Source organism: Calidifontimicrobium sp. SYSU G02091, from assembly GCF_022631395.1.
GTDB lineage: Bacteria > Pseudomonadota > Gammaproteobacteria > Burkholderiales > Burkholderiaceae_C > Calidifontimicrobium > Calidifontimicrobium sediminis.
This window is the reverse complement of record NZ_JALBGB010000012.1, coordinates 57,672-98,811: the sequence shown is the minus strand read 5'-3', so window position 1 is coordinate 98,811 and position 41,140 is coordinate 57,672. Positions and strand designations below refer to the sequence as shown.

General features: G+C 70.1%; 42 protein-coding genes (1 of these 42 running past the window's edge). 24 read left to right on the top strand and 18 right to left on the bottom strand.

Going from position 1 to position 41,140, the window contains the following annotated elements; genetic code table 11:
- Nucleotides 1-88 precede the first annotated feature (88 nt).
- From MOJ79_RS09610 to MOJ79_RS09600, 3 genes are read right to left on the bottom strand one after another with little or no spacing between them, the layout of a single operon-like run.
- A complete protein-coding gene (locus tag MOJ79_RS09610; protein ID WP_241923955.1) occupies nucleotides 89-1,054 on the bottom strand; it encodes a DDE-type integrase/transposase/recombinase in 966 nt (321 codons plus the stop codon).
- Nucleotides 1,051-1,791 carry a hypothetical protein gene (locus MOJ79_RS09605; protein ID WP_241923954.1) on the bottom strand — a complete coding sequence of 247 codons (741 nt, stop codon included), beginning with the start codon at nucleotides 1,789-1,791 and terminating at the stop codon, nucleotides 1,051-1,053. The genes MOJ79_RS09610 and MOJ79_RS09605 overlap by 4 nt, the downstream gene beginning before the upstream one ends.
- Nucleotides 1,788-2,429 carry a TnsA endonuclease N-terminal domain-containing protein gene (locus MOJ79_RS09600; protein WP_241923953.1) on the bottom strand — a complete coding sequence of 214 codons (642 nt, stop codon included), beginning with the start codon at nucleotides 2,427-2,429 and terminating at the stop codon, nucleotides 1,788-1,790. The genes MOJ79_RS09605 and MOJ79_RS09600 overlap by 4 nt, the downstream gene beginning before the upstream one ends.
- Nucleotides 2,430-2,585: 156 nt before the next feature.
- Here MOJ79_RS09600 and brxL point away from each other — a divergent pair, with 156 nt between their 5' ends.
- The 8 genes from brxL (at nucleotide 2,586) to MOJ79_RS09560 (ending at nucleotide 10,647) form a co-directional block, all read left to right on the top strand.
- Nucleotides 2,586-4,265, top strand: a complete 1,680-nt coding sequence (gene brxL, locus MOJ79_RS09595) for a BREX system Lon protease-like protein BrxL (protein ID WP_241923952.1) — start codon at nucleotides 2,586-2,588, stop codon at nucleotides 4,263-4,265.
- 337 nt (nucleotides 4,266-4,602) lie between these two features.
- Nucleotides 4,603-5,481, top strand: a complete 879-nt coding sequence (locus tag MOJ79_RS09590; protein ID WP_241923951.1) for a hypothetical protein — start codon at nucleotides 4,603-4,605, stop codon at nucleotides 5,479-5,481.
- Between the two features lie 495 nt (nucleotides 5,482-5,976).
- Nucleotides 5,977-6,633, top strand: a complete 657-nt coding sequence (locus MOJ79_RS09585; protein ID WP_241923950.1) for a dienelactone hydrolase family protein — start codon at nucleotides 5,977-5,979, stop codon at nucleotides 6,631-6,633.
- Entirely contained in the window at nucleotides 6,630-7,301 is a 672-nt protein-coding gene (locus tag MOJ79_RS09580) for a phosphoribosyltransferase (protein WP_241923949.1), read from the top strand. Before MOJ79_RS09585 ends, MOJ79_RS09580 begins: the two co-directional genes overlap by 4 nt.
- Complete coding sequence (locus tag MOJ79_RS09575) at nucleotides 7,302-7,757, top strand: host attachment protein (RefSeq protein ID WP_241923948.1); 456 nt, start codon at nucleotides 7,302-7,304, stop codon at nucleotides 7,755-7,757. It abuts the gene before it with no gap.
- A gap of 5 nt (nucleotides 7,758-7,762) precedes the next feature.
- Nucleotides 7,763-8,647: a helix-hairpin-helix domain-containing protein gene (locus MOJ79_RS09570; protein ID WP_241923947.1), complete on the top strand. Its 885-nt coding sequence runs from the start codon at nucleotides 7,763-7,765 to the stop codon at nucleotides 8,645-8,647.
- 109 nt (nucleotides 8,648-8,756) lie between these two features.
- Nucleotides 8,757-9,218, top strand: coding sequence for a CBS domain-containing protein (locus tag MOJ79_RS09565; protein WP_241923946.1), 462 nt, complete (start codon nucleotides 8,757-8,759; stop codon nucleotides 9,216-9,218).
- Between the two features lie 19 nt (nucleotides 9,219-9,237).
- Nucleotides 9,238-10,647, top strand: a complete 1,410-nt coding sequence (locus MOJ79_RS09560; RefSeq protein ID WP_241923945.1) for a homospermidine synthase — start codon at nucleotides 9,238-9,240, stop codon at nucleotides 10,645-10,647.
- Between the two features lie 24 nt (nucleotides 10,648-10,671).
- Here MOJ79_RS09560 and MOJ79_RS09555 read toward each other — a convergent pair whose 3' ends face one another.
- The 7 genes from MOJ79_RS09555 to mltG form a co-directional block, all read right to left on the bottom strand.
- On the bottom strand, nucleotides 10,672-10,896 hold the full coding sequence (locus MOJ79_RS09555; RefSeq protein WP_241923944.1) for a hypothetical protein: 225 nt from the start codon (nucleotides 10,894-10,896) through the stop codon (nucleotides 10,672-10,674).
- A 124-nt stretch (nucleotides 10,897-11,020) separates the two neighbouring features.
- Nucleotides 11,021-11,629, bottom strand: coding sequence for an ankyrin repeat domain-containing protein (locus MOJ79_RS09550; protein ID WP_241923943.1), 609 nt, complete (start codon nucleotides 11,627-11,629; stop codon nucleotides 11,021-11,023).
- Between the two features lie 32 nt (nucleotides 11,630-11,661).
- A complete protein-coding gene (locus MOJ79_RS09545) occupies nucleotides 11,662-12,459 on the bottom strand; it encodes a TatD family hydrolase (protein ID WP_241923942.1) in 798 nt (265 codons plus the stop codon).
- Nucleotides 12,460-12,520: 61 nt separating this feature from the next.
- Entirely contained in the window at nucleotides 12,521-12,913 is a 393-nt protein-coding gene (locus MOJ79_RS09540; RefSeq protein ID WP_119287276.1) for a PilZ domain-containing protein, read from the bottom strand.
- Nucleotides 12,910-13,959: a DNA polymerase III subunit delta' gene (gene holB / locus MOJ79_RS09535; RefSeq protein WP_241923941.1), complete on the bottom strand. Its 1,050-nt coding sequence runs from the start codon at nucleotides 13,957-13,959 to the stop codon at nucleotides 12,910-12,912. Before holB ends, MOJ79_RS09540 begins: the two co-directional genes overlap by 4 nt.
- Nucleotides 13,956-14,570 carry a dTMP kinase gene (gene tmk, locus MOJ79_RS09530; RefSeq protein ID WP_241923940.1) on the bottom strand — a complete coding sequence of 205 codons (615 nt, stop codon included), beginning with the start codon at nucleotides 14,568-14,570 and terminating at the stop codon, nucleotides 13,956-13,958. The genes holB and tmk overlap by 4 nt, the downstream gene beginning before the upstream one ends.
- Before the next feature lie 15 nt (nucleotides 14,571-14,585).
- On the bottom strand, nucleotides 14,586-15,587 hold the full coding sequence (gene mltG, locus MOJ79_RS09525; protein ID WP_241923939.1) for an endolytic transglycosylase MltG: 1,002 nt from the start codon (nucleotides 15,585-15,587) through the stop codon (nucleotides 14,586-14,588).
- A gap of 64 nt (nucleotides 15,588-15,651) precedes the next feature.
- Between mltG and ygfZ the strand changes: the two genes are divergently transcribed.
- Both ygfZ and MOJ79_RS09515 read left to right on the top strand, forming a co-directional pair.
- Nucleotides 15,652-16,617 (top strand): CAF17-like 4Fe-4S cluster assembly/insertion protein YgfZ, encoded by a 966-nt coding sequence (gene ygfZ / locus MOJ79_RS09520; protein ID WP_241923938.1) that lies wholly within the window; start codon nucleotides 15,652-15,654, stop codon nucleotides 16,615-16,617.
- Nucleotides 16,614-16,922 carry a DUF4936 family protein gene (locus MOJ79_RS09515; RefSeq protein WP_241923937.1) on the top strand — a complete coding sequence of 103 codons (309 nt, stop codon included), beginning with the start codon at nucleotides 16,614-16,616 and terminating at the stop codon, nucleotides 16,920-16,922. Before ygfZ ends, MOJ79_RS09515 begins: the two co-directional genes overlap by 4 nt.
- Before the next feature lie 42 nt (nucleotides 16,923-16,964).
- Here the strand turns inward: MOJ79_RS09515 and MOJ79_RS09510 are convergent, their stop codons facing one another.
- The 3 genes from MOJ79_RS09510 to MOJ79_RS09500 form a co-directional block, all read right to left on the bottom strand.
- Complete coding sequence (locus tag MOJ79_RS09510) at nucleotides 16,965-18,458, bottom strand: ATP-binding protein (RefSeq protein WP_241923936.1); 1,494 nt, start codon at nucleotides 18,456-18,458, stop codon at nucleotides 16,965-16,967.
- A gap of 225 nt (nucleotides 18,459-18,683) precedes the next feature.
- Nucleotides 18,684-19,568, bottom strand: coding sequence for a YbgC/FadM family acyl-CoA thioesterase (locus MOJ79_RS09505; protein ID WP_241923935.1), 885 nt, complete (start codon nucleotides 19,566-19,568; stop codon nucleotides 18,684-18,686).
- On the bottom strand, nucleotides 19,565-20,488 hold the full coding sequence (locus MOJ79_RS09500) for an alpha/beta hydrolase (protein WP_241923958.1): 924 nt from the start codon (nucleotides 20,486-20,488) through the stop codon (nucleotides 19,565-19,567). Before MOJ79_RS09500 ends, MOJ79_RS09505 begins: the two co-directional genes overlap by 4 nt.
- Before the next feature lie 93 nt (nucleotides 20,489-20,581).
- Between MOJ79_RS09500 and MOJ79_RS09495 the strand changes: the two genes are divergently transcribed.
- Complete coding sequence (locus MOJ79_RS09495) at nucleotides 20,582-21,730, top strand: iron-containing alcohol dehydrogenase (RefSeq protein ID WP_241923934.1); 1,149 nt, start codon at nucleotides 20,582-20,584, stop codon at nucleotides 21,728-21,730.
- A gap of 17 nt (nucleotides 21,731-21,747) precedes the next feature.
- Here the strand turns inward: MOJ79_RS09495 and MOJ79_RS09490 are convergent, their stop codons facing one another.
- The 4 genes from MOJ79_RS09490 to MOJ79_RS09475 form a co-directional block, all read right to left on the bottom strand.
- On the bottom strand, nucleotides 21,748-22,701 hold the full coding sequence (locus MOJ79_RS09490; RefSeq protein ID WP_241923933.1) for a hypothetical protein: 954 nt from the start codon (nucleotides 22,699-22,701) through the stop codon (nucleotides 21,748-21,750).
- A gap of 193 nt (nucleotides 22,702-22,894) precedes the next feature.
- Nucleotides 22,895-24,208, bottom strand: a complete 1,314-nt coding sequence (gene aceA / locus MOJ79_RS09485) for an isocitrate lyase (RefSeq protein WP_119352557.1) — start codon at nucleotides 24,206-24,208, stop codon at nucleotides 22,895-22,897.
- Between the two features lie 230 nt (nucleotides 24,209-24,438).
- Nucleotides 24,439-25,146: a type 1 glutamine amidotransferase gene (locus MOJ79_RS09480; RefSeq protein WP_241923932.1), complete on the bottom strand. Its 708-nt coding sequence runs from the start codon at nucleotides 25,144-25,146 to the stop codon at nucleotides 24,439-24,441.
- Nucleotides 25,143-26,510 (bottom strand): transaminase, encoded by a 1,368-nt coding sequence (locus MOJ79_RS09475; RefSeq protein WP_241923931.1) that lies wholly within the window; start codon nucleotides 26,508-26,510, stop codon nucleotides 25,143-25,145. Before MOJ79_RS09475 ends, MOJ79_RS09480 begins: the two co-directional genes overlap by 4 nt.
- 40 nt (nucleotides 26,511-26,550) lie before the next feature.
- Here MOJ79_RS09475 and speB point away from each other — a divergent pair, with 40 nt between their 5' ends.
- Both speB and MOJ79_RS09465 read left to right on the top strand, forming a co-directional pair.
- Nucleotides 26,551-27,477, top strand: coding sequence for an agmatinase (speB, locus tag MOJ79_RS09470; RefSeq protein ID WP_241923930.1), 927 nt, complete (start codon nucleotides 26,551-26,553; stop codon nucleotides 27,475-27,477).
- Nucleotides 27,478-27,612: 135 nt separating this feature from the next.
- Nucleotides 27,613-28,125, top strand: coding sequence for a hemerythrin domain-containing protein (locus tag MOJ79_RS09465; RefSeq protein WP_241923929.1), 513 nt, complete (start codon nucleotides 27,613-27,615; stop codon nucleotides 28,123-28,125).
- Here MOJ79_RS09465 and MOJ79_RS09460 read toward each other — a convergent pair.
- Nucleotides 28,122-28,601, bottom strand: coding sequence for an Lrp/AsnC family transcriptional regulator (locus MOJ79_RS09460; RefSeq protein WP_241923928.1), 480 nt, complete (start codon nucleotides 28,599-28,601; stop codon nucleotides 28,122-28,124). The genes MOJ79_RS09465 and MOJ79_RS09460 overlap by 4 nt on opposite strands.
- A 161-nt stretch (nucleotides 28,602-28,762) precedes the next feature.
- On the opposite strand from MOJ79_RS09460, the gene MOJ79_RS09455 reads away from it, so the two are divergent.
- The 11 genes from MOJ79_RS09455 to MOJ79_RS09405 all read left to right on the top strand — a co-directional run.
- Nucleotides 28,763-30,070 (top strand): aspartate aminotransferase family protein, encoded by a 1,308-nt coding sequence (locus MOJ79_RS09455; RefSeq protein ID WP_241923927.1) that lies wholly within the window; start codon nucleotides 28,763-28,765, stop codon nucleotides 30,068-30,070.
- 53 nt (nucleotides 30,071-30,123) lie between these two features.
- Nucleotides 30,124-31,428, top strand: coding sequence for an NAD(P)/FAD-dependent oxidoreductase (locus MOJ79_RS09450; protein ID WP_119287308.1), 1,305 nt, complete (start codon nucleotides 30,124-30,126; stop codon nucleotides 31,426-31,428).
- A 35-nt stretch (nucleotides 31,429-31,463) separates the two neighbouring features.
- The gene (locus MOJ79_RS09445) at nucleotides 31,464-32,231 is read left to right on the top strand and encodes a gamma-glutamyl-gamma-aminobutyrate hydrolase family protein (protein WP_241923926.1); all 768 of its coding nucleotides are present in this window, start codon (nucleotides 31,464-31,466) and stop codon (nucleotides 32,229-32,231) included.
- A 65-nt stretch (nucleotides 32,232-32,296) separates the two neighbouring features.
- A complete protein-coding gene (locus MOJ79_RS09440) occupies nucleotides 32,297-33,664 on the top strand; it encodes a glutamine synthetase family protein (RefSeq protein ID WP_119352566.1) in 1,368 nt (455 codons plus the stop codon).
- 14 nt (nucleotides 33,665-33,678) lie between these two features.
- Nucleotides 33,679-35,082, top strand: coding sequence for an aspartate aminotransferase family protein (locus MOJ79_RS09435; protein WP_241923925.1), 1,404 nt, complete (start codon nucleotides 33,679-33,681; stop codon nucleotides 35,080-35,082).
- A gap of 133 nt (nucleotides 35,083-35,215) precedes the next feature.
- Entirely contained in the window at nucleotides 35,216-36,343 is a 1,128-nt protein-coding gene (locus tag MOJ79_RS09430; RefSeq protein WP_241923924.1) for a polyamine ABC transporter substrate-binding protein, read from the top strand.
- Nucleotides 36,344-36,392: 49 nt separating this feature from the next.
- A complete protein-coding gene (locus tag MOJ79_RS09425) occupies nucleotides 36,393-37,493 on the top strand; it encodes an ABC transporter ATP-binding protein (protein ID WP_241923923.1) in 1,101 nt (366 codons plus the stop codon).
- Nucleotides 37,494-37,500: 7 nt separating this feature from the next.
- Nucleotides 37,501-38,478, top strand: coding sequence for an ABC transporter permease subunit (locus MOJ79_RS09420; RefSeq protein WP_241923922.1), 978 nt, complete (start codon nucleotides 37,501-37,503; stop codon nucleotides 38,476-38,478).
- A 2-nt stretch (nucleotides 38,479-38,480) separates the two neighbouring features.
- Nucleotides 38,481-39,323, top strand: a complete 843-nt coding sequence (locus MOJ79_RS09415; RefSeq protein ID WP_119287477.1) for an ABC transporter permease — start codon at nucleotides 38,481-38,483, stop codon at nucleotides 39,321-39,323.
- Nucleotides 39,324-39,378: 55 nt separating this feature from the next.
- The gene (locus MOJ79_RS09410) at nucleotides 39,379-40,782 is read left to right on the top strand and encodes a DUF3138 family protein (RefSeq protein ID WP_241923921.1); all 1,404 of its coding nucleotides are present in this window, start codon (nucleotides 39,379-39,381) and stop codon (nucleotides 40,780-40,782) included.
- A 59-nt stretch (nucleotides 40,783-40,841) separates the two neighbouring features.
- Nucleotides 40,842-41,140 carry the beginning of an aldehyde dehydrogenase gene (locus MOJ79_RS09405; protein ID WP_241923920.1) on the top strand. 1,201 nt of this gene lie beyond the right edge of the window, so only the first 299 of its 1,500 coding nucleotides appear in the window; it begins with the start codon at nucleotides 40,842-40,844; its stop codon lies off the right edge, out of view.

Sequence of the window (41,140 nt, the reverse complement as noted above, 5' to 3'; positions counted from 1 at the left end):
ATGCAGTTCGAGAGGGCTTGGCTTGCCGCCCAGCAAAGGCAAGCCGCGTGATGGTCTCGGCTATGGGATCCGGGAAACGCGGGCAAGGTCAAGGGTTGACCTTGAAGGACAAGCGAGTGCCCGCGGGGGAGCGGTTCCACAGTGCGCCCAGCTGCTCGTTCTGGTATTGCAGGCCAAGCCACTTCAGCCCCGACTGTTGCAGCTTGTGGGTGAATTCGAGAGCAACTGCTGCATCGAACTCGGCTTGGGACGTAGGGATGCGCACGGGCCAGCGCTGGCAGCTCTCGAGGAAGAGTCGGTCTGGTGCCTTGGTGCCGGTACGCCGCGGGGTCTTGTTGTGGATGGTGACGATGTAGCGCTCGAGGAGTTGCTTGAACGCGTCGAATGTGAGCGCAGCGTGCTCGGCGCCGTCGTAATTGCGGTCGGATGTGGCCTTACCCAGCGTGGTGCCTGGTGTCCAGTGGATGAAGCGGCTATTGAGGGTTCGGCCGAACCTTTCCACTACCCCCTTGTACCAAGGCGAGCGCGGCGGCGTAAACAGAATGTCGATGCCGAGAGCAAGGCAGGCTTCGCGCACACCGTTCGAAGTCAGGTCGAGCCCGTTGTCGACGACGACCAGGTCCGGAATGCCGAAGGCCTGCCAGCGGACTTGCGGTGATTGGTCCTGCTTGGCCTCATTCACGTCGAACGACAGCTCCTTCGGCAGGATGGCATGCCGCAGTGCGGCGAGCACCGACGCGGCCGACGGTGGTGCAAAGCTGAGGTGGTAGCCAAGAACCAGTCCGCTGTAGTGGTCGATGACCAACGTCAACCAGGGCCGTCCTAGGCGGCTCCCCGTCTTCTCATCGACAAGGTGCACGTCGCACAGAAAATGGTCGACTTCGACACGCTCGAGCGCTCGTACGGTGGTCACTCCAGCGGAGCGAGGCTTGCGTTTGAGGTCGGCTGCCTGGCGTCCAAATCGCGCACGCATCAGCTCGTAACGGTCGACGCCGAGGGCGACTTGCCGCACGGTTTCGCGGGACATGGCGAGAGGTTCGAGATTCACGGTCATGCTTTGTCCTCAGAACTGCTTCGTTGCTTGCTGCGGGCCTTCTTCTTCAGTGAGGCCTCATTGGTCTGAATGAAGGGGTCCACGAGCTCCTCGACGCCCTCCTTGGTCACGAAGCTCACATAGCCCGCGTCGCGGGCGGTTCTCGCCAGCGCGAGGTTGGTGATGCCGTGCAGCGTCGCTCCCTGGTACGCTCCGAGCAACGTCTGAATGTGCTCGCGCAGACGCGCCTTGAGGTCGTCCGAGAACCTACGTGGCGTGCGCTTGCGGATGACCGCGGCGTCCTGCATGAAGACGGACGTGTCGTAGCCTGAGCCCACGTAGCGCCTCATCCATCGATAGACGGAGTGCGGGGAAGGTGGGTCCGGGTCTTTGAGGCGCTCGGCCACTTCCGCAATCAAGGTCTTCAGCTGCGGGTTCTTCGGACCGATGGGGAAGTACTCCGCGGCAGCTCGGCCGTACGCGACCCTGCGCAGCACCCGCTTGCGCTCGTCGTCGCTCATCGTTGCGTACGTCGGTTGCCGCGATGGTTGGTGACTTTCCGGTGGGAGCTGAACGGGTTCGAGCTTGCCCGCCATCCGCATGGACACCAGCGCCTGGAGGTCGAATTGCACCTCCGTCTTTCGCAACGGACACATCAGGGTCACGGTGCCGTTGTCGTCGATGGACTTCACCACCTGCAGTTGGCCGTTGAGGCGCAGCTCGGTCCCGCGTTCGATTGGAAATGGAGGCGTCTTCACGAGCGTGGCCTCCAGATGCGTGTCGCGGTGCACAAGAGCGCCGTTTCGAGGTCTGCCTCCAGCAAGTGGTCCCACAGCATCCGATACACGCCACCAAGTCCGCCGGTGCCGGCGGGTTCGAACAGGTCCTGCAGCAGGATGTCTGTTCGCTCGCCGACGAACTCGAGCACGCCGCGCTGGAATGCCGGCGACACGGGCCACTGGGCATAGCGCTTCAGCAGCCGCAGGTTCTGGATGCGAAAGCCCTTGCGAATCGCCGTGGCGTCACGAATCTCGAACTCGTAGCCCTGCTCAGCAAAGCTATCGCGAGCGATTTCGAGCTTGGCCGCCAACTCCGGCTCCAGGTTCGTGACGTCGTGCTTGAACTCGCGGTACCCGATGCGGCCGTCTCTGCGGGTGAAACGGACGTCAGGCGTATAGGACACCGTGCGGCCGCCGCCCATCACGAACTGGAAGGTCTGCGGCTGCACCTCGACAGAGACGATGTCAGGGTCGGCAATCAGCTCGAGCAGTCCGTCGTACTCGACGAGAGACTCGGCGCCCAACTGCCCCACCGCCTTGGGCGAAGTGGCCACGACCAAGGTGCGCAGCCGACCGGCATTCGAGAGCGTTCGCGTGGCTGTCTTGACTTTTGCCACGGCGTCATCCCCTCGAGGCCAAGGAGGCGCGGCGCCTCACCGGTGATTGACCGCCGGCCGCCTGCGTCCGTCTTGTTCTCGCCGGAATCGGCCGGTTGCGGGACGCGGCTATCGACAAGGGCACTAGGGCACACACCCTATGCGGCCGGCACGTAAATGGTCAAGGAAAACGAGCGCATGCTCACCGGCGGCTTCTATGCCGAGGTCACCCTGGGCTACGACGCTTCCATCGCCCAAGAAAAGGGCGGGCGCCCCTTTGGCGTTGAGTCACTACGAGCCATCCAACTATCGAAGCGCGAGGTGCTAGACGTGTTGGCCAAGGGGCGAGAGCAGTTCACCACTACCGAGTGGCGCGACCTGCTCTTACGCAGCGTCGGGTTTGAACCGCAAGCTTTGTCCGAGCGCGCCCAGGACGCATTGCTGCTACGCATCGTTCCCTTCGTCGAGCGCAACTACAACCTCGTCGAGCTAGGTCCCCGGGGTACAGGCAAGTCGCACCTCTTTCAGCAGGTATCGCCCTACGCACACCTCATCTCAGGAGGAAAAGCGACCGTTGCTCGCATGTTCGTCAACAACGCTACCGGCCAGCGCGGGCTGGTTTGCCAGTACGACGTGGTGTGCTTCGACGAGGTATCTGGCGTGTCTTTCGACCAGAAGGACGGCGTCAACATCATGAAGGGGTACATGGAGAGCGGCGAGTTTTCCCGGGGTAAGGAGAGCATCCGCGCCGACGGTTCGATTGTGCTAGTCGGAAACTTCGACGTGGACGTGGAGCATCAACAGCGCATCGGCCATCTGTTCGGTCCGCTGCCGCCCGAGATGCGAGACGACACGGCATTCATGGACCGCATTCATTGCTTCCTACCCGGCTGGGATGTGCCAAAGCTGCATCCGACCTTGTTCACCTCGCACTTCGGCTTGGTGAGTGACTTCCTGTCCGAGTGCTTTTCTCAATTACGCAGCCAAAGCCGAGTCTCGACGCTGCAAGGGCGCGTGCGTTGGGGCGCAGCTCTTTCTGGTCGCGACCTCAACAGCGTCAACAAGACGGTAAGTGGACTGCTAAAGCTCCTGTACCCTGGCTCGAACATTCCGGTCAGTGACGAAGACCTGGAGTGGGCAGTGCGCCTGGCTCTCGAGGTGCGCCGCCGGGTCAAGGAGCAGCAAAAGCGCATCGGCGCCGCTGAGTTCCGCAATACCCACTTTAGCTACACGCTTGGTGCCGAAGGTGTCGAAAAGTTCGTCGCCACACCCGAGCAGCAGAGCCAAGGCGGTATTGGAGATGAGCCTCTCGAGTGCGGTCAGGTGTGGGTGCTAAGTCCTGGCGGAGACGAAGAGCACCCGGGACTCTTCCGGCTTGAGGTCAACGAGGGCCCCGGCAGCGGCGTACGCGTGCTGAACAACCCTGTTCCTGCCGCCTTCAAAGAGTCCATCCGTTGCGCCGAGCAGAACTTGTACGCTCGCGCACAGCAATTGGTCGGTGACCGAGACCCTCGGTCTCACGAGTTCTCGGTTCAGCTGCGCGGCTTTGATGCCGCAAGGAGTGGCGCCAAGACTGGCGTGGGTGCGCTTATTGCAATGGCCAGCGCGCTGCTGAAAAAGTCGGTCCGCGGGGGACTGGTGGTCGTCGGCGAAGTAACGCTCGGCGGCACCATCGAGCCAGTTCACAACGCGGTCACGTTGGCCGAAATCGCTGTAGAGAAGGGCGCCAAGGCGCTGTTGCTCCCGGTTTCCTGCCGCCGCCAGCTGTTTGACCTCTCTGATGAAATGGCAACCAAGCTGGACATTGAGTTCTACCAGGACGGCCGAGACGCTCTCTTGAAGGCGCTGGTCGACTAGAAAGAACCGGCTTAGGAGTCAGGTGTTTTGCAGTAGCGCCTTGGGGTGGCGCATCGCCAGCGCACCGTACGCATAGCACCTGGGGACCAATAAATTCCCCAGATTAGGCATGTTCGCAAAGCGACTTGTATGCGTGGGCAACGCCGGTTGCAGATGTTGGCAAGAAGCCTTGCAAGCGTCGGCTTTCTGGCTTGCGGTCGTTGGCAGCAGTTGCTAGCGGCGTTTCCAGGGAAAGCTTGCATCAACACGCGCTGCGACCGTGAGGCGCATTGGCCTATGATTAACTTTACATAATACACATCGTCGCGCATCCCACAATGAGAACGGCAGGTGAATCATGGACTTGCGCCTGTTCTCAATCGACCAAGTACCGCGATCCATCCCACTGTGGGACGCGATCCTCGATGACCTGGGACGCCCATCGCCCGAACGCGTGGCCCAGGCGCTGGACGTCGGACGCAGCACCGTCTACCGCTGGAACCGCACCGGCAACGCTCCGCGCGTGGCCTGCCTGGCGCTGTTCTGGCTGACCCGCTGGGGCCGCTCCGAGATCGACGGGCGCGCCGTCAACGACGCGCGCATGGCCACCGGACTGGCCCAAGCGCTGCACGCCGAGCGCAACGGCTTGCGCGCACACATCGCCCAACTGACCGCCGAGCGCGACCGTCTGCGCCAGCTGCTCGGGCGCTTCGAGCAGCTCGTCAACGCGCGCCGCACCGCCCTGAACGCACCCGCCGGGGATGAGGGCCAAGGTCGTCGGGAGTCTCAAAGTGAGACGTTTCGGACGGTGTTACTAGTACCGTCCTCGGGTCAGGTGGAGGACTGCCACGGGGGTGGGCTCTTAGAACGCGCGCAACCGTTGGAGCCGTTCGCAGCCGACGCCGCCGCGATCGATGCGTCGGCGTGCCGCGACGGTTGCAAGGCTTGTTCGACGAGGCTTCCGCGGCCTTCGGCCGGCTGTACTGGGGCTGCCGCCCCAGCCCCCGCCTTGAACCGCGCTGCAGCGGTCGGCGGCGCTTGGCACGCGCGTCGTACTGCCACCGTTGCCCCGCCACAGCCCGCGCAGGCGCCGGCGCAGCCGGGGGCGGCCCTCCGGCCGCCCCCGGCCCGCGCCGAGCCCGCGCGGGCCACCAGCGCCGCGCCAGCGCGCTACACGCCTCGCACCAAGGCCGACCCCTTCGCCGCCATGCGCGACGCCCTCACGCGCGCGCAGTGACGCTCCAACCCGCACCGAACCACGCCCATGACGACCCGCCAGCACCAACACCGCCGCGCCCTGCCGCTCGGGGACCACCCCCTGCCCACCCCGCACTGCTATTCCTGGCTGCCGCCCGAGGAGTTCCTACGCCACGCCCTGGCCAGCTACTACAGCGCCTGCCGATTCGTCGACGCAGCCTACCGGGTTTTCCCCGACGACCCCTACCGCCCAAGCCAGTGGCTCGAGGAACTGACCAACATCATCACCCTGCGCCTACAGGTTGCAGCGCACGAAGCCGGAATACCCCACTTTGCTTCCGCTTCTGAACAACTTGCAGGGTATCTCGAAATACAGCCACCAACCCCGGAAATACCCCGAGAAAATACACATCGTCGCGTATTCATCCGAACGGATCCGTCGACGCTCAACAGCCGCTGGTTGACCAACATCAACGCGCCGGCACGGCCGATCCTCAGAATCGACCGGCGTGAGACCCGACGTCCACAGACCCCGATGAAACCCGCCATCCGGCACGACGCGCTGACGCTGGGGCCGCTGGCCTTGCCCGGCGATCTGGCGAGCCCGCCGGCGCCGGCGGGTTTGGTGCTGTTCGTCCACGGCAGCGGCAGCAGCCGCCTGAGCCCGCGCAACCGCTACGTCGCCGAGGTGCTGCAACAGCGCGGGCTGGCGACGCTGCTGTTCGACTTGCTCACTGCCGACGAGGCCGACGACCGGCGCAAGGTGTTCGACATCGACCTGCTGACGGACCGCGTCGGCGACGCGCTCGACGCGGTGCGGCACCAGCGCCCGGACCTGGCGGCGCTGCCGGTGGGCCTGTTCGGGGCCAGCACCGGGGCCGCCGCGGCGCTGCGCCTGGCGGCGGCACGCCCGCAGGCGATCGCTGCCGTCGTGTCGCGCGGCGGCCGGCCCGACCTGGCGCTGCACGAGCTGCCCCGCGTGCAGGCGCTGACGCTGCTGATCGTCGGCGGCGACGACGACGTCGTGCTCGAGCTCAACCGCGAGGCGCTGGCGGCGCTGCGCTGCCACAAGCGCCTCGACGTCGTGCCCGGCGCGACGCACCTGTTCGAGGAGCCGGGCACGCTCGAAACGGCGGCGCGCCACGCGGCCGAGTGGTTCGTCGAACGCCTGCGAAAGGATGCGCCGCGATGAAGGACCGCTTTGCCGACCGCACCGAGGCCGGCCGCCTGCTCGCGCGGCGGCTGGCCACGATGGCGCTGGAGCCGCCGATCGTCGTGCTCGCCCTGCCACGCGGTGGTGTGCCGGTGGCCGCCGAAGTGGCGCGTGCGCTGCATGCGCCGCTGGACCTGCTGCTCGTGCGCAAGATCGGCGTGCCGTGGCAGCGCGAGCTCGCGCTGGCAGCCGTCGTCGACGGCGACGAGCCGCAAGTCGTGATCGACGAGGAGGTGCAGCGCCTGTGCGGCGCCGACCGCGCCTACATCGACGCGCAGGCCACGCACGAGCTGGCCGAGATCGAGCGCCGTCGGCGCGTCTACCTGCGCGGGCGCGCCCCGCTGTCGGTCGCGGGAGCGACGGCGATCGTCATCGACGACGGCATCGCCACCGGCACGTCGGTGCGCGCGGCGCTGAAGGCGCTGCGCCGGCGCCAACCCAAGCGACTCGTGCTCGCGGTGCCGGTGGCGCCGTCGGACACGCTGGCTGCGCTGCGCGCCGAGGTCGACGACATCGTGTGCCTCGCCGAGCCGTACCCGTTCCACGCGATCGGGCTGCACTACGACGATTTCCACCAACTCGACGACGCCGAGGTGCTCGCCGCCCTCGACGCCGTCGGCCCGACCCCGGAAGCAGGAGAACACTGAATGGACACCTTGTGGATCGTCACCGCCAACGCGGCGAAGGCGCGTGTGTGCGAGCGGCAGGCCGACGGCAGCCTGGTCGAGGTCGCCGACTTCGTCCACCCCGAAAGCCGCCAGCCGGGCCGCGAGCTCGACGACGACCGCCCCGGGCGCACCGAGCTGAGCCTGGGCAGCCACCAGCGCGGCCACAGCGCCTACGAGCCGCCGACCGACGTGCATGCGAAGGAGCACGAGCGCTTCGCGCGGGAGCTGGCGGCACGGCTCGACGACGCCATCGCACAAGGGCGCTGCGGCAGGCTGGCGCTGTTCGCGTCGCCGGCGTTTCTCGGCCTGCTGCGCGCGCAGCTCGGCGACGCCGCCGCGAAAGCCGTGCGCGTCAGCGAGCCGGTCGACCTGACGGCCTTGCCGCTGCACGAGCTGCGCGGGCGCGTCGACGCGCTGCTCAAGCAGGCCGGCTGAGCGCGATGGACGCGGCGCCGCCGGCGCCCGCCCCCGCCGACAACGCCGACATCGCGGCGCTGCTGCGCGAGATGGCCGACCTGCTCGACGCGCAGGGCGGCAACCCGTACCGTGCCCGCGCGTACCGGCACGCGGCCGACACCGTCGCGGCGCTGCCCGAGAGCGTGCGCCGCGTGTTCGAGCGCGAGGGATTGGCCGGGCTCGACGCCCTGCCCGGCGTCGGCCCCGGCATCGCCGCGGCGATCGCCGAGATGCTGGCCTGCGGGCGCTGGGGCAAGCTCGAGCGGCTGCGCGGCGACGTCGATGCCGAGGCCGTGTTCCGCACGGTCCCCGGCATCGGCCCCGAGCTCGCGCGGCTGATCCACGACGAGCTGGGCGTCGACACCCTCGAGGCGCTCGAGGTCGCCGCTCACGACGGACGCCTCGAGCGGCTGCCGCGCGTCGGCCCCCGCCGTGCCGCGGCGCTGCGCGCCGCGCTGACGGCGCTGCTCGACCGTCGCCGCGCGCTGCGCCGCGGCGCGCGCGCGGCCGTCGCGGGCGAGCAGCCGCCGGTCGAAGCGCTGCTCGATGTCGACCGCGAATATCGCGAAGCCGCGGCGGCCGACCGCCTGCCCAAGATCGCGCCACGCCGCTTCAACCCGAGCGGCGAGGCGTGGCTGCCGGTGCTGCACACGCAGCGCGGCGACTGGCACTTCACGGCGCTGTACTCCAACACGGCGCGCGCGCACGAGCTCGGCCGCACGCGCGACTGGGTCGTGATCTACGCCGAGGACCGCGACCACGCCGAGCGCCCCTACACCGTCGTCACCGCCACCGCCGGCCCGATGGCCGGCCGGCGCGTCGTGCGCGGGCGCGAGAGCGAATGCCGCGAGGTGGCGGCCGGGGCCTGACGGCGCGCCGGCGCCGCGCCACGGCACTTGACCGACATCAACGCCGGCGCCCGCCGAGCGCATACAGTCCACCCCGGTCGGGCCGCCCCCGCGGCCCAGGAGCACGATCATGGGAGAAAGACTCGACGCCGGCGCGATCTGCACGCGCCTGGTGACCTTCGCCGAGCGCGCGATGCCCGTCAACGAGGCGGCTCAGCTGATGCGCAGCCACCACGTCGGATGCCTCGTCGTCACCGACGACACGCCCGCCGGGCGCGTGCCGGTGGGCATCCTCACCGACCGCGACATCGTGACTGCCGTCGTGGCCAAGGACGTCGATCCGCGCACGCTGCGCGTCGAAGACGTGATGAGTGCGGACCTGGTCGTCGTGCCCGAGGACGCGTCGGTGATCGACCTGCTGCGCACGATGCGCAGCAAGGGCCTGCGCCGACTGCCGGTGGTCGACGCCCAGGGGCTGCTGGCCGGTCTGGTCACGCTCGACGACTTGCTGGGCATCATCGCCGAGGAACTGCGCGCGACGGTGGCCGCGATCGAGGCCGAACAGGCGCGCGAGACGCGCATGCGGCGCTGAGCGGGAGGGCTGCGGAACGATGGCGTTCGAACGACTCCACCGCTTCGCAGGCCGCCTCGTGATGGTCGGCTTCGGCAGCATCGGCCAGGGCGTGCTGCCGCTGTTGCTGCGCCACATCGAGATCGCGCCGGCGCAGATCACGATCGTGACACCCGGCGACGATGGCCACGAGATCGCGCGCGAGTACGGTGTCGCGATGGTCGATGCCGCGCTGACGCCGGCCAACTACGACGCGGTGCTGTCCCCGCTGCTCGGTGCGGGCGACTTCCTGCTCAACCTCTCGGTCGACGTCAGCAGCGCGGCGCTGATCGCGTGGTGCCAGCCGCGCGGCGTGCTGTACCTCGATACGGTCTCCGAGCCGTGGGCCGGCACCTACGACGGCGGCGACCTGCCGGCCGAGCAGCGCACCAACTACGCGATGCGCGAGGAATCGCTCGCGCTGCGACGCGCCGGTGCCCCGACGGCGGTCATCACCCACGGCGCGAACCCGGGGCTGGTGTCGCACTTCGTCAAGCAGGCGCTGCTCGACATCGCGCGCGACACCGGCGTCCACACACCGACCCCACGCTCGCGCGAGGGCTGGGCGCGTCTCGCGCAGCAGCTCGGCGTGCGCGTGATCCACGTCGCCGAGCGCGACACGCAGGTCGGCACGCGACCGAAGGCGGTCGGCGAGTTCGTCAACACGTGGTCGGTCGACGGCTTCGTCGGCGAGGGGCTGCAGCCCGCCGAACTGGGCTGGGGCACGCACGAGCGCCACTTCCCGAGCGACGGCGAGCGCCATGCGAGCGGCTCGCAGGCGGCGATCTACCTGAAGCGCCCGGGCGCCAGCACGCGCGTGCGCAGCTGGACGCCGGCCGCCGGGCCGCAGCACGCGTTCCTGATCACGCACGCCGAAGCGATCTCGATCGCCGACTACCTGACGCTCGGCGACCCGGCGCGGCCCGCGTACCGGCCGACCGTGCACTACGCGTATCACCCCTGCGACGACGCCGTGCTGTCGATCCACGAGCTCGCCGGCCGCAACTGGCGCGTGCAGCCGCGCAAACGCATCCTGAAGGACGACATCGCCGCGGGCGCCGACGTGCTCGGCGTGCTGCTGATGGGTCACGCGCGTGGCGCGTACTGGTACGGCTCGCGGCTGTCGATCGAGCAGGCGCGCGCGGCGTGCCCGCACAACAGCGCGACGAGCCTGCAGGTGACGGTGGCGGTGCTGGCCGGCGTCGTGTGGGCGATGCAGCACCCCGACCGCGGCGTCGTCGAGCCCGACGAGCTGCCGCACGACGAAATCCTCGCGTGGTGCCGCCCGTACCTGGGCGAGGTGTTCGGCGTCTACACCGACTGGACGCCGCTCGCCGACCGCGGCTGGCTGTTCGACGAGGACGTCGACCGCGACGACCCCTGGCAGTTCAAGAACTTCCGCGTCGCGTGACGCGCGACGCGCATCGCGCGCGTCTCAGGGGCCGGGCGCGTCGTCGGCGAGCGGCTCGGCGTCGTCGCCCCAGCCGTCGTCGGCGGCGTCGGCCACGCCACCGCCCTCCCCGAGCCCGATGCGGTCGAGCGGGCGGCACACGCGCCGGCGCAGCGCACGCAGGCGGTCCGACGCCTCCATCGCGGCGACGACGGCCTGCGGATTGGTCATCAGGGCGAACGGGTTGCTCACGACACGCGGGCTGTGCATCACAACCTCCGACGATGTCACCAACGGTGTGAATGCACTCTAGGCGTGACGCGCTCGCGCGCGCAGTCGGTCAGCGCCCAAGGATCGTGTCGGATTTCTTCCGACACGCCGGCACGCGCGCCGCTCAGCGGCCGGTGGGCGCGGCCAGCTGCCGCGCGAGCGCCTCGCGGCCCGCTTCGCGCGCGAAGTCGGCGGCGTCGAGGTCGCGCTGGTTGCGCAGCCGGCGGTCGGCGCCGCGCTGCAGCAGCAACGCGACACTGCGCTCGCTGCCGTAGCGTGCGGCCATCATCAGCGGCGTCGTGCCGTTGGGACTGCGCGCATCGACGGGCGCGCCGCGGTCGAGCAGCAGTTCGACGGCCTGCGGCTCGGGGCCGGTGGCGGCGTAGTGGATCGGCGACCAGCCTTCCTGGTGCACGCGTGCGCCGCGCTCGAGCAGGCGGCGCATCCAGCCGACCTGGCCGCGCAGCGCGGCCATCATCAGCGGGGTCTCGCCGACGCCGTTGACGGCGTCGACCTGCAGTTGCGGATGCGCCCACAGCGCTTCGGCCACCGCCGGCGCCGGCTGGCGCAGCGCGAGGAAGAACGCCACCTGGCCTTCCGGGTTGCGGCTGTTGGGGTCGAAGCCGCGCTGCAGCAGCGCGGTGACGGTACGCGCGTCGTCGCGCTCGAGGGCCGCGAAGAAGTCTTCGTAGGCACCGGCTCTGGCGATCGAAAACCATGTCGCCAGAACCATCAAAACACCAAACTTAAACAGATACTTTAACTTCATCGTGTCACCCCTGCGTGCGCCGGCAGACCAAAGAGGCGCTCGAAATTGGCGCTTGTGACGGCCGCGACGTGCTCGACGCTCACCCCCCGCTCGGCCGCCAGCCGCGCCGCGACGTGCGGCACCAGCGACGGATCGTTGACCTTGCCGCGGTGCGGCACCGGCGCAAGGTAGGGGCTGTCGGTCTCGATCAGCAGGCGGTCGTCGGGCACGAAGCGCGCGACGGCGCGCAAGTCGTCGGCGTTGCGGAACGTCACGATGCCCGAGAACGAGATGTAGAAGCCCATCTCGAGCGCGGCGCGCGCGACCTCGACCGTCTCGGTGAAGCAGTGGAACACGCCGCCGGCGGCGTCGCCGCCCTCCTCGCGCAGGATCGCCAGCGTGTCGGCGCTGGCGCTGCGCGTGTGGATCACGAGCGGCTTGCCGCTGGCGCGCGCGGCGCGGATGTGCACGCGGAAGCGCTCGCGCTGCCACGCCATGTCGGCGACGGTGCGCTCGCCGAGGCGGTAGTAGTCGAGCCCGGTCTCGCCGATCGCGACGACGCGCGGCCGCGCGGCGAGCGCGAGCAGGTCGTCGACCGACGGCTCGCGCACGCCCTCGTTGTCGGGATGCACGCCGGCGCTGGCCCAGAAGTTGTCGTAGCGCAGCGCGAGCGCGTGCACGGTGTCGAATTCCTCGAGCGTCGTGCAGATCACGAGCGCGCGGTCGACGTGCGCGGCGGCCATCGCCGCGCGGATCGCGTCGATGCGCCCGTGCAGTTCGGGAAAGCTCAGGTGGCAGTGCGAGTCGGCGTACATCGGGAAGGGGGCCGGCGCGGCGGCGCGGCATCACCTCGGGGACACCCCGCCCGCGCGGGGTTCAGAGCGTCTGCGTCGGCTTGTTCGACGAGATCATCGTGCCGAGCAGTTCCTCGATCTTGAGCTTCAGCAGCCGCGTCTTCTCGTCGCTGGGGAAGCGCACGCCGACACCCTGCGTGCGTCCGCCCGACGCGTTGGCCGGCGTGATCCAGCCGACCTTGCCGGCCACCGGGTAGCGCTGCGGGTCGTCGGGCAGCGTGACGAGCAGGTACACGTCGTCGCCGAGGCGGTACTCGCGCGTCGTCGGCACGAACAGTCCGCCGTCGGTCATCACCGGGATGTAGGCGGCATACAGCGCGCTCTTGTCGCGGAACACGAGCTGGATCACGCTCGGCCGCGCAGGCGAGCCGGCGGGAGCCAGTGCACCGGGGCGGGTCGGGGCGGGATCGTTCATCGAGCGGCGAGTGTAGCGGTGCCTGCCCGGCCGCGCGGCGCCGAGGTCGTGAAGCAGCCGCGGCCCTGCGCGACGAGCGACTCGATCAGCAACGGCGCGTGCCAAGGGTGCTCGGCGTGGCGCGCGACGCGCTGCAGCGTCTTCGCCCACGCCGCCAGCGCCGGCATCGACGCCCCGCCCGGCAGGCTGCCAGCGGAAAAGAAACGCGGTGCGGCACCCGCCCCGACGACGAGCAGGTCGTGCGCGAGCTTGTGCAGCACGTCGACGACCCGCTCGACGCTGCAGCCGGCGAACACGCCGGCGTCGCCGCGCGCCACCGCACCCGGCACGCGCTGCCAGCGTTCGGCGTCGAAGCCGTCGGCGCGCAGCGCGAGCACCTCCTGCGGACGCCCGCCAGCGGCGGCGAGCAGCACGTCGGCGCCGGCCACCCCCTGCGACTGCAGCCACGCCATGGCCGCGTCGCGCGCGGGCAGCGCGAGCGCGATGCGCTGGCAGCGGCTGCGGATCGTCGGCAGCAGTGCGTCGGGGTCGGCGCAGGTCAGCAGCAGCCGCACGCCGGCGGGGGGCTCCTCGAGCGTCTTGAGCAGCGCATTGGCGGCCACCGTGTTCATCGCCTGCGCCGGGTGCAGCATGAGCACCTTGCCGCGCCCGCGGGTGGCGGTCGTGCGCGTCCAGTCGATCGCCTGGCGCACCTCGTCGACGCGGATCTCGCGGCTGGGCTTGGCCTTGGCGGCCTTGACAGCGCCGTCGTCGGCCTCGTCGTCGCCTGCCGCAGCCGCCGCCCCGAGCGCGTCGCGCAACGCCGCCGGCGCCAGCACGCGCAGGTCGGGGTGCGCGCGCGACGCGAGCAGCCGGCAGCCGGCGCACTGCCCGCACGGACGCGGGCCGGACTCGGCCTCGCACAGCCCGTGCTGCGCAAGCGCCAGCGCCAGTTCGAACTGGCCGACGCCTTCGGGACCGTGGATCAGCAGCGCGTGCGCGCGCAGCGCGGCCGCGCGCTCGAGCGGCGCGACCAGCCACGGCAGCAGCGGCGGCGCGGCGCTCACCCGAGCCGCTCCGTCGCGGCGCGCTCGACACGCGCCCACACGGCGGCGAGTTCACCGTCGGCGGCGATGCGCACGAAGCGCGCCGGTGACTGCGCCGCGCGCGCCGCGTAGCCGTCGCGCACGCGCGCGAAGAACGCCGCGTCCTGGCGCTCGAAGCGGTCGGGTGCGCGCGCCGCCGCGCGCCGCTCGGCGGCGACGGCCGGGTCGAGGTCGAACCAGAACGTCAGGTCGGGCTGGCGCCCGGGGTGCACCCAGCCCTCGAGCGTGCGCAGCACGTCGAGGTCGAAGCCGCGCCCGCCGCCCTGGTAGGCGAAGGTCGCGTCGGTGAAGCGGTCGCACAGCACGGTGGCGCCGCGCGCGAGCGCCGGCTCGATCGTCGTCTGCAGGTGGTCGCGACGCGCGGCGAAGACGAGCAGCGTCTCGGTCAGCGCGTCCATTGGCCGGTGCAGGATCAGCTCGCGCAGCGCCTCGGCCAGTTCGCTGCCGCCGGGCTCGCGCGTGAGCACGACGTCGTGGCCGCGCGCGCGCAGCCACTGTTCGAACGTCGCGAGGTGTGACGACTTGCCGGCACCGTCGATGCCCTCGAACGTGATGAACAGGCCGCGCGGCATGGAAGGCGAAATCCCTCAGCGCTGCCCGCGCTGGTAGCGGTTGACGGCGCGATTATGGTCTTCGAGCGTCTCGCTGAAGACGCTCGAGCCGTCGCCGCGCGCGACGAAGTACAGCGCCTTCGTCGGCTCGGGGTTCACCGCGGCGCGCAGCGACGCAAGCCCCGGCATCGCGATCGGCGTCGGCGGCAGCCCGGCGCGCGTGTAGGTGTTGTACGGGCCGTCGGTCTCGAGGTGGCGGCGCGTCAGGTTGCCGTCGAACGCCTCGCCGAGCCCGTAGATCACGGCCGGGTCGGTCTGCAGCCGCATGCCGATGCGCAGCCGGTTGACGAACACGCCGGCGACGAGGCGCCGGTCGGCCTCGACGCCGGTTTCCTTCTCGACGATCGACGCGAGGATCAGCGCCTCGTCGGGCGACTTCAGCGGCAGCCCGTCGGCCCGTGCCGCCCACGCGGCGTCGAGGTGGCGCTGCATCGCCGCGTGCGCGCGCTTGAGCACCGTCAGGTCGCTGACGCCGCGGCTGTACAGGTACGTGTCGGGAAAGAACCAGCCCTCGGCGGGCTTGCCCGGCGCACCGATCGCCGCCATCACGTCGGCGTCGCTCAGTCCGGCGATCGTCGGGCGCAGGTTCGGCGCGGCGGCGAGAGCGGCGCGGAACTGGCGGAAGGTCCAGCCCTCGATCAGCCGCACGGCTTCGAGCACCTCGTCGCCGCGCACCATCTTGCCCAGCAGCTCGCGCGGCGTGACGCCGGTGTGGACCTCGTAGCTGCCGGCACGGATGCGCGGCGCGTCGCCCGACCAGCGGAACCACTGGTACAGCAGTTCCGGCGAGGTGCGCACGCCGGCGTCGACCCAGGCCTGCGCGACGGCGCGCGGCGAGGTGCCGCGCTCGATCGACACCTCGACGACCGGCTGCGCGAGCGGCAGCGGCCGCTGCAGCCACCAGGCCGCGATGCCAGCCGCCGCGGCGGCGAGCAACGCAGGCACGGCCAGCGCGACGAGCAGCCAACGCCACTTCATGCGCGCCCCGCGCCGACGCCCCTGCCGATCGTGTGCCCCATTGCGGCTGATGATAATCGTCGCCATGACGACCACCGTCTCACCCGCCGCTGCCGTGCTGCCGATGCCGATGATCCCCGCCGACGGCGCCGTCGCGCTGACGCACTGGGGCCTGATCTCGGCACAAGGCGCCGACGCGGCGCGCTTCCTGCACAGCCAGCTGACGCAGGACGTCGAGCACCTCGACAGCGGCCACGCGCGGCTGGCCGGCTACTGCTCGGCCAAGGGGCGGCTGCTGGCGACGTTCGTCGTCTGGCGCCCGCAGCCCGAGGAGGTGTTTCTCGCGTGCAGCGCCGACGTGCTGCCAGCCACGCTGAAGCGGCTGTCGATGTTCGTGCTGCGCGCCAAGTGCAAGCTCGCCGACGCCGGCGCCGCGTGGCGACTCGTCGGGCTGGCCGGACCGTCGGCGCTCGCGTGGGCCGGCGCGGCGTGGCCCGCGGCACCGTGGCGCCTCGCCGAGACGCCAGCCGGGCGGCTGATCCGCCTGCCCGACGCCGCCGGCAGCGTCCGCGCGCTGCTCGTGCAGCCGGCCGGCGACGCGCTGCCGGACCTGCCTGCGCTGCCGCTCGCGCAGTGGCAGGCGCTCGAGGTCGCCAGCGGCGTGCCCACCGTCACTGCGGCGACGGTCGAGCAGTTCGTGCCGCAGATGGTCAACCTCGAACTCGTGGGCGGCGTGAACTTCCAGAAGGGCTGCTACCCCGGCCAGGAGGTCGTCGCGCGCAGCCAGTACCGCGGCACGCTCAAGCGCCGCGCCTTCCTGTGGCGCAGTGACGCGCCGGCCGCGGCCGGGCAGGAGGTGTTCGCCGTCGACGACCCGTCGCAGCCGGCCGGGATGGTCGTCAACGCGGCATCGCTCGAAGGAATCGGCCACCTCGCGCTGTTGGAGGTCAAGCTCGCCGCGCTCGGTCAGTCGCTGCACCTGGGTGTCCCCGGCGGCCCGGCGTTGTACCGCCTCACGATGCCGTACCCAGTGCCGCTCGAGGCGTCGTGACCGCGGTCGACCCCAGCGCGCGCGGCCGGTGCCTGTTCGTCTACTACCGCGTGCCCGCGCCGCGGCTCGAGGCAGCGGCCGCCGCCGCGCGGGCGCTGCAAGCCGACCTGGTTGCGCGCCACCCCGGGCTCGAGGCGGCACTGCTGCGCCGGCCCGAACTGCGCGACGGCGACGCGACCCTGATGGAGACCTACGCGGCCCCGGCCGGCGTCGACGACGCGCTGGCCGCCGAGATCGCGCGCCTCGCTGCGGCAGCCGGGCTGCCGCAGCCGCGCCACGTCGAGGTATTCGAGCCGCTGACCTGATGGTGCGGCGCCGCGCGTCGGCCAGGAGTCGGCGGCGCCACGTCAGCGCATCAACAGCAGGCTGGGCAAGGGCACGCTGACGATGCGCGGATCGTCGGTGGCCGGCTCGTCACCGAGCGTGACGATTAAGCCGAACGGTGCGTTGTAGTGCGCCTTCTCGATGAAAGCGCGCAGACCGCGTGTGTCCTCGTGCGTGATGCTGCGGCGGTACTTCACCTCCACCGGGATTCGCTGCTCGCCGATGGTCAGCACGTAGTCCACCTCCGGCTCGGCGCCGCGTTCCGGGAAGTAGGCCACGTCGAGGTTGACGATGGATTTGAAGAAGTGCCCGACCACGCTTTCGGCGATGCGTCCAGCCAGGTCGGCCAGATGGGGCGCCGCGCCCAGCCCAGCCACATCGATGGGAACCGACTCCTGCAGCCAAGCGGCGCGCAGGCTGTGGTCGGACAAAACGAGCTTGGCAGGCGACTTGTGTTTCTTGAGTCGCAGCTCGAGTGGTTCGATGAGCCGCACGAGCAGTGCACCGTCGAGGAACTTCAAGTACTGCAAGATCCGCTGCCAGCCAACATCGGTGTCGAGCGCACGGCGGATCTCGTCCACGTACATCGCCTGTCGAGGCGACTGCCCGACGTAGCGACAGGCGAGCCGGAACACTTCCTCCAGCAGATGCTCGTCTCGCTTGACGCCGCGACTGCCTAAGCGCAGGTCGTGCTGGATCGCTCGCCTGACGACGGTTTCGACGAGTTGGTCGGCCACTCGCTCCCAGGGCTCGTCCGCAGCCTTGTGCGCGACCGGATAGCCACCACGCTGCGAAAACAATGCGAAGGCGCGATCGCGCAAAGCGCGGTGTGCCTCCCCATGACTGCGCAACCCGGCCCAGAACGCCTTGTCCTTGAGGGGCCCGAGCCCGTTCGGCGGATGGTATGGCTCAATGTGCCCCAACCCACGCAGTTCCACGATCTCGCGCAGCAGCAATGGGCCGAGTTCCAAGGTGTGGATGCGCCCCGCCAGGCTGTCGCGACCGGCCTCGATCCGCAGCGCCGAACTGCCCGTGACCATGGCTCGCACGGGCTGCAGATCGACCAGGTGCTTGAGCTGCGCAGCCCAGTCGCGCAGGTTCTGCACTTCGTCGAGAAACAGATAGACCGGCTCGCTGCCCAAACTGCCCAGCGGTGCGCCCAACACATGGTCGGCATACCACCAGACGATCTCGAGGATGGGCTGATTGCGCCGGTGCAGAGGCTTTATATCGTCGAACTGCACCCGCAGGATCCTGCGTGGATCGATGCCCGAGCGCAGCAACTCGTCGATGACCTGTGCCTGAAGCGTGCTCTTGCCCACCTGCCTTGGACCGCGTAGGACGACGACGGGTGCGAGCTGCGAGCGCAGTCCCCGGACGAGCGAGTCGTAGGCCCAGCGGCGCACCGGTTGCAGATTGGGCACCCCGTGACCGAGCCACCAGGGGTTCATGTCGCGAAGCAGCCGCTCCGACACGGGGTCGTGCAGATCGAACAGGACAGCTTGTGTCAAGGGCATCGGTTGGCGCTGCAATTCAGAGGTGCCAGGCGAGCGTGCCCGACGCGCGATTGTGCTTCGAGCGAGCTCGGCATGGTCCAGCACGCGGGACGAAGTGCACGAGGAGGACGTGCCACGGTGCGCTTCGATCTCCGCGGATGGTGTGTCGTGACTGAACCACCACGTCCGATCGCGAGGCGCAGGCCCAGCTCGACGGGTTGCGCCGGTAGGGAGGCCGCTTTCCGCTCAGGCCGCCGAGGCGACCGGCGGCGCCACCGCGCGCGCCATCGTGATGTGCTCGATCCCCGCCTCGTCGAACGGCTCCCCGCGCACCGCGAAACCCTGGCGGCGGTAGAAGCCCTCGGCGCTGCGCTGCGCATGCAGCAGCACCTCGCCATCGCCGCGCTCGCGTGCGACGGTCACCAGCGCTTCGAGGATCGCCGCGCCGATGCCGGCGCCGCGCATGTCGTGGCGCACCGCCATGCGGCCGATCTTGGCCACGCCCGGCGAATGCTCGAGCAGCCGCCCGGTGCCCAGCGCCATGCCGAAGCGGTTGTAGGCCACCGCGTGCACCGCGTTGGCGTCGGCCGCGTCCCACTCGAGCTCGGCCGGGATCTTCTGCTCGTCGACGAACACCGCGGCGCGCAGCGCCTGCGCCTCGCGGCCGAGTTCGTCCCACGTGCCGGTGCGCACGTCGAGCACCGGCTCGCCGCGCTCGAACGCGTCGAGCGCGGCGCGCAGCTGTGCCGGCACCGGCTGCGAGGTCTGCGTCGCCGGGTCGGCGAAGACGTAGACCAGCTCCCCCGACACCAGCAGCTCGTCGCCGCGGAACACGGCGCCCATGAACTGCATCGACGAGTTGCCGATGCGCGCGCAGCGCAGGCCCACGTCGAGGCGGTCCTCGTAGTGCGCCGACGCGTGGTACTCGAGCGTGGCCTTGCGCACGTAGAGGTCGCCCTGCAGCAGCGCCATCGTCTCGTGGTACGGCAGCGCCATCGCGCGCCAGTAGCCGGCCACCGCGGTGTCGAAGTACATCAGGTAGTGGCCGTTGAAGACGATCTTCTGCATGTCGACCTCGGCCCAGCGCACGCGCAGGGTGTCGAAGAAGCGGAAGTCGCGGCGGGTCGTCATCGGGGGGTTCTCCAGGCGTGGCGCAGGGCGTCGGCGGCGAACTGCTGGGCGGCGGGCGCCTCCTTCAGCACGCGCCCCATTTTGATGAAGTCGTGCGTGACGCCGCGCACGAGGTCGAGCTCGACCGCCACGCCGGCCGCGCGCAGGCGGTCGGCGTAGGCCAGCCCCTCGTCGACCAACGGGTCGCACTCGGCAAGGATCACGCACGCCGGCGCGACGCCGTCGAGGTCGTCGGCCAGCAGCGGCGCGAAGCGCCAGTCGTGGCGCTGGTCGCGGTCGATGTAGTGGTCGAAGAACCACTCGATCGTCGCCGCGTCGAGCAGGAAGCCGTTGGCGAACAGCTTGTGCGACGGCGTCTCGGGCACCGGCGCGGTGCCCGGCGTGATCAGCAGCTGCAGCGCCAGCGGCAGCGCGTGGTCGCGCGCGAGGATTGCCGCCACTGCGGCCAGCGTGCCGCCGGCGCTGTCGCCGCCGACGGCCAGCCGCGCCGGGTCGAGCCCGAGCCCGGCCGCGTGCGCGGCGAGCCACTGCAGCGCCGCCCACGCGTCGTCGACCGCGGTCGGGAAGCGGTGCTCGGGCGCGAGCCGGTAGTCGAGCGCGAGCACCGCACCACCGCTGCGCTGCGCGAGCTCGCGGCACAGCGCATCGTGCGTCGCGAGGCTGCCGATCACGAAACCGCCGCCGTGCAGGTACAGCAGCGCCGGCAGCGGCGCGTCGCCCGGGGCCGGCGCGTACAGCCGCGCCGGCAGCGGCGTGCCGTCGGCGGCGGGAACCGTCAGCGCCTCGACGCGCGGCAGCGTCGGGCGCGGCGGCTCGAGCACCTCGGCGGCGGCCTCGTAGGCGCGGCGCGCGTCGTCGACGCTCATCGCATGCCACGGCGGGCGGTTCGCGCGCCGGATGCGCTCGAGCAGGCCGGCCATGACCGGCGTCAGCAGGTGGATCGACACGGGCGGCAGTGGCGTGGCAGGGGCGTGAAGCATACTCACCGCCCTGCCCTGCCTGTTGCGACCGCGATGGCCACGATCCTCTACCTCACGCAGATCCACCTCGACTTCGGCACCGTGCAGCTGCTGCCCGCCGAGTGCGCGCGCGTCGGCATCCGCAAGCCGCTCGTCGTCACCGACGCCGGCGTGCGCGCCGCGGGCGTGCTCGCGCAGGCGCTCGCGCCGCTCACCGACGTGCCGCACGCCGTGTTCGACGGCACGCCGTCGAACCCGACCGAGGCCGCGGTGCGCGCCGCCACCGCGCTGTACCGCGAGCAAGGCTGCGACGGCCTGATCGCCGTCGGCGGCGGCTCGAGCATCGACCTCGCGAAGGGCGTCGCGATCGCGGCGACGCACGACGGCCCGCTCGTGACCTACGCGACGATCGAAGGCGGCAGCCCGAAGATCACCGAGCGCGTCGCACCGCTGATCGCCGTGCCGACCACCGCCGGCACCGGCAGCGAAGTCGCGCGCGGCGCGATCCTGATCGTCGACGACGGGCGCAAGCTCGGCTTCCACAGCTGGCACCTGGTGCCCAAGTCGGCGATCCTCGACCCGGCGTTGACACTCGGCCTGCCGCCGATGCTCACGGCCGCCACCGGCATGGACGCGATCGCGCACTGCATGGAGACGTTCATGGCGCCGGCCGTGAACCCGCCGGCCGACGGCATCGCGCTCGACGGGCTCGAGCGCGGCTGGGCGCACCTCGAGCGCGCGACGAAGGATGGCAGCGACCGCGACGCGCGCTGGAACATGATGAGCGCGAGCATGCAAGGCGCGATGGCGTTCCAGAAGGGTCTCGGCTGCGTGCATTCCCTGTCGCACAGCCTCGGCGGGGTCAACCCGAAGCTGCACCACGGCACGCTCAACGCGATGTTCCTGCCCGCCGTCGTGCGCTTCAACGCGCAGGCCGAGTCGATCCGCCGCGAGCGCCGGCTTCAGCGCATGGCGCACGCGATGGGGATCGGCTCGTGCGACAGCGCCGGCACCGAGGTCGCCGAAGCGATCCGCGAGATGAATGCGCGCCTCGGGCTGCCGCGCGGACTGGCAGCGATGGGCGTCACGCGCGACGTGTTCGAGCGCGTGATCGATGGCGCGATGGCGGACCACTGCCACAAGACCAACCCGGTGATCGCGACGCGCGACGACTACCGCGCGATGCTCGAGGCGTCGCTGTAGCGCCGGTTCGGGCGCGCTCAGAACCGCATCAGCGCGACGGCGCCGAGCGCCCATGCCGACTCGCGGGGCGATGCGGCGTCGGTGCGCGGCCAGAAGTGGCCGACGGTGAACTGGCCGATCAGCCAGTCCCGGTACAGCGGCTGGGTCCAGCGCAGGCGCAGTCCGTAGTCGCCGACGGCGACATCGCTGGCCGCCGTCTTGCCGCTGACCAGCGCCTCGGCGGCCAGTTCGCGGCCGGTGCCGAAGCTGCGATACGCTCCGACGAGGCTCGACCACTCGAAGCCCTCGCTGCGCTGCGTGACGGTGCCGCCGTTGAGCCAGCGCACGTCGAGCCGCGGCGACAGCGCACGCGTGAACGCCAGCGCCGTCGTCGAGCCGAAGCCATCGACGTCGGTCCAGAACACGGTTTCTCGAAAGTCGAGCCGCAGGCTCTCGCCGAGCACCCATGCGTTCGCGTAACGCGCCTGCGCATAGACCTCGAACGCGCTGCGCAGACCGGCACGCAGCTCGATGCGGTCGCTCAGTGGCACCGCCAGCCCGGCGAAGTACGACGACCGCTCGGTGTCGGCCAGCGTGCGCTCCTGCCGCGCGAACGCCGACGGCTTGTCGGTCACGACGTCGCGCTCGACGTCGCGTCCGAGAAAGGCATACGCGCGCTCGCGCAGGTTCGGCAGTTCGAAGCGGGCATCGAGCCGCACCGACGTGTCGAAACCTTCGTCGCGCCGCCAGCTGGTGCGCAGTTCGAGGCGGCCCTGCTCGACCTTGCCGCCATCTTCGAATGGCCGCTCGCCGAACCAGCTGTCGATGCCGCGCGCCAGCCCCACCGTCGCCAAGCGCGCCCAGGCACGCAACGCCTCGAGCCCGCGGGGCGCCGCTGGCGCCACGTCGCCGGCAGCATCGGGCGCGGCGGGCGCCGCGCCGCAGGCGGTCAGCACGAGTGCGCAGACGACGAGCAGGCGGGTCGGTGGCAAGGCGAGGCGGGCAGGATCGGGACGGTCAGGAGGTCGCGCCCACACCGGCCAGTGGCGAGAACGAGCCGGAGTATGCCGCCAGGTCACCGGACGGCGAAACCAAGACACAGTCACAAAAAAACCCGGCCGCACCGCAGCCGGGTCGCATCACCACTGCCCGGCAGTCACCGAAGCCGGTCGCCGAGCACAGGTGTCAATGGAACTGCTCTTCCTCGGTCGAGCCGGTCAGCGCCTTCACGCTCGACGAGCCGCCCTGGATCACCGTGGTCACGTCGTCGAAGTAGCCCGCGCCGACCTCCTGCTGGTGCGACACGAAGGTGTAGCCCAGCTCGCGCGCCTTGAATTCGGGCTCCTGCACCTGCTCGACATAGTGCCGCATCCCCTCGCCGCGCGCGTAGTCGTAGGCGAACTTGAACGTGTTGAACCAGTTGATGTGGATGCCGGCCAGCGTGATGAACTGGTACTTGTAGCCCATCGCCGACAGTTCGTCCTGGAAGCGCGCGATCGTCTTGTCGTCGAGGTTCTTCTTCCAGTTGAACGACGGCGAGCAGTTGTACGACAGCAGCTTGCCCGGGTACTTGGCGTGGATCGCCTGCGCGAACTCGCGCGCGAAGCCCAGGTCCGGCGTGCCCGTCTCGCACCACACGAGGTCGGCGTAGGCCGCGTAGGCGACGCCGCGGCTGATCGCCTGCTCGAGGCCGTTGCGGACGCGGAAGAAGCCTTCCTGCGTGCGCTCGCCGGTCAGGAACGGCTTGTCGTTGGCGTCGTGGTCGCTCGTCAGCAGGTTGGCGGCCTCGGCATCGGTGCGCGCCAGCACGATGGTCGGCACGCCCATCACGTCGGCGGCGAAGCGCGCGGCGATCAGCTTCTCGATCGCTTCCTGCGTCGGCACGAGCACCTTGCCGCCCATGTGGCCGCACTTCTTCACCGCGGCGAGCTGGTCCTCGAAGTGCACGCCGGCGGCGCCGGCCGCGATCATGTTCTTCATCAGCTCGAACGCGTTGAGCACGCCGCCGAAACCCGCTTCGGCGTCGGCCACGATCGGCAGGAAGTAGTCGATGTAGCCCTTGTCGCCGGGGCCGATGCCGCGGCTCCACTGGATCTCGTCGGCACGCTTGAAGGTGTTGTTGATCCGACGCACCATCGTCGGCACCGAGTCGTAGGCGTACAGCGACTGGTCCGGGTACATCGTCTCGCTGGTGTTGCCGTCGGCGGCGACTTGCCAGCCCGAGAGGTACACCGCCTCGAGCCCGGCCTTGGCCTGCTGCATCGCCTGGCCGGCCGTGATCGCGCCGAACGCGTTGACGTAGCCCTTCGCGGCTTCGCCGTTGATCAGCTTCCACAGCTTCTCGGCGCCACGCTTGGCCAGCGTGTATTCGATCTGCACCGAGCCGCGCAGACGCACGACGTCGGCGGCGCTGTAGCCACGCTTGATGCCTTTCCAGCGGGGGTTTTCGGCCCAGTCCTTTTCGAGGGCGGCGATTTGTTGTTCACGGGTGAGGGTCATGGGGTTCTCCTGCCAAGGGTCAATCGGTGGCACAAGCGTAGCCGCGACCGGCCTCGGCGCGAAGACTTATGTCTTATAGAAGACAAAAAAATAAATTCTTGAACATCAATGGCTTGCGCATTTCATTGCATGTAGCGAAACGGCAATTTCGGAAAGTGAAACGCGATGCTGCAGCGCCGCATCACGTCCTTTCGTATTGCGAAACACCGATGCCGCGATGCGGCAAATCGTCAGCGCGGCGGCAGTGCCGCGGCCCACCACCGCGCGTAGAGCCGGTCGGCCAGCGCCTGCTGCGCGCGCAGCAAGCCTTCGGCGCCGGCGCGCATCGCCTCGCGCGCCTGCACCGTCGCGTGGCGAGCTGCGAGCGCTGGGTCCACCTCGTCGGCCCAGCGCTGCAGCTTCTCGGCGTCGAGCTCGACGTGGAACTGCATCGCCAGGTGCGGCCCGATCGCAAACGCCTGATGGCGGCACGCCGCGCTGCCGGCCAGCGGCACCGCACCTGCCGGCAGATCGAAAGCCTCGAAGTGCCACTGGAACACCGTGACCGGGCCCGCGGCGCCGAACCAGTCGACAGCGGCGTCATGCGCGTGCACGTCGATCGTGGACCAGCCGATCTCGGGCGCTGGCGACGCCGCCACGCGGGCCCCCAAGGCACGCGCCATCAGCTGGCCGCCCAGGCAGTGGCCGATCACCGGCCGCTGCCGGGCCATCGCGTCGAGGATCAGCCGCTCGGCGTCGCGCAGGCTGGGCAGTGGGTCGTTGGCGCTCATCGAGCCGCCGAGGATCGCCAGCGCCGCGTGGTCGTCGACCGACGCGGGGTACGCGTCGCCGGCCTGCGTGTTGCGCACGTCGGCCGCGATCCCGCGCTCGCGCAGCCACTGCAGCAGGTACGCCGGGCCGTCCTGGTGTTCGTGCTGCAGCACCAGCACCGGCTTCATGCAGCGATCTCGGCGAGGAAGTCGTCGAGCGCCTGCGCGACGGCGGCGACGTCGCCGGCACCGGCCATCGGCGGCACGAGCAGCATGTTGTGGAACGGCGTCACGAGCAAGCCACGGTTGAGCAGGAACAGGTGCAGCGCGCGCTCGAGCGCCTCGTCCATCGCCGCGCGCGCGGCCGCGGCGTCGTTGGGTGGCTGCGGGCAGAACTGCAGCTCCATGCGAGCGCCGAGGCGCGTCACGCTCCAAGGCAGCCCCCGCCTCTGCACGACGCCTTCCAGCGCCGCCTGCAGCGCCGCGGCGGTGGCCTCCATGCGCGCGTAGGCGTCGGCCGTCATCACGTGCGCGAGGCTGGCCTGCAATGCGGCGAGCGCGAGCAGGCTCGCCGACAGCGTCGTGCCGATGCCCGAGTGGCCCTCGGGCGCGGCATCCTTGGCCGCCATCATGCGCCGCGCGAGGTCGTCGGTGACGCCGTAGACCGCGCACGGCACACCACCGGCCACCGCCTTGCCGACGACGACGGCATCGGGCGCGAGCCCGTGCACGCGCGCGTAGCCACCCAGGCCGCTGCTGACGGTGTGCGTCTCGTCGAGCACGAACAGCGCGCCGTGCCGCCGGCAGCTGGCCTGCACCGCGTCGAGGAATCCGGGCGCCGGCGGCACGAGGCCGCAGTTGGTCAGCGCCGGCTCGGTCAGCACGCACGCGACGTCGCCGCGCGCGAGCGCCGCGTCGACGGCCGCCGCGTCGTTGAACGGCACGACGACGGTGCCCAGCGCGAGGTCGTGCACCTGCCCGAGCAGGCTCGCGCGCGTGAGCGTGCGCCCGTCGCCGGCCATGTCGACCAGCGTGTCGTCGACGGTGCCGTGGTAGCAGCCGTCGAACACCAGCACCTTGGGCCGGCCGGTGACGGCGCGCGCCCAGCGCAGCACGAAGCGGTTGGCGTCGCTCGCGCTGAGCGTGACCTGCCAGCGCGGCAGTCCGAACACGCGCTGCAGCGCTTCGCCGACGGCGGCGAGCATCGCGCCGGGCAGCATCGCGGTCAGCCCGCGCGCGGCCTGCGCCGCGACGGCCTGCGCCACCGGCGGCGGCGAGTGGCCGAACATCGCCCCGGTGTCGCCGAGGCAGAAGTCGACGTAGGCGTGGCCGTCGACGCAGTGCACGCGATGGCCCTGCGCACGCTCGACGAACAGCGGGTGCGGCAGCGCCCAGTCGCGCATCCAGTGCAGCGGCACGCCCCACAGGAAGTGCGGCGCGCTCGCCGCGGCCAGTGCGGCGCTGCGCGGGTGCGTGTCGACGTAGCGGCGGCGTTCGCGCTCGTGCAGCGCGCGCAGGCGCTGCGGGTCGGGGACGGGGGGCGTGCTTATCATCGGCCGCCGATTGTGTCCGAGCGCGCTTCGCGCCCCTGCCATGACGAGTTTCGCGTTCCTGTCCGACAGCGGCTTCCTGAAGGCCGCCCCCGCGACCGACCAGCCGTATGCCGTGGCCGGCATCGCGTGGGACGGCTCGACGACGAACCGCCCCGGCGCGCGCTTCGGCCCGCGCGCGATCCGCGAGGCGAGCCACATGCTGTGCGACGCGACGCACCCGTGGTTCGACGTCACGCCGCTCGGCCGCGTCGGCGACGCCGGCGACCTGCCGCTGCCCAACACGTCGCTGGCGGCGATGCGCGAGGTGCTCGCGCCGCTGGCCGACGCGCTGATCCGCCGCCACCACATGGTGTGGCTCGGCGGCGACCACAGCATCACGCTGCCGCTGCTGCGCGCCTACCGGCGCTGGCTCGGGCGGCCGCTGGCGGTGGTGCACTTCGACGCACACTGCGACACCTGGCGCGACCACTTCGGCGAGCCGAGCGGGCACGGCACCTGGGTCTACGAGGTGATCGCCGAGGGCCTCGTCGTGCGCGAGTGCTTCACGCAGCTGGGCATCCGCTCGGCCGGCGAGCGCGAGGCGCGCGAGTACGTGCGCGACCAGGGCGGGCTGATCTACACCGCACGCGACCTGCGCGGCCTCGAGAGCCCGGCGCAGCTCGCGCCGGTGCTCGACGCGATCGGCGCACGGCTGGCCGCGCACGGGCAGCCACCGCTGTACGTCAGCCTCGACATCGACTGCCTCGACCCGGCGTTCGCCCCCGGCACCGGCACCCCGGAACCCGGCGGGCTGAGCACGAACCAGGTGCTGTCGCTGCTCGAAGGACTGGCCGCGCACCACTGCGTCGGCATGGACTGCGTCGAAGTCGCGCCGCCGTACGACCACGCCGAACTGACGAGCTACGCGGCAGCGAACTTCGTCTGGACCTACCTGTGCGGCCAGATCGCCGGCCGGATCGCGCGCTGAACCGTCGTTCGGTTTGACCTCGCGCAAGTCCGACCCTGCTCGCGCCACAAGAATGGGGGCCAACCCGCAACGAGTGGCGCCATGACCCCGACCCCTGCCCGCGCGACCCCATCCGCCCGTCCATCACGCCCCAGCGTGGTGCCTGCCGACGGCTTCGAGGTGCTCGACGAGGCGCATCGCGCCGTGATGGCGCACCTCGGCCTGCTCGCCGAGCTGATCGAGCGCCTCGACCGCCACGGCGTCGACGACCGCGCCAGTGAGCTGGCACACGACATCGCCGCCTTCTTCAACGGCCACGCGCGCGACCACCACGCCGAGGAGGAGCGCCGCGTGTTCCCGGGCCTGCTGGCCGACGGCTCGGAGGAACTCGTGCAGCACGTGCGCCGGCTGCAGCAGGACCACGGCTGGCTCGAGGAGGACTGGCTCGAACTCGCGCCGCAGCTCGACGCGGTGGCCAACGGCTACAACGGGTACGACCTCGCGCTGCTGCAGCACGCGCTGCCGGTCTTCACCGAGCTGTACCGCGAGCACATCGCGCTCGAGGAGTCGCTGATCTACCCCGAGGCCAAGCGCCGCCTCGCTGCCGAGCAGGCCGCTGCGCGACAGCGCCGCGGCGAGACGCTGCCGACCGGCACATCGCCGGCCTAGACCGGCAGCGCCGTCGTGCGCTTGACGGTGCGCAGCACGAGCATCGAGTTCGAGCGCGCCACGCCCGGCAGCCGCATCAGCACCTGCGTGTGGAAGCGCTCGAGGTCCTCGGCGTCGCGGTACGCGAAGCGGATCAGGTAGTCGTTCGAGCCGGCGACGTAGTAGCAGTCGAGCACCTGCGGCTCGTCGCGCACCGCCTGCTCGAAGGCTTCGAGCAGCGGCGTGTTCATGCTCTCGAGGTTGATGATCGTGAAGCTGGTGCCGTGCTGGCCGACCGCCTTCGGGTTCAGCAGCGCGACGTAGCGCGCGATGACGCCGGCGTCCTCGAGCTGCTTGACGCGCCGCAGGCACGCCGACGGCGACAGGTGCACGCGCTGAGCGAGCTCGACGTTGGTGAGCCGCCCGTCGTCCTGCAGCTCGCGCAGGATCGCGCGGTCGATCGCATCGAGTTGCGCCGGGAAGGCAGGGCTTCGCATTTTTTGTCCCACGTGAAGGTTTGGTTCGCATCTTATGCGAAGGCTCGGGGTCCGCACGGGCCTCTTGCGCAAGCACATTGCGCCTTCGGCTGTCTAGACTGGCACTTGCTTCGGGCCGACGCGGGACACCCCGAGGCTGCGTTGCACGAGGAGCACCCCCCATGAAGCAGGACATGGACGCCTACTGGATGCCGTTCACCGCCAACCGGCAGTTCAAGAAGGCGCCGCGCATGCTGGCCAAGGCCGCCGGCATGCACTTCTGGACGCCCGAGGGGCGCGAGATCCTCGACGGCGTGGCCGGGCTGTGGTGCGTCAACGCCGGCCACGGGCGGCCCAAGATCGTGCAGGCCATTGCCGAGCAGGCGGCCGAGATGGACTACGCGCCGCCGTTCCAGATGGGCCATCCGAAGGCGTTCGCGCTCGCCGAGCGGCTCGTCGAGCTGACGCCGCCGGGGCTCAACAAGGTCTTCTTCACCAACTCGGGCTCCGAGGCGGTCGAGACGGCACTGAAGATGGCCATCGCCTACCACCGCGTGCGCGGCGAGGGCCAGCGCACGCGGCTGATCGGGCGCGAGCGCGGCTACCACGGCGTCAACTTCGGCGGCATCTCGGTCGGCGGCATGGTCGCCAACCGCAAGATGTTCGGCACGCTGCTGGCCGGCGTCGACCACATCCGCCACACGCACGACCCGGCGCGCAACGCGTTCAGCATCGGCCAGCCGGCGCACGGCGCCGAGTTCGCCGACGACCTCGAGCGCCTCGTCGCGCTGCACGACGCGAGCACGATCGCCGCCGTGATCGTCGAGCCGGTGGCGGGCTCGACCGGCGTGCTGATCCCGCCGGTGGGCTATCTGCAGCGGCTGCGCGAGATCTGCGACCGCCACGGCATCCTGCTGATCTTCGACGAGGTCATCACCGGGTTCGGCCGCACCGGCCAGCCGTTCGGCGCGCAGACCTTCGGCGTCACGCCCGACATCATGACGGTGGCCAAGGGCATCACGAACGGCGCGGTGCCGATGGGCGCCGTGTTCGTGCAGCAGGCGATCCACGACGCCTTCATGCAGGGCCCCGAGCACCTGATCGAGTTCTTCCACGGCTACACCTACTCGGCGCACCCGCTGGCCTGCGCGGCCGGGCTGGCCACGCTCGAAACCTACGCCGACGAAGGGCTGCTGACGCGCGCGTCACAGCTGCAGGGCTACTTCGCCGACGCGCTGCACTCGCTCAAGGGCCTGCCGCACGTGATCGACATCCGCAACATCGGGCTCGTCGGCGGCATCGAGCTCGAGCCGATCCCGGGCGAGCCGAGCAAGCGCGCATTCGGCGTCTTCCTCGACTGCTGGGAACGCGGCGTCCTGATCCGCACCACCGGCGACACGATCGCGCTGAGCCCGCCACTGATCATCGAGAAGTCGCACATCGACCGGCTGGTGGACACGATCGCCGGCGCGCTCCAGCGCGCCGCCTGACCCCCGACCGCCATCACCGACCCGACCCCGAGGGCCTGCCTAGCGCGTACCGTATGCCGCTGCTCGACGCCGACCGCGAACTGACCCGCCACTCGTACTACGCCGCCACGGCGTCGCGCGAAGCACCCTTTCCCACGCTGCAGGGCGACGTCCGCGCCGACGTCGCCGTCGTCGGCGGCGGGCTCGCGGGGCTGAGCGCGGCGATCGAGCTGCACGACCGCGGCTTCGACGTCGTGCTGCTCGAGGCGCAGGACGTCGGCTGGGGCGCGAGCGGGCGCAACGGCGGGCAGGCGATCCACGGGCTGGCGTGTGACCAGGAGGTCATCGAGCAGCAGCTCGGTCTCGAAGAGGCCAAGCGCGTGTGGGCGATGTCGATCGAGGCGCTGGACCTGATCCGCCAGCGCATCGCGCGCTTCGCGATCGACTGCGACTGGCGCGACGGCTACCTCGGCGTCGCGACGAACGAGCGCAAGGCGCGCGAGCTGCGCGCCTGGGTCGACCGCATCGCGTCGGTGTACGGCTATGCGCAGACCTGGATCGAGCGCGCCGACCTGCCGAACTGGATCGCGAGCCCGCGCTATGCCGCCGGCGCGTACGACCCGCGCTCGGGCCACCTGCACCCGCTGAAGTACAGCCTCGGGCTGGCCAGCGCCGCGGCGCGGCTGGGCGTGCGCATCTACGAGCGCAGCGCGGTCACTGCGCTCGAGACGGGCGACACGGTGCGGCTGCGCACCGCGCACGGCCACGTCAGCGCGCGCAGCGTGCTGCTCGCGGGCAACGTCTACCTGCAGCAGTTCGCGCCAGCGGTGGCGCCGCAGCTGGCCGCGCGCATCATGCCCGTCGGCACCTACATCGTCGCGACCCGGCCGCTGGGCGCCGAACGCGCGCGCGCGCTGATCCCGTGCGGTGCGGCGGTGTGCGACACCAACTTCGTGCTCGATTACTTCCGCACGAGCGCCGACCACCGTCTGCTGTACGGCGGGCGCGTCAGCTACAGCACCGCCACGCCGATGAACCTCGCCGCGAGCATGCGCCGGCGCATGCTGCGCACCTTCCCGCAGCTCGACGGCGTCGAGGTCGAGCACGCGTGGGGCGGCTTCGTCGACATCTCGATGAACCGCGCGCCCGACTTCGGCCGCGTCGGCGCCAACGTCTACTACCTGCAGGGCTTCTCGGGCCATGGCCTGGCGCTGACGGGGCTCGCCGGCAAGCTCGTCGCCGAGGCGATCGCCGGCGACGCGTCGCGCTTCGACACCTTCGCGCGCCTGAAGCACCGCCCGTTTCCGGGCGGGCGGCTGCTGCGCATGCCGGCGCTGGTGGCCGGCATGGCGTGGTACCGGCTGCGCGACCTGTTCTGAGCCGGCCTGTCACGCACGCTGCCATCCCGACCGACATGAATGCCGACCGCCTCCCCGTCGTGCTGGTGCCCGCGTGCAACCGCGTGCTCGGCCACCACCCGTTCCACATCGCGGGCCAGAAGTACGTCGACGCGGTGCGCCTGGCCGGGTGCCTGCCGCTGGTGGTGCCCAACGCCCGCGACGCCGAGCTGGCCACGCTGCTCGCGCTGGCCGACGGCGTGCTGCTGACCGGCTCGCCGTCGAACGTGCATCCGCAGCACTTCGACGAAGGCGTGCACGACCCGTCGCTGCCGCTGGACACCGCGCGCGACGCGTGGACGCTGCCGTTCATCCCGCAGGTGCTCGCGCGCGGCATCCCGCTGCTGGCGATCTGCCGCGGACTGCAGGAGACCAACGTCGCGCTCGGCGGCACGCTGCACCAGGCGATCCACCGGGTGCCCGGCTTCGCCGACCACCGCGCCGACGACGACGCACCGGTCGACGTGCAGTACGGTCCGGCGCACGAGGTCGTCGTCGAACCCGGCGGGCGTCTCGAAGCGCTGCTGCCGCTGCGGCGCTTCGCCGTCAACTCGCTGCACGGCCAGGGCGTGAACCGGCTCGCAGCCGGTCTGCGCGTCGAGGCGCGCTCGCCCGACGGCGTCGTCGAGGCGTTCTCGACGACCGACACCCCCGGGTTCGCGATCGCGGTGCAGTGGCATCCCGAGTGGCAGGCGGCGAGCAACCCGGTGTCGATGGCGCTGCTGCGCGCGTTCGGCGACGCGTGCCGCGCCTACCGCGACCGGCGCAGCGGGCCGGGGTCGTAGCGACGGCCACCGCCACGCCCCGCAGCGGCCGCCGCCGGCGGCCCGAAACCGACACAGGTGTTCCCATGGCCAACCGCAAAGACTTCACGTTCGCCGACCTCGAGCACTGGCTCAACCAGAACCGCGTCACCGAGATCGAGTGCCTCGTGCCCGACCTCACCGGTGTGGCGCGCGGCAAGATCCTGCCGCGCGAGAAGTTCAACGAGGACCGCGGCATGCGCCTGCCCGAGGTCGTCGTCGCCACCACGGTGACCGGCGTCGCGCCGACCGAGGGCCCGTTCTTCGACATCATCAGCCCGACCGACCACGACATGCACCTGCGCCCCGACCCCGGCACGGTGCGCATCGTGCCGTGGGCCACCGACCCGACCGCGCAGGTCATCCACGACTGCTACGACCGCGACGGGCGCCTGATCCCGTTCGCGCCGCGCTCGGTGCTCAAGCGCGTGTGCGACCTCTACGCGTCGGCGGGCTGGAAGCCCGTCGTCGCCCCGGAGCTCGAGTTCTACCTGGTGGCGCGCAACACCGACCCCGACGTGCCGCTGAAGCCGCCGATCGGACGCAGCGGCCGCGCCGAGACGTCGCGCCAGATGTACTCGATCGACGCCGTCAACGAGTTCGACCCGCTGTTCGAGGACGTCTACGACTACTGCAACAAGATGGACCTCGGCGTCGACACGCTGATCCACGAGATCGGCGCCGGGCAGATGGAGATCAACTTCTTCCACGACCATCCGCTGCAGCTCGCCGACGAGGTGTTCTTCTTCAAGCGGCTGCTGCGCGAGACGGCGCTGCGCCACGACATGTACGCCACGTTCATGGCCAAGCCGATCGCCGGCGAGCCGGGCAGCGCGATGCACGTGCACCAGAGCATCACCGACCTGGCCACCGGGCGCAACCTGTTCAGCGACCGCGACGGCCACGCGAGCGACTTCTTCCGCTGGTACATCGGCGGCCTGCAGCGCTACATCCCGGCGTGCATGGCGCTGTTCGCGCCCTACGTCAACAGCTACCGGCGCCTGACGCGCTACACCGCCGCGCCGATCAACATCCAGTGGGGCACCGACAACCGCACGGTGGGCATCCGCAGCCCGGTCGCTCCGCCCGAGAACCGGCGCGTCGAGAACCGCGTGATCGGCGCCGACGCCAACCCCTACGTCGCGCTCGCCGCGACGCTGGCCTGCGGCTGGCTCGGCATCCAGAAGCGCATCGAGCCCACCCCCGAGTGCAAGGGCGACGCCTACCTCGGCGACTACCAGCTGCCGCGCAGCCTGAGCGAGGCGCTCGAGAAGCTGCGCCGCGAACAGGATCTGGCCGAGGTCCTCGGCGAAGCGTTCATCACGATCTACACCGAGGTCAAGGAGATCGAGTACGCCGAATTCATGAAGGTGATCTCGCCGTGGGAGCGCGAGCACCTCCTCCTTCACGTCTGACCCGGGAGACCGCGATGAATGCCGTCCTCGCTCCGCGCCGCGAGCGCACCACCGCCGAGTGGCAGGCCGCCGACGCCGCCCACTTCCTGCACCCGTTCACCGACTTCCAGTCGCTGGCCCAAAAGGGTGCGCGCATCATCACGCGCGCCGACAACATCTACCTCTGGGACAGCGACGGCCACAAGATCCTCGACGCGATGTCTGGCCTGTGGTGCGTCAACGTCGGCTACGGCCAGCCCGCGCTCGTCGACGCGGCGACGCGCCAGCTCAAGGAACTGCCGTTCTACAACGCGTTCTTCCAGACCGCGACGCCGCCGGCGATCGAGCTCGCCGAGCTGCTGTCGGAAGTGACGCCGCCGCAGTTCAACCACGTCTTCTTCAGCGGCTCGGGCTCCGAGGGCAACGACACCGTCGTGCGCATGGTGCGCCGCTACTGGGACCTGCTCGGGCGGCCCGAGCGCCAGGTCATCATCAGCCGCAGAAACGCGTACCACGGCTCGACGATGGCCGGTGCGTCGCTCGGCGGCATGAGCGCGATGCACGCGCAGGGCGGGCTGCCGATCCCCGGCATCGTGCACATCGAGCAGCCGCACTGGTTCGAGCTCGGCCGCCCGCAGGGCCTGTCGCGCGACGAGTTCGGGCGCGTCGCCGCCGGCTGGCTCGAGCAGAAGATCCTCGAGGTCGGCCCCGAGAAGGTCGCCGCCTTCATCGGCGAGCCGGTGCAGGGCGCCGGCGGCGTCATCGTGCCGCCCGAGACGTACTGGCCCGAGATCCAGCGCATCTGCGACCGGTACGGCATCCTGCTCGTGTCCGACGAGGTGATCTGCGGCTTCGGGCGCACCGGCCACTGGTTCGGCTGCGAACGCTTCGGCACCCGCCCCGACCTGATGACCTTCGCGAAGGGGGTGACCAGCGGCTACATCCCGCTCGGCGGCGTGATGGTCGGCGACCGCGTCGCCGACGTGCTGATCCGCCAGGGCGGCGAGTTCACGCACGGCTACACCTACTCGGGCCACCCGGTGGCGTGTGCGGTGGCGGTCGCCAACATCCGCCTGATCCGCGAGCTGAAGCTCGTCGAGCATGTGCACGACGACGTGGGCCCGTATCTTGCAGGCGTGTTCGAGGCGCTGGCCGAGCACCCGCTGGTCGGCGAAGCGCAGACCTGCGGACTGATGGGCGCACTGCAACTGGTCAAGGACAAGGCGAGCGGCACCCCGTTCCCGGCCGAGCTGGAGGTTGGGATGGTGTGCCGCGGCCACTGCTTTGCCAACGGCCTGATCATGCGCGCCGTCGGCGACCGCATGATCATCGCGCCGCCGCTGGTCATCACGCGCGCGCAGATCGACGAGATGGCGGCGCTGATCCGCCGCTGCCTCGACCTCACGCTGGCCGACGTGCGCGGCCGCGGCTGGCTGTGACGTTCCCCGGATTCGGTGCCGACCCTCAGCCGGCGGCGCGGCGGGCGCGACTAGACTTGCGCCTTCGCGGCCGTCACCGAACGGTCACCGGTTCCGATCCGTTCTTCCCCAACCCTTCGCTGGAGGCTCCTCGATGAAGCTGTCGTCTGTCCGGTTCCGGGGCGTGCGCACCCGCCTGCTCACCGTCGCCGCCCTGGCGCTGGCGTCCACCGTCGCGTGGTCCCAGCAGGAGGAGAAGGTCCTCAACATCTACAACTGGTCGGACTACATCGCGCCGGACACGATCGCCAACTTCGAGAAGGAAACCGGCATCAAGGTCCGCTACGACAACTTCGACAACAACGAGATCGTGCACGCCAAGCTGGTGGCGGGCAAGACGGGCTACGACATCGTCGTGCCGTCGTCGAACTGGGCCAAGCTGCAACTCGACGGCGGCCTGCTGCAAAAGCTCGACAAGAGCAAGATCCCGAACCTGAAGAACCTCGACCCGGCGGTGCAGGCCCAGCTGGCCAAGATGGACCCCGGCAACGAGTACATGGTCAACTGGCTGTGGGGCTTCACGACGGTGGGCATCAACGTCGACAAGGTCAAGGCCGCGCTGGGCGGCACGCCGATGCCCGACAACGCGTGGGACCTGATCTTCAAGCCCGAGTACGTCAGCAAGCTCAGGAGCTGCGGCGTGTCGTTCCTCGACTCGGCCACCGAGGTGATTCCGGCGGCGCTGCACTACCTGGGCAAGTCGCCGTACAGCAAGAACGCCTCGGACTACGCCGCCGCCGCGCAGCTGCTCAAGAGCGTGCGGCCGCACATCACGCTGTTCAGCTCGTCGGGCTACATCAACGACATGGCCAACGGCTCGATCTGCGCCGCGATGGGCTGGTCGGGTGACATCAACATCGCACGCCAGCGCGCGATCGACGGCAAGACCGGGCAGAACATCGAGGCGCTGATCCCGAAGACCGGCGGCCTGCTGTTCTTCGACGTGATGGTGATCCCGGCCGACGCACCGCGCCCCGGCAACGCGCACAAGTTCATCGACTACATCCTGCGCCCCGAGGTCAACGCCGGCCTGGTCAACAAGGTCTTCTACGCCAACCCGGTGCCGGCGGCCAAGCAGTTCGTGCGCCCCGAGGTCGCGAACAACCCGACGGTGTTCCTGTCGGCCGCCGACATGGCCAAGATGATCCCGCCCGAGCCGCTGAACAACGACCTGCGCCGGCTGATGACGCGCACGTTCACGTCGTTCAAGACCGGACTGTGACGCCAAGGCGTCGACGACACTGACTCGCGCGGCTGAGGACGCCCCCTTCATGGGTCCAGAGAACAAGGACGCCACGTTCCTGCAGATCCAGGACGTGGTCAAGGACTTCGACGGCTTCAAGGCCGTCAATCACGTCAGCCTCGACGTCGCCAAGGGCGAGATCTTCGCGCTGCTCGGTTCGTCGGGCTGCGGCAAGAGCACGCTGCTGCGCATGCTCGCCGGCTTCGAGAAACCCACGTCGGGGCGCATCGTGCTGGCCGGTCGCGACCTCGCGACGCTGCCGCCGTACGAGCGCCCGATGAACATGATGTTCCAGAGCTACGCGCTGTTCCCGCACCTGACGGTATGGGACAACATCGCGTTCGGCCTGCGGCGCGAGGGCATGCCCAAGGCCCGCATCGCCGAGCGCGTCGAGGCGATGCTCAAGCTGGTGCAGCTCGAGCGCTTCGCACAGCGCAAGCCGCACCAGCTCTCGGGCGGGCAGCAGCAGCGCGTCGCGCTGGCGCGCAGCCTGGCCAAGCAGCCGCAGCTGCTGCTGCTCGACGAGCCGCTGGGCGCACTCGACAAGAAGCTGCGCGAGCAGACGCAGATCGAGCTGGTCAACATCATCGAATCGGTCGGCGTGACCTGCGTGATGGTCACGCACGACCAGGAAGAGGCGATGACGATGGCCTCGCGCATCGCGATCATGAGCGAGGGGCGCTTCCTGCAGGTCGGTGCACCGAGCGAGATCTACGAGACACCGACGAGCCGCTTCGTCGCCGATTTCATCGGCAACGTCAACCTGATGGACGGCTCGGTGATCGTCGACGAGCCAGACCACGTCGTGATCGACTGCGCCGACTGCAAGCACTACGTCGGCCACGGGATCACCGGCACCAAGGGCATGGCCGTCTCGGTCGCACTGCGGCCCGAGAAGATCCACCTGTCGCGGCGCAAGCCGGCCGACGAGTTCAACTCGGTGGCAGGCACGATCAAGGAGCTGTCGTACTTCGGCAGCTTCACCGTCTACCACGTGCAGCTCGCCAGCGGCGCGATGCTCAAGGTCAGCCTGGCCAACATCCAGCGCCACCGCGACGACGAGTTCACATGGGGCGATATGGTGTGGGCACATTGGTCACGCACGGCGCCCGTCGTGCTGACGCAGTGAGACTCCGATGAGCGCCGTCATCGACGACCCTGCAGCGGCCCCGGCCGCCGGCACGAAGCCGCTGCGGGAGCGGCTGCCTCAGGCGCTGCGCGGGCGCGCCCTCGTGATCGGCACGCCCTACTTGTGGCTGCTGCTGTTCTTCATGCTGCCGTTCGTCATCGTTGCGCGCATCAGCGTGTCGCAGATGGAAGGCGTGGCCTTCGGCGACCTCGTGACGTTCCACGACGGCGTGCTGCAGCTGGTGCTCGACTTCTCGAACTATGCGTTCCTGACGCAGGATGCGCTGTACCTGCGCACCTACATCGCGAGCATCGAGTACGCGCTCGCGACGACCGTGCTGTGCCTGCTGATCGGCTACCCGTTCGCGTACTTCATGGCACGCGCGAAGCCGACGCTGCAGCCTGCACTCGTGATGCTGGTGATGCTGCCGTTCTGGACCTCGTTCCTGCTGCGCGTCTACGCCTGGAAGGGACTGCTCAGCGAGGGCGGGCTGGTCGCCGACTGGCTGATCGGCCTCGGTCTGGACCAGCTGCTGTACCAGCTCGGGCTGATCACGTCGCCCGGGCGGCTGATGCACACGCCGTTCTCGCTCGTGCTCGGCATGACGTACACGTACCTGCCGTTCATGATCCTGCCGCTGTACGGCAACCTGGCCAAGATGGACCTGCGGCTGCTCGAGGCCGCGGCCGACCTCGGCGCGACGCCGTGGACGGCGTTCTGGAAGATCACGGTGCCGCTGTCGAAGGCCGGCATCATCGCCGGCTCGATGCTGGTGTTCATCCCCTGCGTCGGCGAGTTCGTGATCCCCGAACTGCTCGGTGGCCCCGAGACGCTGATGATCGGCCGCGTGCTGTGGGACGAGTTCTTCAGCAACAACGACTGGCCGATGGCCTCCAGCGTCGCTGTCGTGATCATCCTGCTCGTGATCGTGCCGCTGGCGCTGTTCAACAAGTACCAGGCCGAGGCGCAGGAGAAGCGCACGTGAGGATCGCCACCTCGCCCGCCTTCAACCGCTGGTTCGGCCGCGGCTGGCTCGCGCTGGGCTTCCTGTTCCTGTACCTGCCGATCGTCGCGCTCGTCGTCTACTCGTTCAACGACTCGCCGGTGCCCAACGTCTGGCGCGGCTTCACGCTGAAGTGGTACGAGGCGCTGCTGCGCGACAGCGAGATGCTCACCGGCCTGTGGCTGAGCCTGAAGATCGCGTTCCTGACCGCGTGCGGCTCCGTTGTGCTCGGCACGCTCGCCGCGTTCGCGCTCGTCAAGTACAAGCGCTTCACCGGACGCACGCTGTTCTCGGGCATGGTCAATGCACCGCTCGTGATGCCCGAGGTCGTCGTCGGGCTGTCGCTGCTGCTGATGCTGGTGTCGGTGCAGCGCGCGATCGGCTTCCCCGAGCGGGGTCTGGTGACGATCTGGCTCGGCCACCTGCTGCTGGGCATGGCCTATGCGGCGGTCATCATTCAGTCGAGGCTGCAGGACCTGAACCCGCAGCTCGAGGAAGCGGCGATGGACCTCGGCGCCAGGCCCAGCCAGGTGTTCTGGCTCGTCACGCTGCCGATGATCGCGCAGTCGCTGGTGTCGGCGTGGCTGCTGACGTTCACGATCTCGCTCGACGACGTCGTGATCTCGGCGTTCCTGTCCGGCCCGGGCTCGACGACGATGCCGCTGGTGATCTTCTCGCGCGCGCGCCTGGGCCTGAACCCGACCGTCAACGCGATGGCCACCGTGATCGTCGTCATCGTCGCGATCGGCGTCGTGGCCGCCAGCTACCTGATCGCGCGCGCCGAGCGCCAGCGCGCACTCGAGATGAAGGCCGCCAACCGCGCCTGAGCGCCCCGCCGAGCCCGACACTCCGAATCGAACCCGTAGCCCGAGGAGAGACCCGATGAACCGCATCCGCCCCACCCTGCTCGCCCTGGCGCTCGCGGCCGCCTTCCCGGCCTGGGCGCAGACCAACGCCGAGCTGCTGAAGGAGCTTCAGGCGCTGCGCGAGCGCGTCAACGAGCTCGAGAAGAAGCTGCAGCAGGCGCAGCCGCCGGGCGGCCAGTGGGGCATGACGCCCCAGCAGGCGGCCGAGTTCAACCGCATCGCCGTCAAGACCGAGGCGCTGCAGGACAACTTCGAGGACCAGGGCTACAAGGGGCTGAAGATCACCGGCTGGGCCGAGGCAGCGTACATCTGGAACCGCAACCAGAAGCGCGCCGGCTTCCAGTTCCTGAACCAGCAGGAAGACGGCTACTACTACGACACCTCGTACATCGGCGCGGTGAACCTGACGCTGACCAAGGAGACCGACAGCGGCACGATCTGGAAGCTGTCGCTGATGCCCAACCGCAGCCCCGGCGCCGTCGTCGACACCAAGAGCATCGTCGACGAAGCCAGCGTCTCGGTGCCGCTGACCGACCTGCAGACGCGCCTGATCGCGGGCCAGATCCCCGACTGGTCGGGCTACGAGTACATGCCGCCGACGCTGAACCCGTTCATCACGCACAACCTGCTGTTCGACTTCACGCTGCCGACGACGTACACCGGTGTCGGCCTGGACCTGACGCGCGGCAAGTGGTGGATCCGCGCGATGCTGGCCAACGTCAACGAGAACATCGTCCAGGCCAAGTCGCGCGAGCCGGTGCTCGTCTACCGCGCCGACTACGAGCGCGGCGAGTTCTCGGGCTGGGGCTTCGCCGGGCTGCACGGCAAGACGGCCAACTACAACTGCGTCGATCAGGCGTGCAGCAAGACGATGACGCACCTGTTCGAAGTCGACGGCTGGTACACGCGCGGCGACCTGACGCTGGGCGGCCAGATCGGCTTCGGCATGCAGAAGAAAGGCGCGATCATTCCCGACGCCGACGGCAACTTCCGCGACTCGCGCTGGTGGGGCGTCTCGGGCATGGCGGGCTGGAACTTCACGCCGCGGCTGCAGGGCCTGGTGCGCGTCGATTACCTGAACAACGCGAAGAACGGCGGCGGGCTGTTCGGCTATAACGGCTACTGGACCGCCATTGCCGACGGGGAGGCATCGACCACGGACTATGGCGACTGGCGCAACGGCATTGGCCCCGACGCGAATCTGGGTTGCTACCCGGATCCGACGGTTGACGGCTGCAGCCGCGGTGCGAACCGCTACGCGCTGTCGCTCGGACTGAAGTACCTGTTCAACGAGCACACGACGCTGAAGGCCGAGTACCGCCTCGACCGCGCCGACCGTCCGGTGTTCTATGACGTCGGCAGCGACAGCTACAAGAAGCTCAACCACCTGCTCGGCGCGTCGGTCGTCGTCGCGTTCTGACGTCCTCGGGGGCGCACCGCACGCGGCGCACCCGCGGCCTCGACAGCCTGGAGAACCCCATGAGCACAGCGGCCACCGACTGGCGCGCCCGCGCCGCCGACCTGCGCCCCGACGGCCGCGCCGTCATCGACGGCCGGCGCGTCGCAGCCGCCGACGGCCAGAACTTCGACAAGCACTCGCCGATCGACCACCGCCTGCTTGGGCCGGTGGCGCGCGGTCAGGCGGCCGACGTCGACGCCGCGGTGCGCAGCGCGCGCGCCGCGTTCGACGACGGCCGCTGGGCCGGCCGGCCCCCGGCGGCACGCAAGAAGGTGTTGCAGCGTTTCGCCGACAAGATCCTCGCCGCGAAGGATGAACT

Bases quoted from the DNA above. Each gene is read 5' to 3' on its own strand.
- MOJ79_RS09610 (WP_241923955.1), bottom strand. From the start codon at position 1,054: ATGACCGTGAATCTCGAACCTCTCGCCATGTCCCGCGAAACCGTGCGG.
- brxL (WP_241923952.1), top strand. From the start codon at position 2,586: ATGGTCAAGGAAAACGAGCGCATGCTCACCGGCGGCTTCTATGCCGAG.
- MOJ79_RS09590 (WP_241923951.1), top strand. From the start codon at position 4,603: ATGGACTTGCGCCTGTTCTCAATCGACCAAGTACCGCGATCCATCCCA.
- MOJ79_RS09585 (WP_241923950.1), top strand. From the start codon at position 5,977: ATGAAACCCGCCATCCGGCACGACGCGCTGACGCTGGGGCCGCTGGCC.
- MOJ79_RS09580 (WP_241923949.1), top strand. From the start codon at position 6,630: ATGAAGGACCGCTTTGCCGACCGCACCGAGGCCGGCCGCCTGCTCGCG.
- MOJ79_RS09575 (WP_241923948.1), top strand. From the start codon at position 7,302: ATGGACACCTTGTGGATCGTCACCGCCAACGCGGCGAAGGCGCGTGTG.
- MOJ79_RS09570 (WP_241923947.1), top strand. From the start codon at position 7,763: ATGGACGCGGCGCCGCCGGCGCCCGCCCCCGCCGACAACGCCGACATC.
- MOJ79_RS09565 (WP_241923946.1), top strand. From the start codon at position 8,757: ATGGGAGAAAGACTCGACGCCGGCGCGATCTGCACGCGCCTGGTGACC.
- MOJ79_RS09560 (WP_241923945.1), top strand. From the start codon at position 9,238: ATGGCGTTCGAACGACTCCACCGCTTCGCAGGCCGCCTCGTGATGGTC.
- MOJ79_RS09555 (WP_241923944.1), bottom strand. From the start codon at position 10,896: ATGCACAGCCCGCGTGTCGTGAGCAACCCGTTCGCCCTGATGACCAAT.
- MOJ79_RS09550 (WP_241923943.1), bottom strand. From the start codon at position 11,629: ATGGTTCTGGCGACATGGTTTTCGATCGCCAGAGCCGGTGCCTACGAA.
- MOJ79_RS09545 (WP_241923942.1), bottom strand. From the start codon at position 12,459: ATGTACGCCGACTCGCACTGCCACCTGAGCTTTCCCGAACTGCACGGG.
- MOJ79_RS09540 (WP_119287276.1), bottom strand. From the start codon at position 12,913: ATGAACGATCCCGCCCCGACCCGCCCCGGTGCACTGGCTCCCGCCGGC.
- tmk (WP_241923940.1), bottom strand. From the start codon at position 14,570: ATGCCGCGCGGCCTGTTCATCACGTTCGAGGGCATCGACGGTGCCGGC.
- mltG (WP_241923939.1), bottom strand. From the start codon at position 15,587: ATGAAGTGGCGTTGGCTGCTCGTCGCGCTGGCCGTGCCTGCGTTGCTC.
- ygfZ (WP_241923938.1), top strand. From the start codon at position 15,652: ATGACGACCACCGTCTCACCCGCCGCTGCCGTGCTGCCGATGCCGATG.
- MOJ79_RS09510 (WP_241923936.1), bottom strand. From the start codon at position 18,458: ATGCCCTTGACACAAGCTGTCCTGTTCGATCTGCACGACCCCGTGTCG.
- MOJ79_RS09505 (WP_241923935.1), bottom strand. From the start codon at position 19,568: ATGACGACCCGCCGCGACTTCCGCTTCTTCGACACCCTGCGCGTGCGC.
- MOJ79_RS09500 (WP_241923958.1), bottom strand. From the start codon at position 20,488: ATGGCCGGCCTGCTCGAGCGCATCCGGCGCGCGAACCGCCCGCCGTGG.
- MOJ79_RS09495 (WP_241923934.1), top strand. From the start codon at position 20,582: ATGGCCACGATCCTCTACCTCACGCAGATCCACCTCGACTTCGGCACC.
- aceA (WP_119352557.1), bottom strand. From the start codon at position 24,208: ATGACCCTCACCCGTGAACAACAAATCGCCGCCCTCGAAAAGGACTGG.
- MOJ79_RS09480 (WP_241923932.1), bottom strand. From the start codon at position 25,146: ATGAAGCCGGTGCTGGTGCTGCAGCACGAACACCAGGACGGCCCGGCG.
- MOJ79_RS09475 (WP_241923931.1), bottom strand. From the start codon at position 26,510: ATGATAAGCACGCCCCCCGTCCCCGACCCGCAGCGCCTGCGCGCGCTG.
- speB (WP_241923930.1), top strand. From the start codon at position 26,551: ATGACGAGTTTCGCGTTCCTGTCCGACAGCGGCTTCCTGAAGGCCGCC.
- MOJ79_RS09460 (WP_241923928.1), bottom strand. From the start codon at position 28,601: ATGCGAAGCCCTGCCTTCCCGGCGCAACTCGATGCGATCGACCGCGCG.
- MOJ79_RS09455 (WP_241923927.1), top strand. From the start codon at position 28,763: ATGAAGCAGGACATGGACGCCTACTGGATGCCGTTCACCGCCAACCGG.
- MOJ79_RS09450 (WP_119287308.1), top strand. From the start codon at position 30,124: ATGCCGCTGCTCGACGCCGACCGCGAACTGACCCGCCACTCGTACTAC.
- MOJ79_RS09445 (WP_241923926.1), top strand. From the start codon at position 31,464: ATGAATGCCGACCGCCTCCCCGTCGTGCTGGTGCCCGCGTGCAACCGC.
- MOJ79_RS09440 (WP_119352566.1), top strand. From the start codon at position 32,297: ATGGCCAACCGCAAAGACTTCACGTTCGCCGACCTCGAGCACTGGCTC.
- MOJ79_RS09435 (WP_241923925.1), top strand. From the start codon at position 33,679: ATGAATGCCGTCCTCGCTCCGCGCCGCGAGCGCACCACCGCCGAGTGG.
- MOJ79_RS09430 (WP_241923924.1), top strand. From the start codon at position 35,216: ATGAAGCTGTCGTCTGTCCGGTTCCGGGGCGTGCGCACCCGCCTGCTC.
- MOJ79_RS09425 (WP_241923923.1), top strand. From the start codon at position 36,393: ATGGGTCCAGAGAACAAGGACGCCACGTTCCTGCAGATCCAGGACGTG.
- MOJ79_RS09420 (WP_241923922.1), top strand. From the start codon at position 37,501: ATGAGCGCCGTCATCGACGACCCTGCAGCGGCCCCGGCCGCCGGCACG.
- MOJ79_RS09410 (WP_241923921.1), top strand. From the start codon at position 39,379: ATGAACCGCATCCGCCCCACCCTGCTCGCCCTGGCGCTCGCGGCCGCC.